Origin of the sequence: endosymbiont of Galathealinum brachiosum, from assembly GCA_003349885.1 — a bacterium.
GTDB lineage: Bacteria > Pseudomonadota > Gammaproteobacteria > SZUA-229 > SZUA-229 > SZUA-229.
The window spans coordinates 472,844-530,514 of sequence record QFXC01000007.1 but is presented as its reverse complement, the minus strand read 5'-3'; the positions used below and the strand labels follow the sequence as shown (position 1 = coordinate 530,514).

Genomic DNA, 57,671 nt, shown 5'->3' with positions numbered 1-57,671 from the left:
ATCTGCATCAGTTCCCGCTTGATGTTTTAAAAATTGATCGTTCATTTGTAAAAGATATTGCGGGAAATAGCGAAGACGGAGCAATTGCAAGAGCGGTTATTGCTATGGCGCACAGTATGAATCTAAAAGTTATTGCTGAAGGAGTGGAGACTGAAGAGCAGTATAAATTTTTAAGAGATCATGAGTGTGAAATTATTCAGGGTTATCTGATTTCAAAACCCGTACCGGCTAAAGAATTTGAAATGCTGTTGTGATTCTGGTCAATATGGCAGTGCGATGAATGTGCTTCACTTAAATTCAAAATCTGCCATCAGTGGCAAATGATCTGATAATCCAGTCCAGTGTTTATCATGCAGTCTCTGGCAATTAATTATTTGTAATCCTCTGCTATAAATTCTATCCATGGGTAACAATGGCATCCAGGCGGGAAAAGTACGCGCGTGTTTACCCCATTCTGATTTGAAAACTTCACTTAAATCAAGTTCTTCGCATAAATATTTTTCTGCACGACCATTCCAGTCATTAAAATCACCCGCAATAATTAAAGGCTCATTATGTGGGATGTTTTCTTCTATGCGCTTAACCAGTTTTATTAACTGGCGTTGTCGTTCAAATGAAAAAAGACCCAGGTGAACGCATATTACGTGTAGTGGAAGCGCTGAGTCAGGGTGGTTGATTGCCCCGTGAAGCAGGCTGCGACTAGCGGATTTCATATAGGCAACATTTATATTTTCGTAATGATTAAACGGGAATTTACTTAAAATGGCATTGCCGTGATGGCCGTCTGCATAGATGGCATTTTTCCCATAAGCATGATGTGGCCAAATTTCGTCAGCAAGAAATTCAAACTGGGAACAATCAGGCCAGTTGTGAATTTCATTTGATCGGGCAGTATGCTCCCCCTGTATTTCCTGTAAAAAAATAATGTCTGCATTAGTTGCCTGTAATGCTGATTTTATTTTGTGCAAAATAAAGCGGCGGTTACCCGGTGTAAATCCTTTGTGAATATTGTATGTTAATATTTTTAGCATTTAATGTGTTAACGACATGATATTAAAGCCAGTAGCGAATTCGCCATATTATTTTCCCTAGAATACGGTAGTACCAGGGTAGATTTACCAGCCTGGATTGAGTTATTTTATCCGATCCTTTAATCAGTTGTATAAATTTATTCTTTAATTTTTCCAGAGTATCTGTTTTGGTTAAAATGATGTCAAGTTCAAGATCATGTAAAAAGCTACGGTGATTAAGGTTTGAACTGCCAACAAAAGCAATATCATCTAGTAAAATTGTTTTTGCATGAATGATGTATTCATTATGTTCGTATATTTCAATTCCAGACTTCAGAAGTTCGGTATAGTAGGTTGTGCTTATTAAGGGGAAAAATACAACATCCGAATGATGCGAGATGATTAGTTTTACATCAGCTCCCTTAGCTCTTGCCTGTTTTAATGCATCTACTATATGTTTGGATGGGGCAAAATATGCGCTTATAATCCAGATTTTTTTATTGCAGGATTGAATGAGCTGAATAAGCTCATTATTTTTATGCTGTCGCCTGATAATGTTATTGTTTGTTCTGAAGGGAAGATGTCTGTTTTCATTGGTGTAGCGGATTTTTCGTTTCCATATTTCATTAAAATTATCTGTAAGTTCAAGTACCGATTCACCAGAAACTTTTACACCGCAGTCCAGCCAGGTTTTATCAGGCAGGTTTTGACTGGTATGGGATGATGATATATTCATGCTTCCGCTCCATGCCACAGTATCATCAATGATATAAAGTTTTCGATGATCTCGCTTATTTATGCGCGAAGATAAATAGAGAAATTTATTAATAAAATTTTTAGTTTTGATGGATTTTTTATATAGAGACAGACGCCATGGTAATGGGTGGAATATTTTTATTTCTATATTTAGGTCAGTTAATTCTGATAGTTGTTGAGTGTTCCAGTTAAGTGAGCCGTAACCATCAATAATAACTCTAATATTAATGCCTCTTTTTGCCGCATCAATTAATGCAGTAATGACTCTTCTGCCCAGATCGTCCTGATAAAAAATATAACATTCGAACTCAATAGAGTGTTTTGCATTATTTAAACTGCTAATAAGGTCGTTAAAGTAATTGTCACCGGTAAAATAAATCTCCTCACTTGACCAGCAGTGTAACTGAGATAGCAGGGTGTTTTGTGTTTCTGAATTTGTTTCCTTCATTTACCTTGTATCTTTCCAGTTTTTAGGAAATTTGCCGGTTAAAATGTATGCAAAAGCAATTACTTCTGCAATGGCTCGGTACAGATTTTCGGGGATTTCATCTCCCAGATTTAAATCAGAAAGTATTTCAACCAGTTCACTGTCGTTTTGCAGAGGAACCCCATGTTGCTTTGCTATTTCTATGATTTTTTCAGCTATAGGGCCAATTCCTCGAGCATTCACTACCGGCGTGTTTTCACCATCAAATTCTAGTGCTACAGCGATAGGCGTAGAGTGTTTCATGCTTTTTCATCCAGTAAATTAACCTGGTTACTGACAAAAGGTTTACTTTCAATCAGATTGTTTTCCACACTTAATTTAACAATATTTAACCCTGTGTTTACTAAGCCTGTTTCGAGTAGAGGTAAAAACTGTTTTATTTTATCTGCAGTTGTTACATATTCAGTATGGAATACACTGGACACCTGATTTCCAGTGAGGTGGATATTTGATTGTACTTTACCCAGTGTTTTAAAGTTAAAACTCAAGGTGACAGACCAGCTTTGTTCTTCCGGGTCAGTTTCTTCATTTTCCTGCTGAATACGAAAGTCTATATCAAACCGTTCGTGACTGTCTTTAAAAACCAGATTGAAAAGTAATAGAACAAGATTATCACCCTCACGACTCATAGGTTGTAGCTGTAGACTTGTTATCTTGCTAATAGACTGTTCAACCTGCTGATTCAAGTCGAGTAACATCAGGCGAAAGTGTAACTGTTCCTGTAATTGTTGGCTTTGATGGTTTCCGTGTTGTTGTAGAGTTACAGTTAATAACTTTGTTAATGATTGAAGTTCATTTGAAACTGATACATCCGGCTTGATCCCTGCCAGCATATTGTTAAGCTGAATAATCGAGGTTTTTGGTAGTAAGGATATTAATTTGTCGGCTAAGCTAGTTAGTTGGCTGTTATTAAAGCTATCTCCTAATTTCTTAATTGATGTCTGTAATTGTTCTAATGGTAGTGTAGATGTTGTTTGCTGGGTAACACCTTCTTTGGCTGGGATGAGTTTCGCCAACTCTGACTTGATTGTCAGAAGTTGATACTTAAAATCATTGACTAAACTACTTCCGCTTGTTTGTTGAAGTAATTTTGATTCCAGAAAAACGCCGCTGTTTAATATTTGTTGCTTTAGCTGTGCAGGGTTAATGTTTTTTGTATTAACTTGTAAAGTCTGTTGCAGGTTGCTGAGTGAATTTTTTAGTGATGCAGGCAGCTGGTCAGTGATAGATCGGCTGGACAATAGTTTATCTGCAAGTTGTTGAACCTGGCTAAAAGTTTGTTGAATGGCAATAAACTGCCTTAGTTTAACCGCTGCTATTTTATTGTTTTCAGATATGGCTGTTTGAGTGTCTAAAATGCTTAATACGGGAAGTTTGCTTATCTGGTTGCTACCCAGGTTACCGTTCTGGAATTCACCTAAGGATTTTATGAGTAATTTAACATCCTGACCATTTTGTAGTGTTACAGGTGTTTTCGCTTCAATCGTTTGCTGGCCAACACGAATTAATACATTGGACTGGGCATCACCCCCTCGTTGCGTTGAGCCATTCAATATCTGTCCGACTTTCCATGTGCGAGTGACATTCGTTATGAGGTCTGTTTTAACGGCTGTACTCTGTTTTATCGGTGGAATATTAATCATAAGTTTTCATGTTAACTATTCAGGTGACAGTTTTTTGGCAAATACCAGATCATTGCTATATCTATCGGCCAATTGGTTGACGAATTTAACTTAAAAAACGTCTTTTCTTTAATTACAGTTTAGTGCTAAAGCATAAAAAATGCATTTCTGATGGAAAATACATAAATATATGTTTTAAGGTTAGAAATTATCTATCTTATTGAAATTTAATGAAATAATACTATGCTTAGGGCAGGCAAGAACCATATCATATAAATATGACCGTACCTCTCGACAGAATCAGATATATTTCAAGTCAATAGCGGCACGGTCTTTGCATTTCTGAACAATAACACAGGGGAAGCTTAATGGCTGACGAAGAAGAAAACACAGAAGCAGGGGAAGGAGAAGCCAAGAAAGGCGGAATGATGAAAGTCATCCTGCTTGTGAATGGCGTGCTGCTGCTTATAGGTATTGGTGTCGGGGTATTTATGTTTATGGGTGGCGAAGATGAGGCCCCCGCTGATGCTTCTGATATGGAAGTGCTGGAAGATGCTGAAGATGTTTCGAGTAGTAAATCTAAAAAAAGAGGCACGCCAATATATGTGCCGCTGCATCCGGCTTTCGTAGTTAACTTTGAAAATCAGGAACAGGTGGCTTTTTTACAGGTTGATATTCAGATTATGACATATGACTCATCTGTTGAATCAGCATTAAAATCCCATATGCCAGCGATAAGAAATGAACTGTTATTGCTATTAGGTGGTAAGCAATACCATGAAATTAATACCCGTGAAGGTAAACGCGCTCTGAGTCAGGAAGCGATTCAGGTTATGCAGGATGTACTTAAGGATGTGGGTGAGGCGAGCTCAATAGAAGCACTGTACTTCACCAGTTTCGTAATGCAATAACGTTAACGACTCAGCTCACCCCTGTGCGACGCCATGCCTTTGTTGGGAAATGGACACTTACATTTGTAAGCTCACATTTTCCGCCTTGTCCTGATACCGCACAGGGGCAACCTGAGTCGTTACCCAAACTGGATTGTTGTTACGCTGTCCAGACAGTTACAAGTAGAACAGTGATAGTTTTAAAAATATTTATTAATTGAAGAAAAAATTATGGCAACTGCAGATGTTTTAAGTCAAGACGAAATCGATGCCCTGTTACACGGGGTAGATGATGGTGATGTCGAAACAGAAGACGAAGACCTTCATGACGGTTCTGCCCGGTCATTTGATTTTAATTCTCAGGAACGAATTGTGCGTGGGCGTTTGCCTACGCTGGAAATGATTAATGAGCGCTTTGCACGTAACTTTCGTGTAAGTATGTTTAATCTGTTACGTCGCCAGGCTGAAATTGCGGTGGGTGGTGTGCAGATGATGAAATTTGCTGAATATGTCCATAGTTTATATGTGCCTACCAGTTTAAATATGATTAAAGTTGACCCGCTTAAAGGTACGGCGCTTTTTGTTATTGATCCCAAACTGGTTTTTATTGTTGTTGATAACTTTTTTGGTGGTGAAGGTCGCTTTTATAACAAAATTGAAGGCCGTGAATTTACCCCCACTGAGCAACGCGTTATAAGTATGTTACTTGATCAGATTTTTACAGATCTGGAAGTTGCCTGGAAACCGATTAAACCTTTAGAATTTAAATATCAGTCATCTGAAGTAAATCCTCATCTGGCGAATATTGTAAGTCCGACAGAAGTTGTCGTTGTCAGCACATTTCGTGTTGATCTTGAAGGTGGTGGTGGGGATTTGCACGTTACATTCCCTTATTCAATGGTTGAACCGATACGTGATCTGCTTGATGCGGGTGTACAGTCAGATGTTTCAGAAATTGATGATCGCTGGCGTCTGTCTTTACGTGATGAAATTTTTGAATCTAAAGTTGAAGTTAGAAGTTTAATGGCGGAAACAGAAATTAACTTATCGGATATTAATGACTTAAAGGTTGGTGATGTTATCCCGTTTGATATGCCTGAGCAGGTGATACTGGAAGCGGAAGATATACCTCTTTTTCGATGCTCGTTAGGTGTATCAAGAGGGAATGCGGCAGTAAAAATAAATGAACGAGTTACTCGTCCCGCGTTAAATTTTATTAATGAAGCAGATGAATAGTTGAGAGTTAAGCCATGAGTGATGAAGAAAATACAGAAGAAGATCCATGGGCAGATGCTCTAAATGAGCAGGCGGAATCTGAAGCAGCGGATGCAGCCAGTTCGGCCAGTTTTGATGAGCTGACTGATTCAAGTATGCCGGGCTCTGATGTGAATCTTGATGTAGTGCTGGATATACCGGTTAATTTATCGATGGAAATTGGTCGTACCAAAATCAGTATCCGAAATTTACTACAGCTTAATCAGGGTTCAGTTGTTGAGCTGGAGCGTTTGGCCGGTGAGCCGATGGATGTTCTGGTAAATGGAACTTTAATAGCCCGGGGTGAGGTTGTAGTTGTAAACGAAAAGTTTGGTATTCGTTTAACAGATATTATTAGCCCTGCAGAACGCGTGAAAAAACTGAAATAATAAAATACTATTATTCAGTTAAATAATTTATTTCCTCGATTTAGAAAAAAATATTTCGAGAATCAAGAGACCTGAGTAGCTTTAAAATACTTTATTTTTTGCACATGTATTCGGAAATGAAAAAGTTTTTATGTTTTTATTAGAAATAGTCAACTTTAAATATCATGTTTTATCTAATTGCTTAAAAGTATGTGCTGTTATGTTTTTAAGTTCTGTTTCTATTGAAACCTTTGCAAAAACAGAAGATATAATTAAGCCCGCTTCAGTTGATGCTTTTTCAATGATGGGTGCATTGAATATGGCGATGGGATTAGTGGTTGTCATTGCGCTTATTTTAGGTCTGGCATGGGTATTGAAAAAATATGGTCGGTTACCTAATCATAATCAGGTTGATATGAAAGTGCTCGGTGGTTTGTCGCTGGGTACCAGAGAAAAAGCAATTTTAATCGAGGTTGAAAACAAACGCCTTCTTATAGGTGTTACTCCCGGGCATATTCAAACTCTACATGTGCTGGACGGCTCTTTGGATGATCTTAAAAATGAAAAGTCATCACAAACGGATTCGTTCGGTTCTAAACTTGAAGAAGTGATGGAAGGCCAGAAGTGAAAATTTCTGGAATTTACTTTTCCAGTGTGAATCTAATAAAAATTACGCTGTTTGGTTTTTTATTATTTATGTCTGCGGGTGTTTTAGCTGAGCCCACTTTACCTGCTTTAATTGTTCAGGATAATGCATCCGGTGGTAAAGACTATTCTGTTTCTTTGCAGGTATTAGTGTTTATGACAGTGCTGTCGGTATTACCGGCACTGCTGTTGGCGATGACATCGTTTACCCGGATTATTATTGTGCTGTCTATATTACGACAGGCACTGGGTACAGCACAGACACCTTCTAATCAGATATTAATCGGTCTGTCTCTATTTTTAAGTTTTTTTATCATGTCACCTGTTTTTACCCAGGCCTATGAGAATGCGTACCAGCCTTATATTGCTGAACAAATTAGTGCAGATGAGGCAATTGAAAAACTTAAAGCCCCCTTTCATAAGTTTATGATTCAGCAGACTCGAGAATCTGATTTGCAATTGTTTGCAAATCTGGCGGGTGATGATGCTTATGATGGTCCTGAATCAGTTCCTTTTTCTGTTTTAATGCCTGCATTTTTAACGTCAGAATTAAAAACAGCATTCCAGATTGGTTTTATGTTGTTTATTCCTTTTCTTATTATTGATCTGGTTGTTGCCAGCGTATTAATGGCTATGGGTATGATGATGTTATCTCCACTGATAATTTCACTACCATTTAAGTTAATGTTGTTTGTGCTGGTTGATGGCTGGTCGTTGGTAATGGGGACACTGGCCGCAAGCTTTATTGTTACCTGATAAACTTATGCTTCTGATTATTTCTAAAGAACGTCTCTTGTAATGAATAAAGTTCGTATGTACCGAACCCGGTCATGTCCTTATTGCCGGCGTGCTGAAAAATTATTAAAAAAGCATGGTGTCAAAAAAATGCATGTGATTGATGTTGCGGGAAATAAAAAGCTCTGGGCTGCGATGGAAAAAGAAACCCGGCGTAATACCGTGCCACAGATATTTATTGGTGATGTTCATGTGGGTGGTTATGACGATCTGGCTGCACTGGATAGAAAAGGCAAACTGGATAAGTTGTTAAAATCGTAAAACTCCCGGGTCTTAAATATTCGCGTTGGTGGACAGTGTTTGGGGGCGGAGTCAAAATACAGTAAAATGTGATGTAACTGGTCCATCTGATGTGTGTTTTGACTCGACCCCTGTCTGACCCTGAGTGCTATAACCCATAGCTTATGGGATATAGACCCAAACAGCTATAATCAATACTATACTCCGTTAACTCCAAATCTTGAGGAATCCACGTGGATTTTTTTCCTATATTCTTTGATATCAAACAGAAACCCTGCCTGGTTATTGGCGGTGGTGAAGTGGCTGCACGTAAAGTGTCGTTGCTGTTAAAAGCCCATTCCACCGTAACCGTCGTCTCTCCAAAATTATCTCGAGAGCTGGCTGACTGGCATGAAGAGGGTAAATTAACCCATATAGCCCGTGATTTTGAAGATGCAGATATTGATCAACCGGTGCTGGTTATCGCAGCAACAGATAACCGTGATGTAAACAAACGTGCATCTGAGCTGGCTCAGGCTCGTGGTATTCCGGTAAATGTGGTGGATGATCCAGCGCTTTGCTCATTTATAACACCTTCTATTGTTGATCGCTCACCCGTGCAGATTGCTATTTCCACTGGTGGTGCTTCTCCTGTTCTGGCGCGAATGATACGAACTAAGCTGGAAGGTTGTATTCCAGCAGCATACGGTCGTTTAGGTGCGCTGGTTTCTGATTTTAGAGAAAAAGTTAAAGCAAAATTTACCAATGTCGACCAACGTCGTGCCTTCTGGGAGTCAGTGCTGGATAGTACAGTTGCAGACCGAGTATACAGTGGTCACGAAGATGAGGCGGCTGAGGCATTACAGCAGGCGATTGATGCAGCTGATTCGAATCCAAAATTTAAAGGTGAAGTTTATCTGGTTGGTGCCGGTCCTGGTGATCCCGACCTGTTAACGTTTAGAGCGTTACGTTTAATGCAGTCATGTGATGTGATGGTTTATGATCGTCTGGTTTCACCGGCTATTCGTGAACTGGTGCGTCGTGATGCAGAATTAATTTACGTGGGTAAAGCCCGTGATAAACATACTATGCAGCAGGAAAATATTAATGAACTGCTGGTGCGTTTAGCGAAAGAAGGTAAACGTGTATTACGTCTTAAAGGTGGGGATCCTTTTATCTTTGGGCGCGGTGGTGAAGAGATTGAATTGCTGGCTCAGGAAGGTATTCCATTTCAGGTGGTTCCGGGTATTACCGCTGCAGCAGGTTGTGCATCTTATGCGGGTATTCCATTAACGCATCGTGATTATTCTCAGGCCTGTGTATTTGTTACCGGTCATTTGAAAGATGGCACGGTAGATTTAAACTGGCCTGCACTGGCTCAACCAAATCAAACAGTGGTTTTCTATATGGGGCTGCATGGTGCACCAACACTTTGTAAAGAAATGATTGGTCACGGTTTACCACCTTCAACTCCAGTGGCATTAGTGCAAAAGGGGACAACACCTGATCAGAAAACAGTTATTGCAACACTGGATACGCTGGAAGAAACGCTTAGAACGCATACTTTTGAGCCGCCCACTTTAATCATTGTAGGTGAGGTTGTATCACTTAAAGAAAAACTTGACTGGTTTAACCCTGAAGATCCGCAAGGTCAGGCAGTTAAAGCAGGCAGGTGGTAAGTATTATGTCCTTTGACGTTAATCAGATGCCTGGTTCATCAGAAAAAAAAGTTGATGAATCTGAGGCGAAAGCAGCCGGACTAAAAAGATTTAAGTACTGGTTTGCTGGAGTTGTGCTGGTCTGTTTAAGTGTGATAGTCGGTGCAGCGATTTTTTATTATCTGTTAAATGATCTTGGTTATAAAATTTAAGAGTGAGGTCAATTATTTTTTTGCCTCACTCTTAGGTTGATTAAATATTTTTGATTTTTTCTAATACGTTTGCAGCATGTCCCTCAGCTGAAACACCATATTCTACATCGATTAAATTGCCTTCTTTATTGATAATAAATGTTGAGCGGACAATTCCCATTTTTTTAATACCATTCTTTTCTTTTTCCTGCCACACACCATATGCTTCACATAACTCACCTGAAGTATCAGCTAATAAGTCTATTTTTAAATTAAATTTATTAATGAAAGCCTGGTGGCTGTTGCAGTCATCTTTGCTAACACCAAAGATAATTGTGTCTGCTTTATTAAATTCATCGGCTAATTCAGTAAACTGATTAGCTTCAATCGTGCAGCCCGGTGTATCGTCTTTAGGGTAAAAATAAAGCACGATATTTTTTTTATTATTAAAGTCAGACAGACTTACGGGTTCGTTATTCTGGTTAGTGCTTGTAAGGTTGGGGGCACTTGAGTTGGTTTGTAGCATTTATTTCTCCATATTGGTCCGGGGTTTTTAATTATTATAAAAGTATTGTGGCAGGTAGTAGTGTTACAAATTGTAAGGTGAGATTGATAAATAGCTATTATTTAAATGCAAATAATTCTCATTATTGCGAAAACCCATTAGTCAAATCTAATATTGTTTGATTAATATCAAAAAAACTTATCCGCATTAATTTTTTCTATTCGTATATCGGAAACTTCGATTTAAAACGCACTGATTTTCCTAGAGATATTCCTTATAAAGGAGTATCTTTACAACCCTGAAAATAGTCTACGACTGTGTAATGTAAAAGTCGTGGCATTAAAAAGAATTTTAAACGTAATATCAGGGCTTTATTTATTGAGTGCTTTATAGGTTATTACGTAAACAAGTTTTAAATTAATCTTATCCGCTTCGGAGGAATATCAATGACGGATGTAGTCGCAACTAATGAGACTATCCTGGTAGTAGGTGGCGGTGTAAGTGGTATGACCACTGCACTGGAAGCTGCTGAAGCTGGCAAGCAAGTAATACTTGTGGAAAAGCGTGCTTATGTGGGTGGTCGTATCACTCAACTTTATAAGTATTTCCCAAAACTTTGCTTCCCAACTTGTGGCCTGGAAATTAACCAGCGCCGTACCAAGATGAACCCTAACATCACTATCTTAACTATGTCAGAAGTTGAAACATTGACAGGTGAAGAAGGTAACTACACGGCGACTGTGAAAATCAGCCCTCGCTATGTTAACGATAAGTGCACATCATGTGGCGCTTGTGGTGAAGCAGTAGAATCTGAATTTGATGATGAATATAACTATGGTTTAAGCAAGCACAAAGGTGCTTACCTGCCACATCGCATGGCATTGCCAGAGCGTTATGTTATTGATCCTGCGATGATCGGAACTGATGATGCTGAAAAAGCAAAAGCAGCTTGCCCGGTTGATGCTATTGATTTAGATATGGCTGAAGAAACGGTTGAGCTTAAAGTTGGTGCGGTTGTATACGCAACGGGTTGGCGTCCATTTGATGCGAACAAGATCCAGCCTTATGGTTATGATCGTTATAAGAACGTAATTACTTCTGTTGAATTTGAACGTATGAATGATCCAACCGGCCCTACCGGTGGAAAAATCTTACGTCCATCTGATGGCGCTGAAGTTAAAGATATTGCTTTTATCCAGTGTGCCGGTTCACGTGACCGTAACTACCTGAAGCATTGTTCGCGTATTTGCTGCATGGCAAGTTTGAAGCAAACAACCTATGCAACAGCGGCTGAAGCTAAATCAACTATCTACTACATTGATATTCGTGCGATTGACCGTTTTGAAGATTTCTATAAAAACGTTCAGGCTGATGAAAATGTAACATTCATTAAATCTAAAGTAGCTAATATTACTTTAGGCGAGAATGACAACCCAACTCTGCAAGGTGTTGATACTGAAGGTTATAACCGTTATGCAACAGAGCATGAACTGGTTGTACTTGCTGTAGGTATGGAGCCAAGCATTGATACTTCTACATTACCAGGTGATGTAAGTGTTAATGAGCATGGTTATATAGAAAACGATGGCACCAACGGCGGAATCTTCGCTGCGGGTTGTGCTTCTGATGCGCTAGACGTGAACCGTGCGGTTCAAAGTGCAACAGCTTGTGCGTTAAAAGCTATTCAGGTTGTTAACCGCGTTGCAGGATCGGAGGGCTAAACAGTGGCAGACGAATTATTAATGGGTGCCTATATTTGTAAAGGCTGTGGCATTGGCGATCGTTTAGATTGTGGCCAGCTTGAGCAGACGGCAACACGTGATGGCAAGGCAAAATATGCTAAGTCACATGACTTCTTATGTAGCGCTGAAGGCGTTGCAATGATTCAGGCGGATATTGATTCCGGCGAAACCAATCACGTTATTATCGGTGCATGTTCGCGTCGTGCGAAGGTTGAAGCCTTTGCATTCCAGAACGTATCGGTTGCACGTGCTAACTTACGTGAAGGTGTTATCTGGGTTCGTCCTGATAATGACGAAGCGAATGAAACGACACAGGAAATGGCAGACGATTATATTCGTATGGCCTGTGCTGAATCTAAGTTCCAGAAATTACCGACTCGTTCTGGTGAGCAGGAACTGAATAAAAATATTCTTGTAGTCGGTGGTGGTATTTCCGGCATGACTGCAGCAATCGAAGCAGCTGATGCGGGTTATCCAGCAGTGATTGTTGAAAAATCTGCCGAGCTTGGTGGTGTGATGGGGCAGTTACACAAACGTGTAGCAACAACTTCGCCTTATGCTGAGCCAGAAGATACAACGGTTGCTGATTTAATCGCGAAAATTGAAGCTGCTTCAAACATTACAGTTCACCTGAACTCAACGGTTACTAAAACAGCCGGTGCACCAGGTCGATTTGATGTAGATATTTCTACTGAAAGCGGTGCAACTTCAAATGTAGCTATTGGTGCAATTGTTCAGGCTTCTGGTATGAAGCAGTTCGATGCAAACAAGCTTACAGAATTTGCTTATGACAAATCTGAAAATGTTATTACGCAACTTGAATTAGAAGCATTAGCTAAAGAAGCTAACGGCGGACCAATCAAGCGCAAAGACGGCAAAGAAGTTTCAAGCGTTGTATTCGTACAATGTGCTGGTCAGCGTAGTGATAAAGAAGGTTACTTACCTTACTGTTCTGGTTTCTGCTGTACAGCATCTATCAAACAGGCAATGTACTTTAAAGATGCAAACCCGGATGTAGATACGGTTATTATGTATGACGATCTACGTACTCCTGGTGCTGGCGGTGAAGATTTTTACCGTGCAGGTCAGAAGAAAGGCGTTATCTTTACTAAGTCTACAGTAAGCACAATCGAAGCAAGCGGTAATGATTTAACGATCAACTTTAAGGATATGATCCTTAATGATGATACGTCAATGCCAGCTGATCTAGTTGTGCTTGCTACGGGTCAGGAGCCAAATTCTGGTCCTCATCCATATGCATTACAGGAAGCTAAGGAAGCCGCTGAAAAAGCGGGTGAAGAGATTCCAATGGAAATCGAAGTAACGGTAGATTCAATTCTTAACCTTGATTACCGTCAGGGTACAGATTTACCGCATCTTAAGCACGGTTTCACTGATTCACATTTCATCTGTTTCCCATATGAAACTCGTCGTACAGGTATCTACTCTGCTGGCCCCGTTCGCCGTCCAATGGACAGCTTACAGTCAACAATCGATGCAACTGGCGCGGCAATGAAAGCCATTCAGGAAGTGGAAAATGCAGCCAAAGGTGCAGCAGCTCATCCACGTTCTGGTGACTTAAGTTTCCCAAGTTTCCGAATTGAAGGTTGTACACAATGTAAACGTTGTACGGTTGAATGCCCATTTGGCGCAATCAACGAAGATGAGAAAGGTTTCCCATCTTATAATGAATCACGTTGTCGTCGTTGTGGTACTTGTATGGGTGCATGTCCTGTACGTGTTATCTCTTTCGAGAACTACTCGGTTGATACAGTTGGCCAGCAAATCAAGAATGTTGATATGCCGGACGAGTTTGACGAAAAACCTCGTATCTTAGTGCTTGCTTGTGAAAACGATGCATATCCAGCACTAGATATGGCTGCACAAAACAAACTGGAATACAGCGCGTTTACGCGTGTAGTACCAGTTCGTTGTTTAGGTTCGGTTAACACTATCTGGTTAACAGATGCGCTTAACTCAGGTTATGACGGTATTATCCTGATGGGTTGTCAGAAGGGTGATGATTATCAGTGTCACTTTGTGAAGGGCTCTGAAATTGCACATATCCGTATGAGCAAAATTGCAGATACACTGGAAACACTGAATCTAGAAAAAGAACGTGTAGCAACTTATGAAGTCGCTATTACTGATGTAACTCGTACGACTGAACTGATTAATGACATGGCGAAAACCATTGAAGAAATCGGCATGAGTCCATTCAAGTTCTAAGGGGAGATAATTATGAGTGATAATAACCAGATGGTTGAAAAGTATCGCAATAACTTCCTTAAAGAAGTTGAAGCGAATGTAGAAGAAGGTGACTGGGTTAAAATGTGTATGCAGTGCGGTGTTTGTGCCGGCTCATGCCCAATGGGTCCTTACTGGGATCACCCGCCACAGGAATTATTCATGATGATACGCGCGGGCAAGCGTGAAGAAGTTTTATCATCTGAATCTATGTGGATGTGTACCTCTTGTTATAACTGTATCGCACGTTGTCCACGTGAGTTACCGATTACACACATCATGCACGGCTTAGCGCATTACGCTAAGCGTTTAGGTATTGCACCTAAAAATCAGGCAACATTACGTTTCTCTCAGAAGTTCTGGGATAACTTAATGGTTAACGGTCGTGTTAATGAGCTGAAATTAGGTATCGCACTGTATTTCCTTGATGGTTTTGTTCAGGGCATTAAAAATGCACTAGCAGCATCAGGTTTAGGTTTAGGTATGTTAAAAGCTAAACGTTTAAACCCGATGGAAATTCTGGGTGGTCATAGTGTTAAAGATAAGTCTGGCCTTAAAGCCATGATTAAGAAAGCGCAGGAAATTGAAGAAGCGCGCATTTCTGGTAACTCATAGGAGCATATGTAATGTCCAAAGAATATTCATTTTACCCGGGCTGCTCTTCACAGAAAGGCACGTCAGGTTCAAACCTGCAAACCTCGATTAATTCGATTTGCGATACGCTAGATATCAAACTGAATGACATTCCAGACTGGAACTGCTGTTCAGCATCTATCGGTTACTCAGGTGGTGGTGAGCTTCCTCGTTTAGCATTATCTGCACGTAATATTGCACTATCTGAGCAGAATAATCCTGGTCAGGAAATTGTAGCAACCTGTGCAGCTTGCTGGTTAGCAACACGTGAAGCAAAAGAGCGTATCGAAGATAACGAAGAGATTCGTGAAGGTACTGAAACTGCACTGAAAGAAGCACACCTGGAGCTTTCTAAAGAAATGCCTAAGGTTCGTCACTTCACAGAAGTACTAGTTGAAGATATCGGTTTCGATGCAATGAAAGAGAAAGTGGTCAAGCCGCTTGAAGGTCTTAAAATTGCAGGTTACGTAGGTTGCCAGACTAACCGTCCATTCGGTATTGATGGCGAGTCTTTCGAAAACCCTAAGTATCTGGATAACATGGTTGAAGCAATGGGTGCAGAAGCCTGTACTACATATGAAAAGAAAGTTTCATGTTGTGGTGGTGCGTTAGCATTCTCAGAGCCTAAAAAATCACAGGCACTGGTTAAAGGTATTATCGAAGCAGCATATGATAATGGTGCTGACATGATTGTAACGCCTTGCCCGGTATGTCAGTTAAATGTAGAAGCGTATCAGAATGATATTAATGCCGATTACGGTACTAAATTTAATATCCCTGTTACTTATTACTCTACATTAATGGCTGTTGCTTATGGTAAGTCAGCTTCAGAAGCTGGTTTAGATGGATTAATGATTCAGTCTAAACAGTTGAATGATATTGCTGCTAAATAAGCTTAATCATTATTAGTGTTAAAAAAGCCCGACATTTGTCGGGCTTTTTTTTGTCTAAAAAATAGAGTTATAAGTCGTTAGTCGTAAAAATAAAAGGTAACCTTAATGAAGCGTATTGAGCAGTTACAATATATTTCTAAAGAGCATCATCAATCTTTGGTACTGGCAAGTAAATGCAAAAAAATAATAACTAAGGAGACTGAAGAAGTTGTAAGGAATTTTAGTCGTCAACTTAAATTAGACTTTGATGTTAAGTGGTTCAGACATTTTAGAATAGAAGAAAAAACAATATTTAGTGTAGCTGAAAAAAAAGGTAAAGAAATTTCAGATTTATGCCAGCAGTTACAGAAAGAACATAAAGTTCTGGAAAAGATGGTGGAAGAAATTTCAGGTGGAAACTATCAAATGTTACCTGAGTTTGGGCAGTTGTTGCATGATCATACTCGATTAGAAGAAAGGCAATTGTTTCCGCTTGTGGAACAGTTATTTACAGGTGAAGAACTTAATAATATATTGCAGGAAAGTGAAAGCTAAATATAGGTGTAGTATTGCGAAAATAACTCCAGACGAAAAATCGTCTGGAGTATTATGCGTTAATTGCTAAAGAATAATTATTAACGAATCCTTTCGCAAAGTTCTTCATCACTAAAGAAAAACTTAATTTCTTCTGCAGCAGTTTCAGCAGCATCTGAGCCATGAACAGCGTTTTCATCCAGGCTATCTGCAAAATCTCTACGTATAGTGCCTTTATCAGCCTCAGCCGGGTTGGTAGCACCCATGAGCTCGCGATTACGTACAATAGCATTTTCACCTTCCAGTACCTGAACTATAACCGGACCAGAAATCATAAAATCGACTAATTCACCAAAGAAGGGGCGTTTATTGTGTACGGCATAAAAACCTTCAGCCTGCTCTTTAGTTAATTGGAGCATTTTTGAAGCAACAATTTTTAGTCCACCTTTTTCAAAACGACTGTATATTTCACCAATTACGTTTTTTGCAACAGCATCGGGTTTAATTATTGAGAAAGTGCGTTGAATCGACATGTATAACCTCTAAAATTTTTAACAAATAACCTGTTGTGTAATAACACAGGGCGCGAGAGGATATCATTAAGTTGATTAGCGCTCACTAATATTGTTTGTTTTTTTTGGCTTTAGGTTTGTCTTAATCTATCTTATTGATTTATATGAGTTATTTATTAATAATAACTGGAAAATAATAGTAATTTTAAATTAAAATAGGAATAATTAAGGATTAAAAACAGGATAAATGAATGAGTAAGATACTTGCAGTGGCTAAAACAATTATAAATCCAAAAGAAAAAGCATCAGCAGAGTTCTGGATTAGTCATATTATTATAATTGTATCAACTGTATTAGGTGTATACCTTGCCGCAGGGGCTGGTTTTGATGTGGCTGTTGAGTTTGAAAAAACAAGGATGGATAGAGAATTATATTATATGGAGTCTGCGCTTTTAAGTGAAATCAGGGATAATACTGAATATGCTAGTAGTTACAGTACAGGATATCTAAAGGGGGAAATCAACTTTAAGCAGGGTGCTAATAATGAGCTGGATACTTTTATCTGGACAACCATGACTAATACTGGACATAGTTTTCAAATAGAAGCAGAATTATTAACACAGGTTAGGCGTTTTTACTCTAATGTATCTAAAAATCTTAGATTATTATCTGAAGGTAGAAATGCATTTGCTGCAAAAGAAATTAAAAGATTGTCCGAAGAGGCAAGTTTAAAGCTAATACCAGAGATGGAAAAAAATATATTAAAAAAATATGCATCTCTTAAAGAAAGAAATATTATAGATTAAATTGTAAAGATATTATTTATCAGGATGTTTGTGGTTGTTTTTAATCAAATATAGTTAGAGCGGTACTGAAGAAATAATATGCCAAACAATTCAGCTAGAAATATAAGAAAATACGAACGACGAGTGAATGTTTTATTTGTAAAAAAAGAAATGTTTATCAATCGATTAGATCGACCATGGATAGATACTCCTTTTTGGTTGCAGGGGTTCTTTCTTAGAACTGACGAAGAGCTTGATGCGTTGCGTAAGTATTGTAATTCTGTTTATATCGATATTAGTCGAGGTATAGAAGCTGAATTCTATATGGAAGAAGATCTAGAGCTACCAACATCAGATTTTCTTGAGAAAGAGATAGTTAAGAAAAAACGAAAAATTCGTTATAAGAAGAAACTTTCACTAAAGGAAGAGATTGATACAGCAAAAGAAGTTCTTGAGGAGGCAACTAATAAATATTATCTGGTTATGGATAATATAAAACATGGAAAAATACTGGGATTGAAGCTTGTTCCTTATTTTATACAGCCATTAGTTGAAAGTGTTATGCGTAATCCGGATGCTTTATTGTTGCTGATTAGATTAAGGAGTCAAAATAATCTTAATTATTACCATGGAATTGATGCCTGTGTTTTAGCGTTATCGTTTGGCCGATTCATGGGGATGCCAATAGAAGAAATTAACAGACTGGCTACAGGTGCTCTGTTAATGGATGTTGGTAAAGTTAATGTTTCTGAAGCTGTTTTAAATAAAACCGAAACATTAACTGATCAGGAGTTTGGTGAAGTTTACAGTCATGTCGAGCATGGGGTTCAATTTTTAAGGCAAGATAAAAATATTCATGAAGATGTAATTAACATGGTTCTTGCACATCATGAACGTAGTGATGGAAGTGGTTACCCTAATGGTTTAAAAGAATACAGAATTCCTGCGTATGCAAGAATAGCAGGGGTTATTGATTGCTATAATGCAATGTGTAGTCAGCGCCCTTATAATCAGTCTCTCACCCCCTTTGATGCAATACAGGAGTTATACAAATTAAGAAAACAACATTTTCAGGCTGAACTAATAGACAAATTTATGCATTGCATGGGTATATACCCTAACGGAAGTCTGGTGGAGTTTAAAACCGGTGAAGTAGGTGTCGTGCTTGCTCAGAACTACACTAATCGTAGTAAGCCACAGATTATGTTACTTTTGAACTCAGATAAACAGGCACGTGTAGATTTTAAGATTATTGATATGAGAAAACTGCCAAAAAGTGATAACGATAAAACGCTAGTTATTGTTCGAAGCCTCAAACAGAATGACTTTAATATTGATTTAACTACGATTTATCAAAAATTGAAACTTGTGCTACCTGAACTGGATTTTCAGAAAACAAACCCGGTTGGTAAAACAATGGATCGAGTGTTGCTTTTTATTAAGAGTTTATTGACTAGGCCCGGTTCAATAATTAAAAATATAATTAGAACAAGTAATAAAAATTAAATAGAGGGAAAAAATGAGTATTAAAGATATTATGAGTACGTCTATTGTTACTGTTAGATTGGGTGATTCAGTAGCGGTAGTGAAGGAAATATTTGATAACTCACCATTCCATCATTTACTTGTGGTTGACTCGGGTGAGTTGTTTGGGATTATTTCTGACAGGGATTTATTTAAGATTTTAAGTCCAACAATTGGTACTGTGTCAGAAACGACAAGAGATCTTGCAATCTTAAATAAAAAAGCGCATCAAATACTGACAAGGAAACCGATAACGTTATCTGAAAAATCGGGATTGTCTGATGTTATTAAAGTTTTTAAAAAACATAATATTTCATGTATACCCGTTGTGAATGATGAAAACGAACCTGTGGGTATAGTTAGCTGGCGTGATTTATTAAAAATATTTGACGATAAGTAAAGTTAAATTGATTCAGATAAACTATTAAAATTAAATAAAATATCTGAATCGATAGTTATAGATTACAGGATTATAATTTATGTCCTGTTTTTAAATTAAATTACTCCTTATAAAACTCCGAATTCATCAATATCCGTTATCCAGTAAATTCCTTTTCCCTTGAATGCACAATCTGATTTTCGAATGTTATCTAGTAATGATTTTATTTCATCTTTACTAAGTATAATATCTAATCTAACCTGAGGAACGTAGCCTACAACTTTATCTCGGGCAGATAAAAAAGAATCTTTTTCTAAATTTGAACTGTGTTCTTCAATGTGGTTAAACATAAATGTATCCAGTTTCTGACTACGTAAGTAGTCAGCTAAAGTTTGTTGTAGCGATTCGTGTACTACCATGGAAAGCTTTTTCATGATTTAACCTCAATTTTATTTTCAAGTTTTTCTTCCATCCAGGCATACAGGGTAGGGAGTAATATTAATGTCAGTAAGGTTGAAGTAATTAAACCACCAATCACAACGACAGCCAGTGGTTGCTGTAGTTCTGAACCAGGACCTGTTGCTGTTAGTAGTGGTAATAAACCAAAGCTTGCGATTAATGCAGTCATTAAAACAGGTCTAAGTCGACGTTCTGCACCCTGCTTAACAGAGTCGATCAAACTTAGGCCGCTTTGTCTTAACTGGTTGAAGTAACTTACCATCACTACACCGTTAAGTACGGCAACGCCAAAGAGCGTAATAAAACCAACCGATGCAGGTACAGAAAGGTACAGACCAGAAATATACAGGCTGATAACACCGCCTATCATTGCAAAGGGGATATTGAGTAATATAAGTCCGGCCTGCAACATAGATCTGAAAGTAGTGAATAACATGATGAAAATTAGAGCAATGGCTATAGGCACAACTAATGTTAGTGTTTTAGCAGCACGTTGCTGATTTTCAAATTGCCCACCAAATGTCACATAATAACCCGTTGGTAAATCAACGTTTTTTGAAATTGTATTTTGTACGTCATTAACAAAACTCACTACGTCACGATTTTCAACATTCGACTGTATTACTATCTGTCGCTTAGCTGATTCACGAATAATTTGTATCGGTCCGTCAACGACTTTTATATTGGCTAATTTGCTAAGAGGTATTTTATTGCCATTAGGTATGCTAACCAGTATTTTCTTGATGGACTCAGTTGAATTACGATATTTTTCCTCATAACGAATGAGTACATTCACAGGCCTGTTGTTTTCCAGTATATTGGTTACCACTGTTCCACCTATAGCAGACTCTACCAGTGAGTTAATGTCCTCGACATTTATTCCGTATTTGGAAATTGCATTTTGATTAATATCTATCTGCAGATACTGTTGTCCAGAAATATCAGTTCTAAATACATCAACTGCACCCTCTATGTTTTTAACTAGTTCTTCGATTTCAGCCGATTTTTGATCGAGTATAGATAAATCGTCACCATAAAGTTTAATTGCCATGGCGGAGCGAACCCCTGTTAACATCTCTGATACACGCATATCTATAGGTTGAGTAAATGCATATTCAATATTTTCAAAACCAGAGAGAATTTCACGTAAATTTTCCTTGAATTTTTTTAAAGAAATATCCCATTCTTCTCTAGGTTTGGTGATAATAAAATTATCGGTCTGATATAAACCCATTGGGTCCATACGTAATTCATCGGCACCGGTTCTTGAGGTTATACCGATAATTTCGGGTAACTCCATCATGGCCTTCTGAAAAGGGGCATCCATTTCGATAGATTTTTCAAGTGTTATGCTCGGATCTTTTTCAATGATGATTACCGTATTACCTTCGTCCATGGTAGGCATAAACTCTTTACCTATCTGAGCGAATAATGGAGCGGTAGCTATTAATGCAGCAAGGGCAATGCAGACCGATGTTTTTCGATACACTAATGCCATGTTCATCACAGGTAGATAAATGTATTTCAATCCTCTAATTAAACGCCCTTCTTTTTCATCATGTGAATTATCGTGGACTTTCATAAAGAAACTTGCGATTACCGGAATAACAGTTAATGACAGAACTAATGAACCAAGTAGAGCGAAACTAATAGTAACGGCCAGTGGTGTAAACATTTTTCCTTCTAAACCGGTAAGGCTGAACAGGGGCAGGAATACCGCTACAATAATTAAAATACCAGATATAACCGGTGCTGATACTTCAAGCACTGCACGATAAATTAAATGTAGTTTATTTAATCCTTTCGCTCCCTTGCTGAAATGGCTATGTATATTTTCAACTACCACAACGGCAGCATCTACAAGAATACCAATTGCTATGGTGAGGCCACCCAGAGACATAAGGTTGGCTGATACGCCAAACATTTTCATTAAAATGAAAGTAAATAAAACGGATAAGGGTAGAATAACGGCAACCGTTAATGCGCTTCGAATATCACCCAACATGATAATCAAAACCAGTAGAACCAGAATAACAGCTTCACCCAGTGCTTTTTCAACTGTCCATACTGCCTTGGTGATTAAGTCAGTACGATCATAAAATACGTCAATGGTTATACCATCAGGTAGAATTGTTTTTAATGATTCAAATGACTTTTTAATACCTTCAACGGTCTTTAAACTGTTTTCGCCTTTGCGTAGTAATACAAGACCTGTAACAACCTCTCCTTCACCATCTGCAGTTACAGCACCATAACGAGTCATGCTGCCGCTACGTACCTCTGCTACGTCACGTATGTGTAATGGCGTACCATAGCGAGTACGTATTGTTATATTTCTAATGTCTTCTGCATCGTGTAGCTTTCCCAATGTACGTACGAGAAGTACTTCATTGTTTCTATTGATACGGTCACCACCTGCATTACGGTTATTCTTTGCAAGAGCTTGTTCAATTTCATCAATGGAAATACCGTGTTTTACCAGTGCATCAGGTTTGATAATAACTTCATAATTACGTACTTCACCACCGAGTGAATTAATGTCTGCAACGCCTTCTACCTGACGTAAGTGAGGCCTTATGACCCAGTCCTGAAGGCTGCGTAATTCCTGATTAGTGTAATTATCACCAATAATACGATACATATATATCTCACCCAGTGGTGTTGTAATAGGCGCAAGTCCGCCTTCAACTCCCGCGGGTAAGGAAGACCAGACCTGATTAAGGCGCTCATTTACAAGGTTTCGTGCATGGTATATATCAACGTTATCTTCAAAATCAACAACGATAATACTTAATGCGTATTTAGTCGTAGAACGTAGAATTTTTTGTCCGGGTATCCCCTGCATTTCTGTTTCAACTGGAAAGGTAATGCGTTGTTCAACTTCTGTTGGTGACATGCCAGGTGCTTTAATGATTATCTGAACCTGGGGTGATGAGATATCCGGGAAGGCATCTATAGGTAAGTTTTTAAATGACCAGATACCCGCTGCTGAAATGGCAACGGTTATGAGCACGATCATTAATCGTTGAATGAGAGAGAATCGTAAAATTGCAGAGATCATATTATTGTGCTCCCAGATAGTTAATATCGGTTTGGGAATTTTCTACGTTATAAAATTTACCCGCGTGTAAATTAATTTTTGCCAGTTCAATCCATGACTGATAAACCAGATCAAGGTACTGCTCGTTAGATTCAAAATAAGTGTTGTTAGCGTCAACCAGTGAGAGAATATTTAACTCACCACTGATAAATCCTTTTTCACTTAACTCAAGCATCTTACCGGCAGGTTTAAGTACTTTCTTTCTATACTCGGAAACCTGTTCAATAACATGATTAAGGTGGGTATAACTCTGGTTTAAATTAATCTGTAATTCACGTTTTATACGAGTAAGCTCAATACGTTGCTGACTGGCGTTGTATTTTGCTTTACTAACTGATGAGGTTTTACGGTCATGAATTGGGATTTCAATACTCAGCATAATTCCATATACATTCTCCGTTCCACTTGAAAAGTTTTCTCGTAATCTATTCAAACTTATAGAAGGGTCTTTCATCACTGAGCTGCGAGCAACATCAATTTCATTTGTTGCAGCCTGCAGATTTTGTTGCTGGCTAGAAAGTAACGGATGATTGTCCTGAAGAATAATTAAATATTCCAGTTCAGGAATTGTAGAAACAGGTGATATTTTGGGAACCTTTACAATATTATTGTTACTTATACCAAGTAATTTATAGAACTCGGTAAGTGTTTCATAAAGATTTCCTTCTGCAGCAGCTTCAGCCTGATGGGCTTTCTCCTGAATAATGTTCAGACGCATTTTTTCAAGTGGTGTTAAATAACGCACCATCACATCCTGTTTGTTTTCAGTTGCAGAGGTATTTAGCTTGTCCGCTAATTTAACGCGTTTTACTGCCAGCTCAAATATTGCAGATGCAAACTGTAATTCATAAAATATTTTAGCGACACGATATTGTAATAACAAAGTATCATTGCTTTGTGAATGCATAGCTGAATTAAGATAAGCTTCAGCAACAGATTGTTGATACTTAATTCTGGAAAATGGAATATCCTGACTAATAGTTATTTCAGAGAGTGCATAATCTCCGGAACCATCATCAAGACCAACCTGATTATCAACCTTTAACTCAATGCTGGGATCAGGCCACATAGTGGATAGATTTAACTCGGCATTACGCGCACCGATTTCAGCGCTTGACTGTTTTAGTTCCGGGGATGTCGACATGGCCTGAGATATACTGTTTTGCAATGTCCACTGTGTTGCATTGGCGACAGATAAATTTATGAACGTTATAGATAGACATAATATGGATATATAAAACCCTGGACTAATGAATATTAAATTCATTTAAAACTCCTAAATTAAAATTTTCATAGAAAGCTTTTCATGGAAAATTTTTAATCATAATTCTCACGTGAGATTAATCGCTAATCGCACGACATAAAATGCAACATATAGCTGCAAGGAAAAGTAGAGAGGATCAGACGTTTATTGAGGTGGAGCTCTTAATGAAGGTGTGCCATAGAATGGCGGTTCAGGTGTAGTGAGGAGGTGTCTTGCTTGAGTTACAGTAACATGACTGAAAACGGCAATAATTAACGTAAGAAGTAATAAAAATACTAGTAAATCCGGAGAACTGTTTTGTACTTTTAGCATACCATCCGGGCTGACTTCTATTTCGCTAGCAATATCAATAATGTCATTGGACAGGGAGGTAATAGAAACAGCTGAGCCATGACTGTTATAAGCGGCTGCTTCCTGATTATGTATATGTAACTCAATAGATGACAGAAACAGCAAAGCACTGATCATATACATGATTAGTATTTTGATAGATATCTGTTTGTCAGAGTTAAATTTCATATTCGTTAACTTTGGTAATGTGTCCACTTATTGACAGGGTACACATGAAGTAGTTCAAATGTTAGTGATTTATTATATTCAATATAGAGCCCTATATAGGACTCTATATGTGACTTTCAAGGTCAATTTATAGCCGTGTTTAACCAAGAGCGCGGAATTTAACAGATATATCCGAAGATCGTCAAATTTTTTATATTAATACTGGCTTCAGTTATTGTGCTATTCAATAGTTAATGCCTATTAATATGATATGAATAATTTATTTTACAAATTAATAATCAGGTTTTATGGTTGTACTTATATAAACAACATAAATATGGAGATAATAATGTCTAAAAGTATTAAAGGTTCAGAAACTGAAAAGAACTTACTCATCGCATTTGCCGGTGAATCACAGGCCAGAAATAGATATACCTATTTCGCGGGGGTGGCGAAAAAAGAAGGACTGGTGCAAATAGCTTCTATATTTGAAGAAACAGCAAATCAGGAAAAAGAACATGCAAAACGATTTTTTAAGTTTCTTGAAGGTGGTGATGTTGAAATTACAGAGACTTTTTCAGCGGGAAAAATGAGTACAACACTGGAAAATTTAAGAGATGCGGCAGCAGGCGAAGAAGAAGAGTGGTCAGAAATGTATCCGGCTTTTGCAAAAGTAGCCAGAGAAGAAGGTTTTAATCTAGTAGCAGCCGCATTTGATGCGATTTCTATAGCTGAGAAACAGCATGGTAAAAGATATAAGGATCTGGCTGATAATCTTGAGGATGGAAAGGTCTTTAGACGAAATGGAAAGGTTGTATGGCGTTGTCGCAATTGCGGTTATCTACATGAATCTGAAGAGGCACCGGAAGTATGTCCGGCTTGTTTGCACCCTCAGGCACACTTTGAGTTATTGGGTGAAAACTGGTAAGTGTTTTATAATAAATAAACAGATAAAATAAAGGGGAGCCAAAATGGCTGCCCTTTATTTTTATTTAACGACATGAATTTTCTTTAAGGCATTGTTTTTCAGCATATCCAGTGCTTCGATGCAGGGCATTGGGCGTCCAAAAAGAAATCCTTGCATGTTCTTGCAGCGCCATTCTCTTAATTGCTCAGACTGAGCTTCAGTTTCAACACCTTCGGAAATAATATTTAACTTAAGACCTTTTGCCATAGCTATTATGGCTTTAATAATGGAAGAGTCTTCATCGCTATTTGACATGTCTCTGATAAAAGACTGATCGATTTTTAGTGTATCAATGGGTAGACGTTTCAAATAGTTTAATGATGAATAACCGGTACCAAAATCATCTATGGCTATTTTAATTCCGTGCGAACTAAGCTCTCTTAATTTAAGAATGCCATCATCAGTATCGTGCATTAATGTATTTTCGGTTATCTCAATTTCCAGGTTTTCACCGGGTATCTCATTTTTATGCAGAATGCTAAGAACAAAATCAACAAAATCATTTTGTTCAAGCTGTATAGCCGATACATTTATGGCAATACGAATATTTCCCAGCCCTAGATTACGCCAGTGTTTAAGCTCAGCGCAGGCATTGTGTAACATCCAGTGGCCTATTTGTTTTATAAGTCGCGTTTCTTCTGCGAGCTCAATAAATTCACCCGGGCTTATTAAGCCGCGTTCTGGATGGTTCCATCTTATGAGGGCTTCCATCGCAAAAACTTCTCGAGTTTCTATATTTATCTGTGGTTGATAGTATATTTCGAACTGTTCATCTTCCAGAGCTCTGCGCAAATCATTTTCAAGAGATAGATGAGTAGAGTATGCATTGATCATCTTGTTATCATAAAATTGATAACCATTTTTCCCACTACCTTTAACCGAATACATGGCAATATCTGCATGTTTAATGAGTGACTCTATAGAATCACCGTCTTCAGGAAAGTGTGAAATACCAATGCTTGTGCTAACAAATAATTCATGATTATCAATTTTAAAGGGCATGGTAAGTGATTTAATTATTTTTCTAGCAACGAGCTCGGCATCATTTTTACTTTGTACTTCAGGTAATAATAAAGTGAATTCATCTCCACCCAGACGCGCTAAAGTATCGCCTTCGCGTAAACAATGGCGTAAGCGCATTGCAACGGCCTGTAATAAATGGTCACCAACAATATGTCCTAATGTGTCATTGATCATTTTAAATCGATCAAGGTCGAGGAACATAACTGATAAATTACTTTTATTGCGGCGTGCATGTGTTAACGCCTGACTTAAACGGTCGTTTAATAAGGTGCGATTTGGCAGTCGAGTGAGCATATCGTGATATGCCTGAAAACGAATGATTTCCTCTGCTTCAATACGGTCGGTAATATCACGTGCAATACCGTATGTGCCAATAAATTTCTTACCGGGATCTGCATCGTGAGAGTTATATACACCCACAGAATTTATTTCTATTGGTAAAATTCTATTGTCAAAATTGCGTGGTTGATCATTGTTTTTGCACTTGAGTTTTAACTCAATATTAATGCTTGCACGCTTACCAGTGCGTCGTTCATTGAATTTGAATTTGGCTTTTTCTTTGTCATCATCATGTACTAATTCGGTGTAATGTTTTCCTATTACTTCTCTTACTTTATATCCGAGTAAAGTTTCAATGCGCTTATTTATAAAGGTGAAACGGCCTTCGCCATCAAGTATGTAAACAATATCGGGTGATTTATTGACAATATAACGATGCAGCTTTTCAGATTCTCTGAGTTGTATATGCATTTTATGGTTGTCAGATTCAAGCTGGCGTTTTTTTGTGGCGTTATTTACCGAATTGAGTAAGTTGTCAATGGAGTAGGGTTTACGAATGTAGTCATATGCGCCATGCTTGAGAGCATTTTCTGCTGCTTCAAATGATGTTTCACCACTTACAACTATAATTGTAGTGTTAATGTTATTTTCAGAAATGAAACGCATAACATCTTCACCGTTTATGCCATCCATGTTCAGGTCAAGAAGTACAATGCCAATATTGTTGAGTTGAATTCGGTCAATCGCAGCATCACCGCTGCTTACGCATTCAACATCGTAACCATTTTGTTTCATTAATTCCATCAAACTATATTGATGGAGTTTTTCGTCATCGACTATCAGAATTTTTTCAGCAATATCAGTATGTTTTTTACTGGCTGAGTTTAATTCAGTGTCAATTTGATCGTTTGTTTTCTCTGGCATACTACAGACCTATTTTCATTTTCAGAGATTATGCTTAAAATATTTTAAGCTCAATTTATTTAGTTTCCGGAAACTGGACACTGAACGCAGTGCCATTTTCATTAGTTTTGCAACTTATTGATCCGCCGGTCCTATCGACTAAATTTTTTGTGATACTTAAGCCTAACCCTGAATGTTCCTGTCCTTTGGTAGTGGTTACCGGATTATAGAGATTATTCATTACCTCTTTTGGTATACCTGGTCCATTGTCTTCTAGCTTAAGTTCAATATAGTTTCTTCCATTGATATTAATTTTCCCTGTTGTAATTTTTATTTCACCACCAGACTGCATTGCTTCTACAGAATTTTTAAGTAAATTGGTGATGATTTGCTTAATACTGTTTTTATCAAGTCGAACAGAATTAAGTTTTTTATCGAGTTTGAGTGTAGGCTCTATACTGTGCGTTGCAAATAAAGACGCTTTATAGATGCTTATAAGCTCAGTTATAATTGTGTTGATGTTTACTTCAGCCAGTTCTGCAATATGCACATCCGGTGCATCTTTACATCTGACTATGATGTTACTAATACGATCAATTTCCTGCTTAATCGTATTAATGTCTGATTGAGCGGGCTTATCTTCGTTTAGTTTTTTAGACAATAATTCCAGGTAATTTCTTATAACGCTTAAAGGGTTATTAGTTTCATGGATTATTTTTTTTGCACGTTCTAGAAATAACTCACTATTTATTTCAGCTGCTTCTGATGTGTTCTTAACGTAATTATGATGTTGTTGAATTTTACGTGATAAATTATCAGAAAATAACTTAAGTAAAGATATATTGTTAAGAAGCTTAAGTGCTTCTTTATGGCTACTACCCAGTAAAATTACACCATACATCTGATTATTGTCAGTAATAGGTAGACAGATAAAACCTTCTGTTTTTAAACCGTGTGCTATTTGTTCATCAAGAATACTTAATGTACCAGACTGTTTTGCTGAAAAACTATCAATAATCTGTTTTTTATTTAAACATCTTGAGACAGCACAGTTTCCATTGATATCAATCTTAAGGTCTTCAAAAAGGCATGTATCAGTAAGGTATTGTTTATTTGCAATACTTAAAAACTGTTGATTCTCATCGATACATAAAAATAAACTGTTATTTATTCCAAATAATAAACTGATAGATTGTTGTATGGATTTATATATTTCACTTGAATCAGTATTAATAATATTCTGACTATTTTGTACTATCGCAGTATCTCGAACTTCCTGAGCAAGTTGAATTTGTTTCAATTCGTCCTTGTTCTGGCCAGTTTCTGAGTCTACTGCACCAATATCAATATCCATAGAAGCAGCAAGTGATCTCGCTTCATCATTAGCCTCGCTAACAATGCTCTCAATGATAGATTCGGAGAGGTCAAATAAACGAATGCCAGTATCTGTTATTACAGATTGTTTATTATTCTGTATATCAGATGTTAATAAGCTGGAGAAATGTATTATTTTTGCCAGCTGATGGGCTTGTTGAATATCATCGGTATTTGCATGGTGATATCTGACTGAATCACAGATTACATCCGGCATATTCCATTTTTCAAGCATGATAGCAGCCAGTTCAGGGTGGCTGATACCCACTGTATCTTCTTCCTGTTTCAATACCTCGTCTGCTGGATATACGCCATGTTTATATGACTTATATTCTTCATCCATCTCAGGCTCAATAACCAGTTTACCGATATCATGTAACAACCCCGATATATATGCTTCTTCAGGATAGGGGTAAGACGTGAGTTCAGCTAGTGAGCGAGAAATAGTGGCGCATGTAAGGGAGTGGTGCCAGAAAGATTTAAGGAAATGCGTTTTTTCATTACTGTATTCAGAAAAAAACTGCTTTATGCTGGCAGTGATAGCAATAGACTTAATGGTATCAAAACCCAGAAACATCAGTGTATGTTTTAGTGAGTTTAAGTGACGTGCGCGACCGTAAACCGGTGAATTCGCCGCTTTAATAACCTTTGTAGTGAGTGATGCATCCTGACTAATAATATCCGATAGTGAATCAAAGCAGATCTCTTCATCTCTACAGGCCTGTAAAAGTTTTACAAGCACATGCGGGAGGGAAGGTAGCTTATTTGCTTCAATATCTTCAAGTAACTTAACTGCTTTGTTACGCATGTACTTAATATTATTACAGAAATTCGTCTTGTCAATTCGATTTAGTGTTAAAGCGTGTATAAATGACTTTTTTAATGAAAGATTAGACGAATGGCTAAAGTATATTAGGTAAATCAAGTGTGTAAATGTCACATAAAAAACATGAGCAATTGCCATCTAACAAAGTGTTGCTTTCTTAACTTATTGAAATATATATAAAAATTGTTTATATAGTGAGTTATTTAGTGAGTTTTAGTGTGTTCACAAAATAAAAAGCTTTAAATTTTTGGTAATTAAATGGTTTTTTAATAAAAAACCACCATAAATAATGGTTAATGATTGCAGGAAGGGGGTGCAAACTCGTAAACTGTGATTTTCAAATTAACTAAAGTTTGTAGATTAAAGCAGATGATAAAAAGCAGTACCGAAGTAATTGCTATTAGTAGCGGCAAGGGTGGTGTCGGCAAAACGACATTAACGGTCAATTTAGGTATTGCTATGGCAAAGCAGGGTAAGAAAGTCTGCTTATTTGATGCGGACACTAACCTTGCTAATATCAATATTCTCTTAAGAGAAACACCAGAATATAACTTACAGCATGTGCTCAGTGGTGAAAAATCTATATCAGATATCGTGATTCACTCTAATGGTATTAGCTTTATACCGGGTGCTTCAGGCGTTGTAGACTTTGCCGGGCTCGATCGATCAGCACAAACACATCTGTTAAAAGCGTTCTCAGAATTAGAGCAGCACTATGATGTGGTACTGGTGGATACCTCTGCGGGTATTCATGACAATGTACTGGATTTTATTCAGATGGCCCATCAAAGTATTATATTGATTACGCCTGAGCCCACATCTCTTACCGATGCTTTTTCCCTGTTACGTATGTTGCGTAAACGAAAATATCGAAAACGTATTAATGTGGTGGTTAATCAGGCTGTATCAGAATTTGATGCACGTAAAATTTTCAAACGTTTTTCCGGTGCAGTGGCTAAATATATAGGTTACCACCCGGCCTATCTGGGTTTTATTAATCGAGATGAACTTGTTTCCTCAGCGGTTTGTTCACAGGTGCCTGTAAGGGTGTACCGTCCGAATTCTATCTCAAGTCGTTGTTTTGATCGTGTAGCAGAGCACCTTGTTTCACTGTTATTACAACAGGCCGATAATGGTGAACAATTAACTGATGTGTGGCGTGCTAAAATTGCGGAACGTGTTCAGGAAGTGATTTCAGACAGCTCACTCGACGTTTTATCCGAGACTAAATCGAGCCCTGTTCTTAGCGCTCAATCTTCCGTTTTAGTGAATGAAGTTCCAGAAGTTAAAAAAACCAGATCGGTAGAGCAATCATCATTAAAGTATAAACAGGATGATATAAATAGAAAAAAACAACTGCTGAATGATCATAAGCAGGCAATTCTTGAGTATATTGATGATGCGAATTTTAATAAACAGGATATTTCGCTCACTCTCGATCGTTTTATGAATGCTTTTTTTAAACGATTTAAAGATTACCCGGGTGATATACCTGAACAGATAAATGATCTTTTACAACTTAATGTTTTGCCGCAACCTCAGATAAATAATCTCTTATCAGTGTTAATGCTGTTTTATAAAGATAACCGTTTACGCATTGATCGTGATTTTAATGCCAAGTTTTTAAATCAACAAATCGAAGATTATGTGACCGAGTATGGGCAGTATCCATTTGATACCTCACAGGCATTAATGCAATCAATTAGTCTGGGTAAAATTAGTAAGGGAGCTCTATTAGAGTTAAGCAAGGTTTTAAACCTGGTGGGTAAGCGTGAGCCCGCGTCTAAAATAAAAATAACAGAGCAGGTTTTTGTAACAGATATAGAAGAAGACCGTGATGACCTTGTCAGGCAAATTAAAGGTCAGGTTGAAGAGCACGCGGCTGCGCCAGATCGAAATACTAAATCATTGCAGGATAGTATTCACTTTGCGTCTAAATTATCCGAGTGATTAATTTTCAATTTTTATAAACAATAAACTCTTATAAACGTGTATTATTCATGCCAATGGAATGATTGACCAATTGAATGGTCGTTAAAATATGAAGTAGTGTCGACATATAACAATGCCAATAGAATTAGAATATAATAAAAAACTAAATTACGTATTAATTACAGCAAGTGGAAATGCCACTGTTAAAGAGGCTGAGCTGCGTATGGAAGAAATTTCCATCTCAGAAGTTATCCCTTCAAACGTAAATTCATTATGGGATATGCGCGAATTATTGTTCGATCATATTGATATGGATTTTATTAAACAATTTACGGAAGTGCGTAAAAAATACAATGATGTCAGAGGTGAGGCAAAAATAGCCCTGTTATCAAACTCGGTGTTAGCTGCGCCGCTAATAAAGTTGTATACAATTTTATCCAGAGATCTGTGTCAAAAATATAAGGTATTTAAAACGCTGGAAGAAGCTGAGCAGTGGTTATGTGCAGAAATGTTAAAAGGCTCAGAATCTGTTTAACTTTTTTATAACTGAGAATACTCGTCCGCTTTAAAACCCACTAGAATAGTTTTGTTTTTTATCAATACAGGCCGCTTAATAATGTTCGAGTTATCCAGCATTATTTGAATGGCCGATGTCTCGTCTACTGAGTTTTTTATATCATCATCTAGCTTTCGCCAGGTAGTGCCACGTTTATTTAATAAAACTTCCCAGCCAACTTTTTTAACCCACGTGTTGAGTTCTTTTTCAGGTACACCCTGCTTTTTGTAATCGTGAAATTCGTAATCGATATCATTATCTTTAAGCCATTTTCTGGCTTTTTTGATAGTGTCGCAATTGGGTATACCGTATAACTTAATCATGGTTTTTGTATTCAATTCTCAAGTGGCGTTAAGCTTATGGATGATAAGTTTGTACTCTATGGCGTAGATATACCAGTACTTATTCATTATCTCCATCAAATGTGGTAATTTCATGATGTCAGGTGGTTGGCCATATTTGTTATTCACTTCTCGTTTAATAAATACCTTTGCTTTATAATTACGCTTAATGAATCGGTTACACATCACAGCTCTCGTACTAATCCTGCTTCTCTCTCAATGGGGGAGTCTGGAGCATGTATATCATGTGCATGATTCTGCTGAGGTCTGTGACTATTGCTTAAGTGCACAAGCACTTGATCATGCAATATCTCCGACAGTATCGATTGTTTCTTTACCTTCATATAATCAGTTCCAGGCAGAATTATCAGGTTTGGCTATTAGCCTGAATAAGGTTCGTTATTATCCAGTTCGCGCACCACCTCGTTTTATCTAAATCTCGCGTTTATTAAAATTGAGTATTGTCGTTAATGTTTGACGGCAAGCTTTTACTTGTGATTGATTTGGGTGGTTTCAATGAAAAAATATTCTATAGTTCCAAAAGTGCTTCTTGGGGCGGTTGCGTCCGTTAGTTTTTATTCTGTGGCTTTAGCGACACAGCAAAGTGGTTTTAATCCAGATATAAGTTTAACGCTGGACGGTCGTTACGGTAGTTACTCAAATGATAGCGATTACGAGCTTCCCGGGTTTATGTTAGGTGGTGAAGCGAATCGCGGTGAGCAGGGCTTTCATCTTGGACATAATGAGCTCAGCATCAGTAGTAATATTGATGATATGTTTTTTGGCAAACTGACAACTGCTATTGCAGATCATGAAGGCGAAACTGAAGTTGAGCTTGAAGAGGCGTATATAGAAACACTGACGCTTGATTATGGTATCAAGGTTAAAGCGGGTCGTTTCTATTCAGATATCGGTTACCTTAATAATCAGCATGGTCATGTCTGGGATTTTATGGATGCACCGCTGATTTATCGCGGTTTTTTTGGCGACCAGTTAGTTGATGATGGTTTACAACTCAGCTGGCTGGTGCCAACCGATATTTATTTTAAAGTGGGAATAGAAGCGGGACGGGGTGAACGTTTTCCAGCTGGAGGTGCGGCTAATGATGGTAATGGAGCACAGGCTGCATTTGTGAAATTTGGCGGTGATGTGGGTGTAAGCAATGCGTGGCAACTGGGTTTCTCTCATTGGCGTGCTGATATTGAAGGGCGTGAATCAGGTGCTCATGATGGCCATGCAGGTGCAGTTTCAGAGGTGCCTACCTATAGTGGTGAAAGTCAGGTCAGTGGTGTCGATTTTATCTGGAAATGGTCACCGAATGGTAATAGCCGTGAGCAGAACCTGAAAATACAGGCGGAGTATTTTACGCGTGAGGAAGACGGCGTTGTCGAGCTAGCAGGTAGTAGCCCACTTGAGTTAACAACTTATCAGGGAAAGCAGGCTGGCTGGTATTTACAAAGTGTTTATCAGTTTATACCACGCTGGCGAGTTGGCTATCGTTATGATTATCTGGGTGTTAATAATCAGGGCTCTGATGCAGCGGTACTAGCTGAGGCCGGGTTAGATGACGAAGGACATAATCCGCAGCGTTCAGCACTCATGCTTGATTATTCCCATAGTGAGTTCAGCCGAATTCGTTTGCAGCTCGCGCAAGATGATTCGTATGAAGATAGCGATACACTCTTTTTTATCCAGTATATCGTTACTCTGGGTGCCCACGGTGCTCACCGTTTTTAAGGAAAATAATAAATGAAAACCTGCATTCGATCTTTATCAATTGTGGTTATGCTGTTTATCAGTACGTCACTTATGGCAGAAATAAATGTGTTTGCCTGTGAGCCAGAATGGGCCTCACTGGTGGATGAACTTGGTGGGGAGAGACTGAGTAGTTATGCAGCGACTACGGCTTATCAGGATCCACATCATATAGAAGCGCGCCCAGGTCTGATTTCCAAAATACGTAAGGCAGATCTGGTGGTGTGTAGTGGAGCAGATCTGGAGGCTGGCTGGTTACCCATACTGTTAAGACAGGTGAGTAATCAGCGGTTAATGCCAGGTAAAATCGGGCACTTTGAAGCAGCAAAAATGGTAGAGCGACTGGATGTGCCTATAGATACTGATCGTTCGATGGGGGATGTGCATGAAGCGGGAAATCCGCATGTACACCTTGATCCACGTCGAATACAAATCATTGCTAAGGCTTTGATGGTTCGTTTAAAGCAGGTTGACCCGCAAGGTGCTGAATATTATCAGTTACGATTTGATGATTTTACTCAGCGCTGGCAACAGGCCATCTTACAATGGAAACAGCAAGCGAGTGCATTGCAGGGTAAGCGTATCGTTGTGCATCACCGGGACTGGGTATATCTGTTTGACTGGTTAGGTATTGAAATAGCCGGAGCGCTTGAGCCTAAACCGGGTTTGCCGGCAACCCCCGGTCATCTCGTTTTGTTAAAACAATTGGTAACAGCAAAGCCGGTAGACATGATTGTGCATACACCCTATCAATCTACCAAAGCAGCGAAACGCCTTTCTCAAATCACTAATACCCCGGTAGTTGAATTACCTTATACAGTGGGTGGAGCTGATCAGGTAAATGATTTATTTGATTTGTTTTCAATCACTATTGAAAAGTTAAAAAGCGGGCTTCTGTGAACTGGTCTGCTGTTCAATGGAGCATACTTGGTCCGGCATTAATTGCTGGCTTATTAGTGACTGCCACGCATGTACCCTTAGGGCAGCGTGTATTGCGACGAGGTATTATTTTTCTTGATTTGGCTATTGCGCAGGTTGCCGGCCTGGGGCTTATTATTGCATATAGTTTTGACTGGGAGCCGGGTGGATGGCAGGTTCAGTTGGTGGCGATAAGTGCTGCAATAGTGGGTGTGTTGTTCCTTAATTATTCGGATAAACATTGGCCAAAAATACAGGAGCCCTTGATAGGGTCATTATTTATTCTAGCTTCTAGTGGCAGTGTTTTACTATTAGCAACAAATCCCCACGGTGGTGATCAATTAAAGGATTTACTGGTCGGTCAGATTCTTTGGGTTAGCTTCGATCAAATCATTCCAGTGGTTATATTGTATTCGGTGATTCTTGGTTTATGGTTTGCTTATGCCCAACGTGTTAGTTCGCTTATCTTTTATTTATTATTTGCGGTGACAATTACTGCATCGGTTCAGTTAGTGGGTATTTATCTTGTTTTTGCAAGCTTGATATTTCCAGCATTGGCGATAAGAAATGTGTCTGAATATGCTTTGATTTACGGTTATATGGTCAGTGTGGTCGGTTATATATTGGGGCTGTTTTTTGCAGCGGTATTTGATTTACCCGCGGGAGCAATGATTGTTTATAGTCTTGCGCTTTCGGCGATATTATTTTTAGCTTATAGAAAAATTAAAAAATAATGTGATTGTAAAAAATTATGAAATCGTATTGCTCGTAAATAAACACTTAAATGCATGTGAATTTACGAGCAAAAAAACGATTGTTTTCTAATTATTCAATATCACGAAGTAACTGGTTAAGACCCGTCTTGCTTAAAGTCTTAGCATCAACCTGCTTAACAATAACTGCGCAGTAAAGGCTGTATGTTCCATCTTTAGATGGTAAGTTACCAGAAACAACAACGGAACCTTTAGGGATGCGACCATAAGTGATTTCACCGGTTTCGCGGTTAAAGATTTTTGTGCTCTGGCCAATGTAAACACCCATTGAAATAACAGAACCTTCTTCAACAATAACACCTTCAACTACTTCTGAACGTGCACCGATAAAGCAGTTGTCTTCGATAATAGTAGGCGCTGCCTGTAACGGTTCTAAAACACCACCAATACCAACACCACCAGACAGGTGAACGTTTTTACCAATTTGTGCGCATGAACCAACCGTTGCCCATGTGTCTACCATTGTACCGCTATCTACGTATGCGCCAATATTTACATAAGATGGCATAAGCACAACATTAGGCGCAATGTATGAGCCTTTACGTGCTGTTGCAGGTGGTACTACTCGTGCACCTGATTCGCGGAAATCCTTTGTGTTGTAATCAGCAAATTTTGATTCAACTTTGTCGTAGTAGTTAGTGAAACCACCTTTAATAAATTCGTTATCATTGATACGAAAAGAAAGTAAAACTGCTTTTTTTAACCATTCATTAACTGTCCAGTCGTCACCTGTTTTTTCAGCAACACGTGCAGCGCCAGAATCAAGCATATTTATGCATTCTTCTACGGCTTCACGTACGTGTGTTTCAACGTTACGAGGTGTAATGTCTGCGCGGCGTTCAAATGCCTCTTCAATTGTGTTTTGTAAATCGCTCATAGAGATCTCCGATAGATTTTTAGCGTGTTTCTAAAAAGTGTTTAATACGATGTGCAGCTTCAGTAGTTTCTTCAAGTGTTGCTACTAGAGCCATACGAATATGGTTTTCGCCAGGATTAATATTATTCGCGGTGCGTGATAAATATTGCCCGGGTAATACGGTAATGTTTTTTTCAGCAAATAACTGTTGTGCAAAATCCGTGTCTGCTATTGGTGTTCTGGGCCACAGATAAAAGCCTGCATCAGGTAACTTAACGTCCATAACAGGCGAAATTATCTCTAATACAGTTTTAAATTTTTCTCTGTAAATCGCTCGGCTATCAATAACATGTTGTTCATCATCCCATGCGCAAATGCTGGCATATTGATGATGGCCTGACATAGCACAGCCGTGATAGGTGCGGTATTTTAAAAATGCCTGCATAATATCAGCGTCACCTGCGACAAAGCCGGATCTTAAACCAGGCAGGTTAGAGCGCTTGGATAAACTATGAAAAACAACACAACGTTTATAATCTGTGTTGCCCATTTCAGCTGCAGCTTCTAATAATCCGCAGGGTGGTTTTTCATCGTCAAAATAGATTTCTGAATAACACTCATCTGAAGCAATAATAAAATCAAACTCTTCTGCTTTATTAATTAACCACTGCATCTGCTGTTTTGAAATAACAGATCCGGTTGGGTTGCCAGGTGTGCAAATATAAATTAACTGACAGCGTTGCCAGGTTGTATCCTCAATAGCTTCAAAGTCGGGCAGATAGTTTGTATCAGCCGTAGTGTTATAAAAGTAGGGTTCAGCACCCGCTAAAATAGCCGCGCCTTCGTAAATTTGATAAAACGGATTTGGCATACAGACTAGAGCATTGTCTCCGCGTTTGATCATTGCCTGAGCAAACGCAAATAAAGCTTCACGGGTTCCATTAACCGGCAATATGTTCTTTTCAATATCCAGACTATCAGCCGGTAATTTAAAGCGGTGTGTTAACCAGTTAGCAATAGATTGACGTAATTCAGGTGTGCCCTTAGTTAAAGGGTAATTAGCTATTTTACTTAATGAATTTACCAGTTCTTCAAGCACAAAGGCCGGTGGCTCATGTTTAGGTTCGCCTATGGATAGAGCGATATGCGCTAACTCGTTATTAGGTGAAATGCCTGCTTTTAGCTTAGCCAGTTTTTCAAAAGGGTAAGGATGTAGATGATTGAGATCTGGGTTCATGTAGAATGCTATTTAATACTGAGGCCGTTAGTGGCGGCTTATTATACGCAAAACTGGGGGCAAAGTGGCTGTTTTATCATTTCATCATATAAGTATGGTTGTTGCGGATACACAGGTATCGGTGCGCTTCTATCAGGACGTATTAGGACTTGAGTTATGTAATGATCGCCCAACACTGGGTTTTCCCGGCGCATGGTTCACTGTTGGTGAGCAGCAGATTCATTTATTAGAGGTGCCAAATCCGGATTCTGTGGATAATCGACCTGAGCATGGGGGCAGAGACCGTCATTTGGCGTTATCCGTTGATAATTTAACTGAGATTGAGCAATTGTTAATAGCTCGCTCGATTTATTACACGAAAAGTAAATCGGGTCGTCAGGCTTTGTTTTTCCGTGATCCTGATGGAAATGGCATAGAGTTGATTCAACAATAAGCTAATGAAAAAACCTTTCTGGGTAGAAAAATCGTTAAAAGAAATGACAGATCAGCAGTGGGAGTCACTTTGTGATGGTTGTGCGCGTTGCTGTTTATTAAAACTGGAAGATGAAGATAGCGGGGAATTGCATTTTACCCGTGCGAGTTGTCGTTTGCTCGATATTGAGACCTGTCGTTGCAAAGACTACAGTAATCGTAAATTCAGAGAGCCGGAATGTCTGGCAGTTCGTCAAATGGAGCTGGAAGAATATCGATGGCTTCCACAAACCTGTGCTTACAGATTAATATCTGAAGGTAAAGAGCTGCCTGAATGGCACCCGCTTATCAGTGGTGATAACAATAGTGTAAAACAGGCGGGGATATCCGTTGAGGGTTTTGCTTTGTCAGAAGAATATATTCATCCTGATCAGTTAGATGAGCTTATTGTGGAATTGGATACGATGATTAAATAAAAGTTTGATTTAAGAGACTGAATACTTTCTGCCTGATTTTAATCAAACTTGACCTTGATAATTTTATGGCTTTCTTCAAGAATATATTCGAGAAATGTTCTAGCAACCAGAGAAAGCTTTCTGCCTTTCAGGTGAACCGCGTACCAGCGTCGTTTTAAAGGGAAGCCCTCTACATTAAGCACGGTTAATTTATTGACCTCACGCTCTAATTGCACACTATGCAGTGAAAGAACAGCGATGCCTAACCCCGCCATAACAGCCTGTTTAATTGCTTCACTACTACCCAGCTCCATATAAGGCTCTATTTCAACTCCGTGCTCTTTCAGTAAATTATCAAATACGTAGCGTGTTCCTGAACCCGATTCACGTATTAGGAATCGTTGCCTGGCTAATTCTTTTAACGTGATATGTTTTTTATTTGCTAAGGGATGGCCAGCAGAGGCAACAATACCGAGAATATTATTAAGGAACGGGTAGGTTTCCAAATTATCATCTTTTGGTACCTGCCCCATAATGACAAAATCATCATCATTATTCATCAATCGCTCAATAACCCGTGCACGGTTAGTGAATTTTAATTTGGGCTCTACATCTGGATATTTTTGTAAAAAGGTGCCTAATAAATTAGGTAAGAAATATTTTGCGGTGGTCACTACAGATAAATGGAGAGGACCTTTAACTTCACCTTTTAGTTCTTCTATTGAATTTTTTAATGAATCAACTCTATTTAAAATATCGCTGCTTGCTTCGTACATGGCTTTGCCGGCAGCCGTGAGGAAAATTTTCTTACCCACTTTTTCAAAAAGTGGTAATCCGGTCTGTTCTTCAAGGCGTTTAATCTGAATAGAAACAGCAGGTTGCGTAAGAAATAGTTCTTCAGCAGCTCGTGTATAACTGCCCAGTCTGGAGACCGATTCAAATAATTTTAATTGTTGAAAAGTAAGATGCATAATTCGAACCATAAACAAATGTAAATGTATTTTATAACAAAAAGTAATTTTCTTAAATGAATAAATACGCCTATATTTCGGTTCTGCCTAATTTACATCACCTTTTGTTGAGGTGTTCTAGGTAAAAAATACTTAATTCTGATTCTCCCCCTAAAAAGAGGTTGTTCGGAATTATTGATAGTAACTGTCGAGGAAACCAACATGGCAAAGACTTATAGCGCTGGTGTTAAAGAATACCGCGAAACGTACTGGACACCAGAATACTCTGTTAAAGAAACAGATATCCTGGCTTGTTTTAAAATCACTCCACAGGACGGTGTTCCTCGTGAAGAAGTAGCAGCAGCTGTTGCCGCTGAATCTTCAACGGGTACATGGACGACTGTATGGACTGACCTTTTAACTGACCTTGATTACTATAAAGGCCGTTGCTACGCGATCGAAGACGTACCAGGTGATGACACTTGTTTCTACGCTTTCGTTGCTTACCCAATCGATTTATTCGAAGAAGGTTCTGTTGTAAACATCCTTACTTCATTAGTTGGTAACGTATTCGGCTTTAAAGCACTACGTGCACTTCGTTTAGAAGATATCCGTTTCCCTGTTGCATATGTAATGACATGTAATGGTCCACCACAGGGTATTCAGGTTGAACGTGACATTCTGAACAAATATGGTCGTCCTCTTCTGGGTTGCACAATCAAGCCTAAGCTTGGTCTGTCTGCTAAGAACTACGGTCGCGCATGTTATGAAGGTCTTCGTGGTGGTCTTGACTTCACTAAAGATGACGAAAACGTTAACTCACAGCCATTCATGCGCTGGAGACATCGTTTTGACTTCGTAATGGAAGCAATCCACAAAGCAGAAGCTGAAACGGGTGAGCGTAAGGGTCACTACTTAAACGTTACAGCTCCTACTTCAGATGAAATGATGAAGCGTGCTGAATATGCTAAAGAAATTGGCGCACCTATCATCATGCACGATTACCTGACGGGTGGTCTGTCTGCGAATACTCAGTTGGCACAATGGTGTCAAGATAATGGTATGTTGTTACACATTCACCGTGCAATGCACGCTGTACTTGATCGTAACCCGCACCACGGTATTCACTTCCGCGTATTAACTAAAGTATTACGTCTGTCTGGTGGTGATCACCTTCATTCAGGTACTGTTGTTGGTAAGCTTGAAGGCGACCGTGACGCTACATTAGGTTGGATCGACATCATGCGTGATTCATACATCAAAGAAGATCGTTCACGCGGTATCTTCTTCGACCAGGACTGGGGTTCAATGCCTGGTGTTATCCCGGTTGCATCTGGTGGTATCCACGTATGGCACATGCCTGCATTAGTTAGCATCTTCGGTGATGACTCTTGCTTACAGTTCGGTGGCGGTACATTGGGTCACCCTTGGGGTAACGCTGCAGGCGCTGCTGCTAACCGTGTTGCGGTTGAAGCTTGTGTTGAAGCACGTAACTCAGGTGTTGAGCTTGAGAAAGAAGGTAAGGATATCCTTACTAAAGCTGCTTCTCATAGTCCAGAGCTTAAAATTGCTATGGAAACATGGAAAGAGATCAAATTCGAGTTTGATACGGTTGATAAAATCGACGTTGCTCATAAATAAGCAACTCCGACTTAATCATCAAGCGCAAGGTATTGAGCTTCAATACCTTGCTGCTTAATCAAATTTAACTAATTTTTTGGAGTAAATCACATGAGTGATGTACAAGATTATGAATCAAGCTTAGGCGATGCTGCTATAAGCCGTAAATATGAAACTTTTTCTTACCTTCCTACATTAACTGCTGAGTCGATTCGTGCTCAGATTCAGTACATTGTAGATAAAGGCTGGAACCCTGGTATTGAACATACAGAACCAGCTCACGCAATAAGCAACTACTGGTACATGTGGAAGCTACCTATGTTTGGTGAAACAGACGTTGATGCTATCCTGGCTGAAGTTGAAGCTTGTCATAAAGCACACCCAGAGAACCACGTTCGTCTGTTGGGCTTTGATAACTTTGCACAGTCTGCTGGTACAGCTATGGTTCTTCACCGCGGCGTTTCTGTATAAGGTCGCTTAGGTAATATCTAAAGTACGTTAAAGCCTCTGCCGGACGTATATCTGTCAGAGGCTTTTTTCCCTATAATTCACAATATATTAACTAATAAAAGAGATTTGATATGGCACGTCCTGATAAATATGTTGGTGTTCAGAACGAAGTCAATGGTGGTATGACCACAATTGGTAAAATTATTCGTGATGCATGGGTATTTGGTTTAATAGAAGAAACAGAAACCTGCGAAGGCTGGAATTTTGCGGGTGTTGATGCCTTATTAGATAAGGTAAATAAAGAATGGGATAAATATGGTTGCTTAGTGAGTAATCTACCCCCTGAATTATCTGAAAAGCATAAAAGAATACATGATAAAGCGATAAAAGAAGCTCGCGCTTCAGGTTGGAACGGAGAAGTAGAAACAGAGGATGAGAAATAAGTATTCGTAAAGTTTTTATCTATGTCGTGATTATGATTGCGATATATGTAAGCATTTTAGAAAAAAACTGAGAACATAAGATTAAGCTAAACTAAGAGAGAGTGACCATGTCCGTTACTGAAAATGTTGTTGATGCAGACCAATATAGAGTCAAAGATGAGCCTTATTACGAGGCAGTTGGTGATGAAATAAAGTTATATGAATCTGCATATGATGTACGTATGCCGATGATGATTAAAGGTCCTACAGGTTGTGGTAAGTCTCGCTTTGTTGAGCACATGGCATGGAAACTGGGTAAACCTCTTATTACCGTTGCGTGTAATGAAGATATGACGGCATCAGATCTGGTAGGTCGTTTCCTGCTTGATAAAGATGGTACTAAATGGCAGGACGGTCCATTAACAACAGCTGCTCGTATGGGCGCTATTTGTTATCTGGATGAAATTGTAGAAGCACGCCAGGATACAACGGTTGTAATTCACCCGTTAACCGATCACCGTCGTCAATTACCTTTAGATAAAAAAGGTGAATTAATACAGGCGCACCCGGATTTTCAGCTGGTTATTTCTTATAATCCAGGCTATCAATCATTGATGAAAGATCTAAAACAATCTACTAAACAACGTTTTGGTGGTATGGATTTTGATTACCCGATAGAAGCCACTGAAATCAATATCGTATCGAAAGAATCCGGTGTTGATATGGCAACCGCTGAAAAATTAGTTCACATCGCACATCGTGCACGCAACCTGAAAGGTCACGGTTTAGATGAAGGTATATCTACTCGTTTACTGGTTTATTCAGGTCAGTTAATTGCTAAAGGCGTAAACCCATTAGATGCGTGTAGTATGACAATGGTTACACCTTTAACGGATGATCCGGATATGCGTGATACATTAAACGCAGCTGTTGAAACATTTTTTGGTTAATATTTTTTGACGCGAAGACGCGCAGACACAGAGAAAAATAATAGTTAAAACATTATTTAATCTGTCATCTCCGAATGCTTGTGTCGGGAATCCAGTGACTTTTAAACCTTAAGGTTGCTGGGTACCAGGCACAAACATTCTGGGACGATGATATATTAAAAATTCTGTGACTTTGCGCCTCTGCGACGAGGCTTTAATTCATGAGTATTAAACTCGAAGACTACGAAGAATTTCTTTCTGAAGCCGCGCCAGAAATTCGTGATGTACTGGAAAGCACTTTTCAGGAAGCCTCACGGGTTATGTCTCCTACTGGCTTGCAAGAGTATATGGACGGTGCAAAAAGTTTATGTAATCTGGGTCGTGGCGCGGGTGTGGTTACTTCTTATCTTCAGGAAATGCCGTTAGTTGCAAAAGAATGTGGTGAAGATGTAATTAGTGACTGTTTAACTGCAGCCATGAAATTATCTTCTATGACATCTGCCGAAGTGGTAACTTTACTGTTTGCCAGTATGCCAACAGCCGCACGCAATTTAGGCGATGCGGAACTGTTCCGTGGTTACCTTACATTAATTCATCAATTAGCTTCAACGGCATCTCGTGGCGTACGCCCGATGTTAAATCATATTGATGAGTTGTTATCAAAACTAACCCTCAGTGGTTTGCGTCGCTGGTGTAACTTTGGTTCTCAGGCGTATCGTCGAGATTTTGATAACCTTACGGCATACTTTAATCTTGAATCTGCTGATAGTCGCGCCATGTTACAAAAAGAACGTCGTGGCATTCTGTTTATAAAAACCCAACGTAAACTAAATTTCTATTTACGCGCGTTATGGGGACGTGATTTTTTCCTACGCCCAACGGGTGCTGACTTTGCAGATTTTCGTCCATTTATAGAACATCGTATTTTACATTTACCTGATGCTCTGGATGATTGTGGTAGCGTAGCGGGTTTAGAGTTATATCGTGCGACAGCGGCGCATATGGCTGCACATATGATGTATTCAAGTGAGCCAATTTCTGCGGAAGGTTTAAGCCCGGCACAGATGTTTTTTATTGGTCAAATTGAAGATGCTCGAATTGAATATAAAGCCACACAGGAATTTCCCGGCCTGAAGAAATTATGGCGTTCATTAATGGAAGTTACTCGTGAGGAGCAGGGGCACGATAAAGCCGAGCATCCTACGATGCTTATACTTGAGCGTTTTGCCATTATGTTACTGGATAGTTCTGTAACCGGTGATGATGAAGAGCTGAATGAGCTAGCTAAAAAATTCCATGATGGAATTGAAGACAACAAAGATAATAATCAATTTTGTTGGCATTTAGGTTTAGATGTTTTCAATTTGTTTATGAAACGTAAAGAAGTACCAAGCTTACGTATACTTGAACGTATTGATATAGCCTATCGTGATGACAATCGTTACGTCTGGGAATTTGAAGAATTCGATGCAGATGTCGAATTTGAATATGTTCCAGCCAGTCAGCGACAAGTCAGAAAACAGGTTAGTGTTATCGAAATGGCTAATGAGGTTGACTGTGAACTTGCCGGTGATGACGCGCAGGAAATCTGGACATGCTCAACCAATATGCGCCCCTATGAAGATGACTTAACCGATGGGCAGGAAAGCTTCAATGATATGTGGGGCAAAGAACCGGTTTCTGACCCTTTTCACTATCAAGAATGGGATTATCAAATTCAGTTACATCGCCCTGATTGGGCAACCGTGTATGAACGTCGCCAACCCATGGGGATGGTAGAAGATATTACTCAGATTATTGATGACTACCGTCCCGTTGCTCATCGCATTAAACAGATCATTGATTTGTTAACACCAGAAGGTGTGCAGCGTCAGCGTAATATGGAAGACGGTGATGAAGTCGATATCAATGCCGCAATTGATGCAATGGTGGCAATTCGTATGGGCGAACAACCTAATACACGTATAACCATGCGCAACGTATTAAAAACCCGTGATCTATCCGTGGTGTTGTTACTCGATTTATCTGAATCAACTAACGAGCCAATGAACGGTTCTGAAAAAACAGTTTTACAGTTAACTCGTGAAGCGGCGACTTTAGTTGCAACCGCTATCGAAGGCATCGGTGACCCTTATGCGATTCATGGCTTTGCATCTGATGGCCGTCATGATGTTCAGTACTATCGTTTTAAAAATTTCAATCAGCATTTTGATGAAGAAGCTAAGTCCCGTCTTGCAGGTATGCAAGGAGGGCTTTCAACTCGCATGGGTGCCGCATTACGTCATGCAGGTCAGCACTTATTAAAGCAGCCTGAAAAACGTAAACTGGTACTGATGTTAACGGATGGTGAGCCAGCTGATATTGATGAGCGTGATCCACAGCATTTACGTCATGATACGAAGAAAGCAGTTGAAGAGTTGTATGGTACAGGCGTGTTAACTTATTGCTTAACACTTGATCCAAATGCAGATGATTATGTGAAGCGAATCTTCGGTGCTAATAACTATACAGTTATTGATAACGTAGATAAATTGCCAGAGCAGTTGCCAACCTTGTTTGCGAGTTTGACCGCTTAATGATTAATGCTATTAGGATAACTCATGCCTCTGGTTAATATGCGCGATATGCTCTATCACGCATATGAGAATAATTATGCGGTTGGTGCTTTTGATTTAGTCAGCCTGGATTTTCTAGAAGCGGTAATTGATGCGGCAGAAACCTGTCGTTCAGCGGTTATTCTAAGTATTGCGGAGCCACATTTTGCTCATTATGATTTTGAGTTAATGTTACCTGCAGTTGAGGCAGCAGCTAAACGTGCATCTGTTCCTGTTGCTATTCAACTGGATCATGGTAGTAGTCTCGAAACAACCATCAAAGCGATTAACCTGGGATGCAATGGCGTCATGCTGGATGTATCCAGTCAGGATTTTTCTGACAATATAGAAAAAACCCTTGCGGTGGTTGATGCAGCACATGGCTGTGGTGTTTCTGTGGTTGGTGAACTGGGTTATGTGGCAGGTAAAGTGGGAGAAGGTGCCGAGCAGCATCCAGGTGAGAGTGCTTTTACTATTCCCTCGGAAGCAAAAGCTTACGTAGAAAAAACCGGTGTTGATTTTTTAGCGGTTTCTATTGGAACAGTTCAGGGCCGAATGGATGGACGGGTTAAGCTCGATTACGCGCGACTTAAACAGTTGAATCAGGCGGTAAATATACCGTTGGTAATTCATGGTGGGAGTGGTTTGAATGAAGACCAGTTCCATAAATTAACATCCAATGGCGTTGCAAAGATAGATTATTATACTGCGCTTTCAGATATAGCTGCTAAAGCTATGTGTAAGGGTTGTAAGGATAATCCAAAGGGTAGTTTTACCGACCTTAAAAAAGATGTAAAAGATGCAATCTGCATTGAAGTTCAGCGCTGCCTTCGTCAATGGGGAAGCGCAGGTCGAGCAGCAGAAGTGCTTGAGCGGTGTGAGCCCTGGTTAACGGTAGAGCACTTAATTGTACATAATGTTATTGCCAATACGTCTGAACCACTAAACAATATAATGCCTGAAGGTAAAGAGTTGTTATCAAAAATACCCGGGGTTCGCCAGGTTTTTACCGGTGAGGCAATGCAGGATAAAAGCAGGTATCAGTTTTGTTGGTTAGTTAATTTCACGCATAAAGCGGCGCTTGATAATTTTCGTGAAAACCAGGGCTTTAGTCAGTTTTTGAGTCGAAAGTTACGACCGAATACGAGCGATTTAGTTATTATGGATTATAAAGAAAGTTTATAGATTTAAAGGTAAAATACTGATATTACCGATTTCGTTGATGGTGTCTCTATGGCGCTGATCAATAAGTAACATAGCCTGATAGAATTCATTATTTAAACGTTTTTGAATCTCTTGCATGTCGCCACCATAAAAAATCACACGACAATCCATATGTTGTGTTAATGACTCACGTTGATTAACATTAACTAAAGGATGCCATGATACTCTAATTAATCGACCACCTTCATCTCCGCGAGTCGCGTAGGCGAGGCTATCAACAAACCAGATTGCATTCATCTCAATGATGGCAAGATATTGCAATGAGCGGATAGGAACAAATAAATGACTCGACTTGTTTCTCTTAAGTAATGTGTGAGCTAAATTGTATGTTTGAGATGGCAAACGGGTTTGCTGATAAAAGAACTCATCAGGTGTAAAAAAAGATTGTGTATCATGAGCTGTCATAACATTAAGTGTAGCATTATAAGATTTCTTCGCTAGCTCTATGTTCTAGTTTTAATTTGTATATAAAATAAGGGTGCCAGGCGCCCGGGTTTAAATAGGGTTATTATGTCTAAAGATGTTTTTATTTTTGAAGCGACTGAAGCTAACTTTGATCAGGTTGTAATACAAAATTCAAATAAAATACCGGTTATTACGTTATTTATGGGTGTCTGGTCAGAGCCCTGTTTTGTTATAAGTGAGATTTTTTCTAAACTCGCGAAAGAATTTCCCGAGCAGTTTATCTTTGCTAAAGTTGATGTTGATGAGCAGCAGACATTACGTGAGCAGTTTAAAGTTGAAAATGTACCTACCATACTGGTTATTCAAAATGGTGAAGTTTCACTAACCTCTGAAGGTTTGTTAACTGAAGATGAGGCGCGGGTGTTATTAAAAGGAGTTAATGTTTTTAATGTCATTGATGAAATACGTGAGCAGGCTCGCACAAAACACATGAGCGGTGAGACAGAAGAAGCCGTTATTCTTTTAGGCAAGGCCATTCAGCAGGATCCGGCTAATGTCAATGTGGCATTAGATATGGTACAAATATTTATAGATGTAAAGCAAATCGAACAGGCGAATGATTTGTTTGATAAAATACCTGATAGCGCCAAACAGAGTGAAATGGGCAAGTCTATTACCGGACAGCTTACGTTTGTTAATCTGGCTGAGGCTAAACCTGATATTAATTCATTACAACAAGCTTTATCTAATGACGAGAATGATAAACAGGCACGATTTGATCTGGCTATTTGCCTGACGGCTGAATATGAATATGAGAAAGCGATAGATCATCTTCTTATGTTGCATCAACAAGACGAATCCTTTCAGGACGGTGCTGCGAAAGAATTAATAATGACGCTTATTGGTATGTTAAAAGATTCCCGCCCTGAGATATCGAGTCGTGCTCAACAGCGGTTGTCTAATTTACTTATTAAGTAGTTAGTAAACAGAGTAATTGAAGTGATAAGTTTACAGTTTTAAGTTGCGCCATACATCAATCTGTAAATTTATTACGGCTGTTTGGCCGCTGATTAAGCTTAGTAAAATACCTGGTCTAGTTGATCTGGTCTCCTGTATGTCTAAATAACTTAGGCATTTCAGTTAGTTACTTAATGTTATTATCTGGCGTATTCGTTTATAGCTCTAGACATTAGTGTGTATCTGATTATATACAGTTATTCTCTATAACTTCTTGAATTTTAATGAGATTGTTGTATCTTGACTGTATCGATATAGGAAAGCTCATGACACAAGATACTGCTCCAAACACAATTTACCTGAAAGACTATACGCAACCTCAATACTGGATTGATTCTATCAATTTGCATTTTGAGCTAGGTGAAGATGAAACCCGTGTTGTATCTGAAATGGAAGTTCGTCGAAATACAGAGTTGAATGGGTCACGAATATTAGAGCTAGATGGGGAAAATCTGGTTTTAGGTTCGGTATTAATAAATGAAAAAGCCCTGAGTGACGGTGAATTCAGTGTTACAGATGAAAGTTTGTGGATTCCAGATGTACCAGACAGTTTTACTCTACAAATCGAAACGTTTATTAAACCCCAGTTAAATACCTCCCTTGAGGGCCTGTACAAATCCTCAGGAAATTTCTGTACTCAGTGTGAAGCACAGGGATTTCGAAAAATAACTTATTATCTTGATCGCCCTGATGTGATGGCGAAATTCACCACAACTATAGTTGCGGATAAATCAAAATACCCGGTTTTGCTATCGAATGGTAATCCGGTTGATACAAATGATCTGGATGATGGTAAACACAGTGTTACCTGGGAAGACCCATTTAAAAAACCCTGTTATTTATTTGCCCTGGTTGCCGGTGATTTAGAGTGTATAAAAGATACTTTTATCACTATGAATAAACGTGAGATCGACTGTCGTATTTATGTTGAAGCACATAATATTGATAAGTGTGATCATGCTATGCGTTCCCTTAAAAAATCTATGAGATGGGATGAGGAAACCTTTGGTCGCGAATATGATTTAGATATTTATATGATTGTGGCGGTTGATGATTTCAATATGGGCGCAATGGAAAATAAAGGCCTGAATGTATTTAATTCAAAATATGTTTTAGCGCGTCCGGATACCGCAACCGATACTGATTTTATTAATATAGAAGCTGTTATCGGTCATGAATATTTTCATAACTGGAGTGGTAACAGAGTTACCTGTCGTGACTGGTTTCAACTAACATTAAAAGAAGGTTTAACCGTTTTTCGTGATCAGCAATTTACCTCTGATATGAATTCCGCCTCGGTAAAACGAATTGATGATGTAAATGTATTACGTACCCGTCAATTTGCAGAAGATGCTGGGCCAATGTCTCACCCTATTCAGCCAGATTCTTATGTGGAAATTAATAATTTTTACACCGTAACTGTTTATAACAAAGGTGCGGAAATTATTCGTATGATTCATACCCTGTTAGGAAAAGAAAACTTTAGACAGGGTATGGATATTTATTTTGAACGACATGATGGTGAAGCTGCAACCACAGAAGATTTTATTAACGCGATGGAAGATGCAAGTGACATTGATCTGACGCAGTTCCGCCGCTGGTACCATCAGGCAGGAACACCTCAGCTGGATGTTCAATCTGAATATAAAGCAGATGAAAAACGTTTAAGTTTATCTGTTAAGCAATCATCAGAAACTAAAACCAATAAACCATTTCATATTCCATTAAGTGTCAGTTTAATTGATTCAGATGGAAGCGAACTTAAATCAGCGGCGCAAATAGTAGATATAACTGAAGCAGAACAGGTTATAGAATTTGAAGATGTAGAAGACAATACAGCGGTCTCTATTTTACGAAACTATTCTGCACCGGTTAAACTAAATTACGCTTTGAATAATGAGCAGCTTGCTTTTTTAGTGGCAAATGACAGTGATGAGTTTAATCGCTGGAATTGTGCGCAGCAGCTTGGCCTGAATATAATGATGGCGCTTATTGAAGATTATCATCAGAAGAAAACCTTAAATCTGGATGCTTTTTATATCAGTACATTAAAACAGGTGCTGATTGATGAGTCTCTGGATAAAGCGTTGGCTGCTCGAATTTTAAGTTTACCCAGTGAAGATTATATGGGGCAGAACCTGCCGGTTATTGATGTAGATGCAATTTACCAGGTGCGGGAGTTCTGTAAAAAAACTTTAGCGTTTGAGTTAATGGATGATTTCGTCGCGGTGTATAAATCCTGTCAGGATGATGAATATACTCTTACACCACAGGCCATGGGGCAGCGTAGTTTAAAAAATATCTGTCTGTCATATATGATGTGCAGTGAAACTGAAACTGCAAGAAAAACAGCAATTGAAATGGCTCAGCATCAGTATAAAAATGCCAGCAATATGACCGATCAAATTTCGGCTTTACGTTGTCTGGCGCATTATACCGAGCAAGAAGGCGGGCAGGTATTAGATGATTTTTATCAACAATGGGCTAAAGACTCACTGGTTATTGATAAATGGTTTATGGTGCAGGCAACTGCGACCGGCACGAATGCATTTCAATCAGTACAGGCATTATTAGAGCATGATGCATTTGATTTAAATGTGCCTAACCGGGTGCGATCTCTTGTTGGTGCTTTTACACAGGCTAATGCGGTGGAGTTTCATCACATGTCTGGTCAGGGTTATCAGTTTCTCGCGGATATTGTTATTAAATTGAACACAACGAACCCGCAGATCGCCGCACGTTTATTACTGCCACTTATTCAGTGGAAAAGCTACGATGTAAATCGTCAGTTAATGATGAAAGCACAGTTGCAGCGCGTCTCGGAAACACCTGATCTGGCTAAAGATGTTTTTGAAATAACAGCTAAAGGTCTGGCAGGGTAAGAGACTTAAAGTTAATATAATTTACGTCCTCTTTACGTCCTATTTATGTCCTTTTTATGTCCTGGATCTAAGCAGATTTGAGATCCTGTGCTATTCTCTGGTATTACTTGGGTATTGTGATACAGGCTGTATCTTGAAATACCTCTATAACAATAATAATAAACAATAATAATAAACTATGAAAAATTCCAGCAATTCATCCAGTGATAATACTGGATCAGGGAATATATCAAAACTTGATAAAACTCCCGTCATACTGATTGCAGATGACGATCCATCAATGCGCTTAGTCCTCAGACATTCAATGGAGCAAAGCGGCTATCATGTTATTGAAGCGGCAAATGGCCTTGAGGCTTTGCAGGCCGCGATACGACAAATCCCCGATTTAATCTTGATGGATGCGGTTATGCCAGAAATGGACGGCTTTCGTGCAACTGAAGAAATCAAAAAGATAACTGACTGTACGGATACCCCTATTTTAATGGCCACGTCTCTGGATGATGATCGATCCATTGCCAGGGCATTTGAAGTAGGTGCATGTGATTATGTTACCAAACCGTTTAACTGGTCGGTGTTGAAACATAGAACAAGTCGTATGTTATTTGCCGCAGATGCGGAGCGTAAAATTCGTCATCTGGCTTATCATGATGCATTAACTGGCTTACCGAATCGCATGTTATTTATGGATCGTATTGATCAGGCGATCTCCAGAGCGCAACGAGAGAAGGGACAGTTTGCATTATTATTTCTCGATATTGATCATTTTAAGGTGATTAATGATTCTATGGGGCATGCTGCGGGTGATCAGTTATTAAATGTTGTGTCTCAGCGCCTGATTGAAGTGCTGCGTAAAACAGACACCATTGCTCGACTAGGTGGTGATGAATTCACCATAATTATAGAAGACCTGGAAGAAGCTGAGTCCGTCGTATTAGTGGCAAAAAATATACTGGCAATGCTCGATAAACCGGTTCAGGTTAATGAAAAAGAAGTTCATATTGGCGGTAGTATCGGAATTGCACTGTACCCGCAGGATGGTGAAAACTTTGGCACATTATTAAAACACTCAGATACTGCTATGTATCGAGCAAAAGAGCTGGGTCGTCAGACATTTCAGTTTTATGCTGATGAAATGAGTCAGAAAGCGATGCAACGCCTGGACCTGGAAAACCAGATTCGTAGTGCTTTAAAAAATGAAGAATTTACTGTTTATTATCAGCCAAAAGTAAATCTGGTGTCTGGTCAATGTCAGGGTATGGAAGCACTGGTACGTTGGCAGCATCCTGAAAAAGGCATTATAACACCGGATGATTTTATACCTCTTGCAGAAGAAACAGGTCTGATTATCCAGCTGGATGAGTGGGTGATGCGTACAGCCTGTGATCAGTTTAAAAAATGGAAATCCGCTGGATATCCGATCAATAACCTGTCAGTTAATGTATCAGCCAGACATTTTAAAGAGGGCGGGTTATTAAAACACTGTAAAAAAGTACTGGATGATATTGATATTTCTCCGAAGTTTATAGAAATAGAACTAACTGAAAGTGCACTGGTCGATAATTATAAAAGTGCTAAAGAAATACTGACTGAAATTCACCAGATGGGTATACGAATTGCCTTAGATGATTTTGGTACCGGTTATGCGTCTATGTCATACCTGAAAGAATTTCCTTTTGATACAGTGAAGCTCGATCGTTCATTTGTTCAGGGTTTACCTGATAATGTGGAAGATGCAGCGATTGTTAAAGCCATGATTCAGCTGGCTGAAGCACTTAAATTAAATATGGTAGCGGAAGGTGTAGAGACAGAGCAGCAGAAATATTTTCTTGCGGATCATTGTTGTGCTTATGGGCAGGGTTATCTCTGGTCAAAACCCATTCCCGCTGAAGAATTTGAGAAGATATATTTTAAATAATTAATTCTTTCACCGAGTAGGAGTTATCGTCAGCTAAAGCTAACTCCTACAAAAAATCCTAAGATGTCATTCTTTTAACAATCTTTTTACGCTTTTGTCGTATTTCATATATAGCAACAGCGATAATAATAAAAGCAGAAAGAGAAACTACAGAAATTATAATGACATATTTTTTTTCATAAATTTTCACAGATTCCTGTTTTTTCTTTGAGTGGTTTTTTTTCGTAGTGTTTTGTTTTTTCTCTGTATTCTTTGTGTTTATATTTTTAAGTGTCTGATTTTTTATTTTTGTCGTTAAACTGTTATATATAGACATGTCCATATCGCTGTTTTTTAATTCTTTCTGCATTTTATTGTATGCAGCCAGCGCTTCTTGCTTGCGGCCGGCTTTTTCAAGCTGGTCGATATTACTCCAGTGTAAATACCAGTAGTCACTGTCACTTTCACCGTTTCCGCCCAGTGCGAGTTCATTTTGAATGGCTTTAATTTTTAGATCCTGAGGCAGACCATGTTTCATGGTATTGAATATAGATGCGCTAAGCTGATTGTCTGATGTTTTTCTCTGCTCGATTGCTTTTTTATAAGCATTGTTTTTATTGTTCAGGTGGCTGTTTGACAGTGTTTTATTTTTGGCTTCAGCATAGTATGAGGCAATATTTCTGTGGTGTAGTCCTCTAATGAACCAGTATACGGCTTTGTCTGAATGGCTTTTTTCTAAGGCATCTAACTGGCTCCCAATGTTTAAAAGTTCAGCTCTTTGCTCTGCTAATGGCAGTGTTATGTCTTCACTATAATATTCGGTAATGCGATCAGCCAGACTGTTATCTATTGTGGATTTAACTTGAAACTGTTGTAAAAAACTGGTGTTAGCTAAACACACAGAAATAGATGTGCTTATTAATAAACATAAACCAGTGATACGAATAAATAATCTAGTATTTAACATTTGCATGTAAATGATCTGCTTTATCAAATGCATCGGGTATGCCATTCTGAGGTTCAATATCCTGTTTAAATTCTTTTGTGGTCATAGGTCTGCCATTGGTTTCAAGTTGCCAGTAGGCATTTATATTCGATTTATTTTTTTCCAGAGCATTCCATAAAATCCAGTAACCAATAGATGATTGTCGTGAGTTGGAAGGAGCCATAATAATTAAGTCAATTGCGCCACCACGCTGGTGTATTCCATTAACTGCGTTGCTATACCATTCGTTTCGCTCCGGGTTGCGCCAGCCACTGGTAACCCATAACTTATTATCGGGTATTTCTAATCTATTATTTTTCAAATCCTGAAATGAGCTTGATGACTTTAATTCTTTTAAACTTTGTGTATAGGCAGTAGTAATTTTATCAGCCAGATCCAGCATTCCATCATTGATGATTAATTTATACCGGCTTTCGGTTAATGGGTTGCCTTCCAGTTTTTCAGGCTTTTCTGGAATATTGGTTATCTCATCTCTTTTAGGTATCGGTATATGACCGTTTTCTCCACGGCCATAACGCTTTATATCATAGTGATTAATATATTCCTGTCGAATCATGTCAATACGATCCATACTTAGGTTCGTTTTATGTGTTGCAATCTTTTTACCCTTTTCAGTAATTGAGACTATGACATCATATGAAAATTTCGGGTTATATTTTTTCTCGTCTATATTGCGAGTTCCACCACCGTACTTTCTTCTGTTACCCTGCGGGCCTTTGCCTTTTTTGTATATGGATGGTTGATGTGCGAACGGTGCAGGCCTGAAAATGAGTTGTTGCCTGTTCTGTATGGTTTTATCAAGTGTTGATGATTTCCAGAGATAACCTGAATTTAACATACGTCCGTTACCATTAAATTCAGATAGTAACTTGATCGTACCGTGTTGTTTATCGTTAACTTTAATGCTCCATTGTATAGAGTGATTATCATCTGGCTTTTTTATAAGTTTTATAACGAATGGTGTTTGATGACCGATAGGGTTTTGTTTGCTGGAATGTTTAATGCCCTGAGTAAGCAGCTGTCCTTCTTTGATGATAATAAATGAATGAACGGCGTTGCTATCGGGGTTTGCTGAACTGATGACGGATAGGTGTTTAGAGTTTGTTCCAGCCAGGCTCAGTTGACTGTAAATAAACGCGATAAATAGAGTTGTAAACTGAATTGTTCGTCTAAAAATTGAGCCCTGCATTCCCTTTCTCGATCATGGTTATTGCATGAGATATAGCTCAGTGACGTCCCTTTTTCAAGTTTCTGGTGTAATTATCCTATTATTAATGTGAGGCAATACAGGGTTTATTTACAGATCTCGCCAGATCGCATTCCAGATAGACAGAACTGGCTACATTGCCAGAACCATAACGGTTGTTTGAATATAACGTATAAATCTGCTCATTGTAATTCGTACAAACTGTCCATTCATCAAGCTCGTAATTAACAAAAGGCGTATAGGTATACTCTTCGATAATGGCTTTTAAACTGAACTGACCCTGTTCGTTAGTAGAGCTGAATTTTTTAGCTTTAAGGCAGAGTTTGTCACCGGGCACAATGCTTAACATGATTTTTGCATTGTTAATTGAATTATCAGCAAATTTTAAGACACCATTAAAGTGCGGACTAACGCTACGATTTTGTGTAGTAAAACTGCAGCCCGTTAAAATAAATGTGAATGCAAAAGTAAGTATAAAAATAATTTTAGCGAACATGGTTTTATCTCTTCTCATTGTCTCTACAAATTACCAGTTATATGAATAGTTCCAGGTCAAAATCAGTGTGCGTAAGGTAGGGAATAGATCCTGCTCGGTCTGTAAACCCGTTGCTGAATCCGGATGGCTATCGCCTATCTGCGTATAATACTCTACACCAATACTATGTTCACTTCCTTCACTATAGGTTTTGCCGTATTTAAAACCAAGAGTATAAGCTTTGAACTCGGCGAGCCTGAAATCAGCACTGGCAAAATCGGGTAATGCTGCGCTACTGCTTAGGCTGTGTTGATAAAAACTGGCAGCTGATTGATCGTAAAATCTGAAGTGTGGCTGCAGGTAATAGCGATCATCTAGTCGGTAGCGATATTTCACATCAGTTGTGCTGGAATTAATACCCCATTCGTCCCAGTAGTATCGATATGAAAGATCGAGCACGTCACCCTGCATATATAATTTATAAGCAAAATAAATATTCTGAATTTCACGCTGGTCTGGTCGATCTTCATAAACATAATCGAGTGTAGCGCCTAATTGAGCATTGTTTAGATCATCAATAACACTCAATATCTTATAAGGATCAGCAAGGTATCCGGATGCATTCGCCCATGAGTATTTTGCCTGTATGAGTGAGTTTTTATTTATAACCTGATTGAAACCAATGTGTGCACCTGACTGACGACGTGATGTGCTGGCTACACCTCGTGGTTGTAAAGCCCCTGGCGGTTGCATTGAGGCAAATGCAATGGGGATACCACCAACTGGATGTACTCGATTATATTCAAAGTTTAAACCCGCAAGTAAAGTCGTGGCGTGTTGATTAAAATCCTGTAAAAACTCGATTCCTGCACCTAGAGACAGATAGTCAAACTCCATTGAGATATGTGAAGAATAATTTAATTGCAGGTCGTTGTTTACTTCTGATTCATACGCCAGACTAAACGCCATGCGTGTATCCATGTGTGTATCATCTGCAGGCAGTTCATTCGCATCAACGCGATAACTGCCGCTGCCTGAAGC

General features: G+C 38.8%; 56 protein-coding genes (2 of these 56 running past the window's edge). 34 read left to right on the top strand and 22 right to left on the bottom strand.

What is annotated here, in order from left to right; translation table 11 throughout:
- Nucleotides 1-254: the 3' portion of a diguanylate cyclase gene (locus DIZ80_05060; protein RDH84835.1), read on the top strand. 1,831 nt of this gene lie to the left of the window's left edge; only the last 254 of its 2,085 coding nucleotides appear in the window; its start codon lies beyond the left edge, outside the window; the stop codon is at nt 252-254.
- A gap of 33 nt (nt 255-287) precedes the next feature.
- On the opposite strand, the gene DIZ80_05055 is transcribed toward DIZ80_05060, so the two are convergent.
- Genes DIZ80_05055 through DIZ80_05040 form a run of 4 tightly spaced genes read right to left on the bottom strand, consistent with a single transcriptional unit; the run spans nt 288 to nt 3,896 of the window.
- Complete coding sequence (locus DIZ80_05055; protein RDH84834.1) at nt 288-1,031, bottom strand: hypothetical protein; 744 nt, start codon at nt 1,029-1,031, stop codon at nt 288-290.
- A 22-nt stretch (nt 1,032-1,053) separates the two neighbouring features.
- A complete protein-coding gene (locus DIZ80_05050) occupies nt 1,054-2,214 on the bottom strand; it encodes a hypothetical protein (GenBank protein ID RDH84833.1) in 1,161 nt (386 codons plus the stop codon).
- Nucleotides 2,215-2,496, bottom strand: coding sequence for a flagellar protein FhlB (locus DIZ80_05045; protein RDH84832.1), 282 nt, complete (start codon nt 2,494-2,496; stop codon nt 2,215-2,217).
- Nucleotides 2,493-3,896 carry a hypothetical protein gene (locus tag DIZ80_05040; protein ID RDH84831.1) on the bottom strand — a complete coding sequence of 468 codons (1,404 nt, stop codon included), beginning with the start codon at nt 3,894-3,896 and terminating at the stop codon, nt 2,493-2,495. The genes DIZ80_05045 and DIZ80_05040 overlap by 4 nt, the downstream gene beginning before the upstream one ends.
- Before the next feature lie 347 nt (nt 3,897-4,243).
- On the opposite strand from DIZ80_05040, the gene DIZ80_05035 reads away from it, so the two are divergent.
- The 8 genes from DIZ80_05035 (at nt 4,244) to DIZ80_05000 (ending at nt 9,916) form a co-directional block, all read left to right on the top strand.
- Nucleotides 4,244-4,786, top strand: a complete 543-nt coding sequence (locus DIZ80_05035) for a flagellar basal body protein FliL (protein RDH84830.1) — start codon at nt 4,244-4,246, stop codon at nt 4,784-4,786.
- Between the two features lie 210 nt (nt 4,787-4,996).
- Nucleotides 4,997-6,001, top strand: a complete 1,005-nt coding sequence (locus tag DIZ80_05030; protein RDH84829.1) for a flagellar motor switch protein FliM — start codon at nt 4,997-4,999, stop codon at nt 5,999-6,001.
- Nucleotides 6,002-6,015: 14 nt separating this feature from the next.
- Nucleotides 6,016-6,408 carry a flagellar motor switch protein FliN gene (locus tag DIZ80_05025; protein RDH84828.1) on the top strand — a complete coding sequence of 131 codons (393 nt, stop codon included), beginning with the start codon at nt 6,016-6,018 and terminating at the stop codon, nt 6,406-6,408.
- A 199-nt stretch (nt 6,409-6,607) separates the two neighbouring features.
- Entirely contained in the window at nt 6,608-7,015 is a 408-nt protein-coding gene (fliO, locus tag DIZ80_05020; GenBank protein ID RDH85044.1) for a flagellar biosynthetic protein FliO, read from the top strand.
- A 68-nt stretch (nt 7,016-7,083) separates the two neighbouring features.
- Entirely contained in the window at nt 7,084-7,788 is a 705-nt protein-coding gene (gene fliP / locus DIZ80_05015) for a flagellar biosynthetic protein FliP (GenBank protein RDH85043.1), read from the top strand.
- A 42-nt stretch (nt 7,789-7,830) separates the two neighbouring features.
- Nucleotides 7,831-8,088, top strand: a complete 258-nt coding sequence (grxC, locus tag DIZ80_05010) for a glutaredoxin 3 (GenBank protein RDH84827.1) — start codon at nt 7,831-7,833, stop codon at nt 8,086-8,088.
- Between the two features lie 212 nt (nt 8,089-8,300).
- Nucleotides 8,301-9,725, top strand: a complete 1,425-nt coding sequence (gene cobA, locus DIZ80_05005) for a uroporphyrinogen-III C-methyltransferase (protein RDH84826.1) — start codon at nt 8,301-8,303, stop codon at nt 9,723-9,725.
- A 5-nt stretch (nt 9,726-9,730) separates the two neighbouring features.
- Complete coding sequence (locus tag DIZ80_05000; protein ID RDH84825.1) at nt 9,731-9,916, top strand: hypothetical protein; 186 nt, start codon at nt 9,731-9,733, stop codon at nt 9,914-9,916.
- A gap of 40 nt (nt 9,917-9,956) precedes the next feature.
- Here DIZ80_05000 and DIZ80_04995 read toward each other — a convergent pair whose 3' ends face one another.
- Nucleotides 9,957-10,421 (bottom strand): peroxiredoxin, encoded by a 465-nt coding sequence (locus tag DIZ80_04995; protein RDH84824.1) that lies wholly within the window; start codon nt 10,419-10,421, stop codon nt 9,957-9,959.
- A 425-nt stretch (nt 10,422-10,846) separates the two neighbouring features.
- Between DIZ80_04995 and DIZ80_04990 the strand changes: the two genes are divergently transcribed.
- The 5 genes from DIZ80_04990 (at nt 10,847) to DIZ80_04970 (ending at nt 16,449) form a co-directional block, all read left to right on the top strand.
- Nucleotides 10,847-12,121, top strand: a complete 1,275-nt coding sequence (locus DIZ80_04990; protein RDH84823.1) for a heterodisulfide reductase subunit A — start codon at nt 10,847-10,849, stop codon at nt 12,119-12,121.
- Between the two features lie 3 nt (nt 12,122-12,124).
- Complete coding sequence (locus DIZ80_04985; protein RDH84822.1) at nt 12,125-14,371, top strand: heterodisulfide reductase; 2,247 nt, start codon at nt 12,125-12,127, stop codon at nt 14,369-14,371.
- A gap of 12 nt (nt 14,372-14,383) precedes the next feature.
- Nucleotides 14,384-15,004 (top strand): heterodisulfide reductase, encoded by a 621-nt coding sequence (locus DIZ80_04980; GenBank protein ID RDH84821.1) that lies wholly within the window; start codon nt 14,384-14,386, stop codon nt 15,002-15,004.
- An 11-nt stretch (nt 15,005-15,015) separates the two neighbouring features.
- Nucleotides 15,016-15,915 (top strand): heterodisulfide reductase, encoded by a 900-nt coding sequence (locus DIZ80_04975; protein ID RDH84820.1) that lies wholly within the window; start codon nt 15,016-15,018, stop codon nt 15,913-15,915.
- 105 nt (nt 15,916-16,020) lie between these two features.
- Nucleotides 16,021-16,449 (top strand): hypothetical protein, encoded by a 429-nt coding sequence (locus DIZ80_04970; GenBank protein ID RDH84819.1) that lies wholly within the window; start codon nt 16,021-16,023, stop codon nt 16,447-16,449.
- Between the two features lie 80 nt (nt 16,450-16,529).
- Here the strand turns inward: DIZ80_04970 and DIZ80_04965 are convergent, their stop codons facing one another.
- A complete protein-coding gene (locus tag DIZ80_04965; GenBank protein ID RDH84818.1) occupies nt 16,530-16,961 on the bottom strand; it encodes a nucleoside-diphosphate kinase in 432 nt (143 codons plus the stop codon).
- Nucleotides 16,962-17,191: 230 nt separating this feature from the next.
- Between DIZ80_04965 and DIZ80_04960 the strand changes: the two genes are divergently transcribed.
- From DIZ80_04960 to DIZ80_04950, 3 genes are all read left to right on the top strand, one after another.
- Nucleotides 17,192-17,746 (top strand): hypothetical protein, encoded by a 555-nt coding sequence (locus DIZ80_04960; GenBank protein ID RDH84817.1) that lies wholly within the window; start codon nt 17,192-17,194, stop codon nt 17,744-17,746.
- A gap of 78 nt (nt 17,747-17,824) precedes the next feature.
- Nucleotides 17,825-19,231, top strand: a complete 1,407-nt coding sequence (locus DIZ80_04955) for a hypothetical protein (GenBank protein RDH84816.1) — start codon at nt 17,825-17,827, stop codon at nt 19,229-19,231.
- Between the two features lie 13 nt (nt 19,232-19,244).
- Nucleotides 19,245-19,649: a CBS domain-containing protein gene (locus tag DIZ80_04950; GenBank protein ID RDH84815.1), complete on the top strand. Its 405-nt coding sequence runs from the start codon at nt 19,245-19,247 to the stop codon at nt 19,647-19,649.
- A gap of 107 nt (nt 19,650-19,756) precedes the next feature.
- Here the strand turns inward: DIZ80_04950 and DIZ80_04945 are convergent, their stop codons facing one another.
- The 4 genes from DIZ80_04945 to DIZ80_04930 all read right to left on the bottom strand — a co-directional run bounded on the left by DIZ80_04945 (nt 19,757) and on the right by DIZ80_04930 (nt 24,970).
- Nucleotides 19,757-20,062 (bottom strand): hypothetical protein, encoded by a 306-nt coding sequence (locus DIZ80_04945; GenBank protein ID RDH84814.1) that lies wholly within the window; start codon nt 20,060-20,062, stop codon nt 19,757-19,759.
- Nucleotides 20,059-23,148, bottom strand: a complete 3,090-nt coding sequence (locus tag DIZ80_04940; protein ID RDH84813.1) for a CusA/CzcA family heavy metal efflux RND transporter — start codon at nt 23,146-23,148, stop codon at nt 20,059-20,061. Before DIZ80_04940 ends, DIZ80_04945 begins: the two co-directional genes overlap by 4 nt.
- Nucleotide 23,149: 1 nt before the next feature.
- Entirely contained in the window at nt 23,150-24,454 is a 1,305-nt protein-coding gene (locus tag DIZ80_04935) for a hypothetical protein (protein ID RDH84812.1), read from the bottom strand.
- Nucleotides 24,455-24,595: 141 nt separating this feature from the next.
- On the bottom strand, nt 24,596-24,970 hold the full coding sequence (locus tag DIZ80_04930) for a hypothetical protein (protein RDH84811.1): 375 nt from the start codon (nt 24,968-24,970) through the stop codon (nt 24,596-24,598).
- A gap of 328 nt (nt 24,971-25,298) precedes the next feature.
- On the opposite strand from DIZ80_04930, the gene DIZ80_04925 reads away from it, so the two are divergent.
- Nucleotides 25,299-25,877: a rubrerythrin family protein gene (locus DIZ80_04925; protein RDH84810.1), complete on the top strand. Its 579-nt coding sequence runs from the start codon at nt 25,299-25,301 to the stop codon at nt 25,875-25,877.
- 60 nt (nt 25,878-25,937) lie between these two features.
- On the opposite strand, the gene DIZ80_04920 is transcribed toward DIZ80_04925, so the two are convergent.
- A complete protein-coding gene (locus tag DIZ80_04920; protein ID RDH84809.1) occupies nt 25,938-28,142 on the bottom strand; it encodes a two-component system response regulator in 2,205 nt (734 codons plus the stop codon).
- A 55-nt stretch (nt 28,143-28,197) separates the two neighbouring features.
- Nucleotides 28,198-30,459 carry a hypothetical protein gene (locus DIZ80_04915; protein ID RDH84808.1) on the bottom strand — a complete coding sequence of 754 codons (2,262 nt, stop codon included), beginning with the start codon at nt 30,457-30,459 and terminating at the stop codon, nt 28,198-28,200.
- Between the two features lie 231 nt (nt 30,460-30,690).
- On the opposite strand from DIZ80_04915, the gene DIZ80_04910 reads away from it, so the two are divergent.
- A complete protein-coding gene (locus DIZ80_04910) occupies nt 30,691-32,271 on the top strand; it encodes a hypothetical protein (protein ID RDH84807.1) in 1,581 nt (526 codons plus the stop codon).
- Nucleotides 32,272-32,386: 115 nt separating this feature from the next.
- A complete protein-coding gene (locus tag DIZ80_04905; protein ID RDH84806.1) occupies nt 32,387-32,788 on the top strand; it encodes a hypothetical protein in 402 nt (133 codons plus the stop codon).
- Nucleotides 32,789-32,793: 5 nt separating this feature from the next.
- On the opposite strand, the gene DIZ80_04900 is transcribed toward DIZ80_04905, so the two are convergent.
- Both DIZ80_04900 and DIZ80_04895 read right to left on the bottom strand, forming a co-directional pair.
- Nucleotides 32,794-33,129, bottom strand: coding sequence for an ArsC family reductase (locus DIZ80_04900; protein ID RDH85042.1), 336 nt, complete (start codon nt 33,127-33,129; stop codon nt 32,794-32,796).
- A 21-nt stretch (nt 33,130-33,150) separates the two neighbouring features.
- Nucleotides 33,151-33,336, bottom strand: coding sequence for a hypothetical protein (locus DIZ80_04895; GenBank protein ID RDH84805.1), 186 nt, complete (start codon nt 33,334-33,336; stop codon nt 33,151-33,153).
- A gap of 330 nt (nt 33,337-33,666) precedes the next feature.
- On the opposite strand from DIZ80_04895, the gene DIZ80_04890 reads away from it, so the two are divergent.
- Genes DIZ80_04890 through DIZ80_04880 form a run of 3 tightly spaced genes read left to right on the top strand, consistent with a single transcriptional unit; the run spans nt 33,667 to nt 36,557 of the window.
- Nucleotides 33,667-34,887 carry a hypothetical protein gene (locus DIZ80_04890; GenBank protein RDH84804.1) on the top strand — a complete coding sequence of 407 codons (1,221 nt, stop codon included), beginning with the start codon at nt 33,667-33,669 and terminating at the stop codon, nt 34,885-34,887.
- Between the two features lie 12 nt (nt 34,888-34,899).
- The gene (locus DIZ80_04885; GenBank protein ID RDH84803.1) at nt 34,900-35,805 is read left to right on the top strand and encodes a zinc ABC transporter substrate-binding protein; all 906 of its coding nucleotides are present in this window, start codon (nt 34,900-34,902) and stop codon (nt 35,803-35,805) included.
- A complete protein-coding gene (locus tag DIZ80_04880) occupies nt 35,802-36,557 on the top strand; it encodes a zinc/manganese transporter permease (GenBank protein ID RDH84802.1) in 756 nt (251 codons plus the stop codon). Before DIZ80_04885 ends, DIZ80_04880 begins: the two co-directional genes overlap by 4 nt.
- Before the next feature lie 91 nt (nt 36,558-36,648).
- Here DIZ80_04880 and dapD read toward each other — a convergent pair whose 3' ends face one another.
- Both dapD and dapC read right to left on the bottom strand, forming a co-directional pair.
- Nucleotides 36,649-37,473, bottom strand: a complete 825-nt coding sequence (gene dapD / locus DIZ80_04875; GenBank protein ID RDH84801.1) for a 2,3,4,5-tetrahydropyridine-2,6-dicarboxylate N-succinyltransferase — start codon at nt 37,471-37,473, stop codon at nt 36,649-36,651.
- Nucleotides 37,474-37,492: 19 nt separating this feature from the next.
- Nucleotides 37,493-38,689 (bottom strand): succinyldiaminopimelate transaminase, encoded by a 1,197-nt coding sequence (gene dapC / locus DIZ80_04870; protein ID RDH84800.1) that lies wholly within the window; start codon nt 38,687-38,689, stop codon nt 37,493-37,495.
- Between the two features lie 94 nt (nt 38,690-38,783).
- Here dapC and DIZ80_04865 point away from each other — a divergent pair, with 94 nt between their 5' ends.
- Both DIZ80_04865 and DIZ80_04860 read left to right on the top strand, forming a co-directional pair.
- Nucleotides 38,784-39,122, top strand: coding sequence for a glyoxalase (locus DIZ80_04865; GenBank protein RDH85041.1), 339 nt, complete (start codon nt 38,784-38,786; stop codon nt 39,120-39,122).
- Nucleotides 39,123-39,126: 4 nt separating this feature from the next.
- Nucleotides 39,127-39,576: a YcgN family cysteine cluster protein gene (locus DIZ80_04860; GenBank protein ID RDH84799.1), complete on the top strand. Its 450-nt coding sequence runs from the start codon at nt 39,127-39,129 to the stop codon at nt 39,574-39,576.
- A gap of 38 nt (nt 39,577-39,614) precedes the next feature.
- Here DIZ80_04860 and DIZ80_04855 read toward each other — a convergent pair whose 3' ends face one another.
- Nucleotides 39,615-40,529, bottom strand: coding sequence for a LysR family transcriptional regulator (locus DIZ80_04855; GenBank protein RDH85040.1), 915 nt, complete (start codon nt 40,527-40,529; stop codon nt 39,615-39,617).
- A 198-nt stretch (nt 40,530-40,727) separates the two neighbouring features.
- On the opposite strand from DIZ80_04855, the gene rbcL reads away from it, so the two are divergent.
- The 6 genes from rbcL to DIZ80_04825 all read left to right on the top strand — a co-directional run bounded on the left by rbcL (nt 40,728) and on the right by DIZ80_04825 (nt 47,705).
- Nucleotides 40,728-42,146 carry a ribulose-bisphosphate carboxylase large subunit gene (gene rbcL, locus DIZ80_04850; GenBank protein RDH84798.1) on the top strand — a complete coding sequence of 473 codons (1,419 nt, stop codon included), beginning with the start codon at nt 40,728-40,730 and terminating at the stop codon, nt 42,144-42,146.
- Between the two features lie 90 nt (nt 42,147-42,236).
- Complete coding sequence (locus DIZ80_04845) at nt 42,237-42,596, top strand: ribulose bisphosphate carboxylase small subunit (protein RDH84797.1); 360 nt, start codon at nt 42,237-42,239, stop codon at nt 42,594-42,596.
- Nucleotides 42,597-42,706: 110 nt separating this feature from the next.
- Nucleotides 42,707-43,018: a hypothetical protein gene (locus tag DIZ80_04840; protein RDH84796.1), complete on the top strand. Its 312-nt coding sequence runs from the start codon at nt 42,707-42,709 to the stop codon at nt 43,016-43,018.
- A 107-nt stretch (nt 43,019-43,125) separates the two neighbouring features.
- Nucleotides 43,126-43,947: an AAA family ATPase gene (locus tag DIZ80_04835; protein RDH84795.1), complete on the top strand. Its 822-nt coding sequence runs from the start codon at nt 43,126-43,128 to the stop codon at nt 43,945-43,947.
- Nucleotides 43,948-44,147: 200 nt separating this feature from the next.
- Nucleotides 44,148-46,502, top strand: a complete 2,355-nt coding sequence (locus tag DIZ80_04830; protein RDH84794.1) for a VWA domain-containing protein — start codon at nt 44,148-44,150, stop codon at nt 46,500-46,502.
- Between the two features lie 24 nt (nt 46,503-46,526).
- Nucleotides 46,527-47,705 (top strand): fructose-bisphosphate aldolase, encoded by a 1,179-nt coding sequence (locus DIZ80_04825; protein ID RDH84793.1) that lies wholly within the window; start codon nt 46,527-46,529, stop codon nt 47,703-47,705.
- Here DIZ80_04825 and DIZ80_04820 read toward each other — a convergent pair.
- On the bottom strand, nt 47,700-48,149 hold the full coding sequence (locus DIZ80_04820) for a hypothetical protein (GenBank protein ID RDH84792.1): 450 nt from the start codon (nt 48,147-48,149) through the stop codon (nt 47,700-47,702). The two genes, DIZ80_04825 and DIZ80_04820, sit on opposite strands and share 6 nt — an antisense overlap.
- Before the next feature lie 105 nt (nt 48,150-48,254).
- Between DIZ80_04820 and DIZ80_04815 the strand changes: the two genes are divergently transcribed.
- The 3 genes from DIZ80_04815 to DIZ80_04805 all read left to right on the top strand — a co-directional run bounded on the left by DIZ80_04815 (nt 48,255) and on the right by DIZ80_04805 (nt 53,963).
- Nucleotides 48,255-49,127, top strand: coding sequence for a co-chaperone YbbN (locus tag DIZ80_04815; protein ID RDH84791.1), 873 nt, complete (start codon nt 48,255-48,257; stop codon nt 49,125-49,127).
- 305 nt (nt 49,128-49,432) lie between these two features.
- A complete protein-coding gene (locus DIZ80_04810; GenBank protein RDH84790.1) occupies nt 49,433-52,048 on the top strand; it encodes an aminopeptidase N in 2,616 nt (871 codons plus the stop codon).
- A gap of 178 nt (nt 52,049-52,226) precedes the next feature.
- A complete protein-coding gene (locus tag DIZ80_04805) occupies nt 52,227-53,963 on the top strand; it encodes a hypothetical protein (GenBank protein ID RDH84789.1) in 1,737 nt (578 codons plus the stop codon).
- A 58-nt stretch (nt 53,964-54,021) separates the two neighbouring features.
- On the opposite strand, the gene DIZ80_04800 is transcribed toward DIZ80_04805, so the two are convergent.
- From DIZ80_04800 to DIZ80_04785, 4 genes are all read right to left on the bottom strand, one after another.
- Nucleotides 54,022-54,915, bottom strand: a complete 894-nt coding sequence (locus DIZ80_04800) for a hypothetical protein (GenBank protein RDH84788.1) — start codon at nt 54,913-54,915, stop codon at nt 54,022-54,024.
- On the bottom strand, nt 54,896-56,137 hold the full coding sequence (locus tag DIZ80_04795; GenBank protein ID RDH84787.1) for a hypothetical protein: 1,242 nt from the start codon (nt 56,135-56,137) through the stop codon (nt 54,896-54,898). Before DIZ80_04795 ends, DIZ80_04800 begins: the two co-directional genes overlap by 20 nt.
- Nucleotides 56,138-56,219: 82 nt before the next feature.
- On the bottom strand, nt 56,220-56,669 hold the full coding sequence (locus tag DIZ80_04790; GenBank protein ID RDH84786.1) for a hypothetical protein: 450 nt from the start codon (nt 56,667-56,669) through the stop codon (nt 56,220-56,222).
- A gap of 12 nt (nt 56,670-56,681) precedes the next feature.
- A protein-coding gene (locus tag DIZ80_04785) for a hypothetical protein (GenBank protein ID RDH84785.1) crosses the window boundary here: on the bottom strand, nt 56,682-57,671 show its 3' portion. It continues 288 nt past the right edge of the window; 990 of the gene's 1,278 nt are visible here — the last part of the coding sequence; its start codon lies beyond the right edge, outside the window — the gene reads right to left on this strand; the stop codon is at nt 56,682-56,684.

Bases quoted from the DNA above. Each gene is read 5' to 3' on its own strand.
- DIZ80_05055 (RDH84834.1), bottom strand. From the start codon at position 1,031: ATGCTAAAAATATTAACATACAATATTCACAAAGGATTTACACCGGGT.
- DIZ80_05050 (RDH84833.1), bottom strand. From the start codon at position 2,214: ATGAAGGAAACAAATTCAGAAACACAAAACACCCTGCTATCTCAGTTA.
- DIZ80_05045 (RDH84832.1), bottom strand. From the start codon at position 2,496: ATGAAACACTCTACGCCTATCGCTGTAGCACTAGAATTTGATGGTGAA.
- DIZ80_05040 (RDH84831.1), bottom strand. From the start codon at position 3,896: ATGATTAATATTCCACCGATAAAACAGAGTACAGCCGTTAAAACAGAC.
- DIZ80_05035 (RDH84830.1), top strand. From the start codon at position 4,244: ATGGCTGACGAAGAAGAAAACACAGAAGCAGGGGAAGGAGAAGCCAAG.
- DIZ80_05030 (RDH84829.1), top strand. From the start codon at position 4,997: ATGGCAACTGCAGATGTTTTAAGTCAAGACGAAATCGATGCCCTGTTA.
- DIZ80_05025 (RDH84828.1), top strand. From the start codon at position 6,016: ATGAGTGATGAAGAAAATACAGAAGAAGATCCATGGGCAGATGCTCTA.
- fliO (RDH85044.1), top strand. From the start codon at position 6,608: ATGTTTTTAAGTTCTGTTTCTATTGAAACCTTTGCAAAAACAGAAGAT.
- fliP (RDH85043.1), top strand. From the start codon at position 7,084: ATGTCTGCGGGTGTTTTAGCTGAGCCCACTTTACCTGCTTTAATTGTT.
- grxC (RDH84827.1), top strand. From the start codon at position 7,831: ATGAATAAAGTTCGTATGTACCGAACCCGGTCATGTCCTTATTGCCGG.
- DIZ80_05000 (RDH84825.1), top strand. From the start codon at position 9,731: ATGTCCTTTGACGTTAATCAGATGCCTGGTTCATCAGAAAAAAAAGTT.
- DIZ80_04995 (RDH84824.1), bottom strand. From the start codon at position 10,421: ATGCTACAAACCAACTCAAGTGCCCCCAACCTTACAAGCACTAACCAG.
- DIZ80_04990 (RDH84823.1), top strand. From the start codon at position 10,847: ATGACGGATGTAGTCGCAACTAATGAGACTATCCTGGTAGTAGGTGGC.
- DIZ80_04980 (RDH84821.1), top strand. From the start codon at position 14,384: ATGAGTGATAATAACCAGATGGTTGAAAAGTATCGCAATAACTTCCTT.
- DIZ80_04975 (RDH84820.1), top strand. From the start codon at position 15,016: ATGTCCAAAGAATATTCATTTTACCCGGGCTGCTCTTCACAGAAAGGC.
- DIZ80_04970 (RDH84819.1), top strand. From the start codon at position 16,021: ATGAAGCGTATTGAGCAGTTACAATATATTTCTAAAGAGCATCATCAA.
- DIZ80_04965 (RDH84818.1), bottom strand. From the start codon at position 16,961: ATGTCGATTCAACGCACTTTCTCAATAATTAAACCCGATGCTGTTGCA.
- DIZ80_04960 (RDH84817.1), top strand. From the start codon at position 17,192: ATGAGTAAGATACTTGCAGTGGCTAAAACAATTATAAATCCAAAAGAA.
- DIZ80_04955 (RDH84816.1), top strand. From the start codon at position 17,825: ATGCCAAACAATTCAGCTAGAAATATAAGAAAATACGAACGACGAGTG.
- DIZ80_04950 (RDH84815.1), top strand. From the start codon at position 19,245: ATGAGTATTAAAGATATTATGAGTACGTCTATTGTTACTGTTAGATTG.
- DIZ80_04945 (RDH84814.1), bottom strand. From the start codon at position 20,062: ATGAAAAAGCTTTCCATGGTAGTACACGAATCGCTACAACAAACTTTA.
- DIZ80_04940 (RDH84813.1), bottom strand. From the start codon at position 23,148: ATGATCTCTGCAATTTTACGATTCTCTCTCATTCAACGATTAATGATC.
- DIZ80_04935 (RDH84812.1), bottom strand. From the start codon at position 24,454: ATGAATTTAATATTCATTAGTCCAGGGTTTTATATATCCATATTATGT.
- DIZ80_04930 (RDH84811.1), bottom strand. From the start codon at position 24,970: ATGAAATTTAACTCTGACAAACAGATATCTATCAAAATACTAATCATG.
- DIZ80_04925 (RDH84810.1), top strand. From the start codon at position 25,299: ATGTCTAAAAGTATTAAAGGTTCAGAAACTGAAAAGAACTTACTCATC.
- DIZ80_04920 (RDH84809.1), bottom strand. From the start codon at position 28,142: ATGCCAGAGAAAACAAACGATCAAATTGACACTGAATTAAACTCAGCC.
- DIZ80_04915 (RDH84808.1), bottom strand. From the start codon at position 30,459: ATGGCAATTGCTCATGTTTTTTATGTGACATTTACACACTTGATTTAC.
- DIZ80_04910 (RDH84807.1), top strand. From the start codon at position 30,691: ATGATAAAAAGCAGTACCGAAGTAATTGCTATTAGTAGCGGCAAGGGT.
- DIZ80_04905 (RDH84806.1), top strand. From the start codon at position 32,387: ATGCCAATAGAATTAGAATATAATAAAAAACTAAATTACGTATTAATT.
- DIZ80_04895 (RDH84805.1), bottom strand. From the start codon at position 33,336: ATGTGTAACCGATTCATTAAGCGTAATTATAAAGCAAAGGTATTTATT.
- DIZ80_04890 (RDH84804.1), top strand. From the start codon at position 33,667: ATGAAAAAATATTCTATAGTTCCAAAAGTGCTTCTTGGGGCGGTTGCG.
- DIZ80_04885 (RDH84803.1), top strand. From the start codon at position 34,900: ATGAAAACCTGCATTCGATCTTTATCAATTGTGGTTATGCTGTTTATC.
- dapD (RDH84801.1), bottom strand. From the start codon at position 37,473: ATGAGCGATTTACAAAACACAATTGAAGAGGCATTTGAACGCCGCGCA.
- dapC (RDH84800.1), bottom strand. From the start codon at position 38,689: ATGAACCCAGATCTCAATCATCTACATCCTTACCCTTTTGAAAAACTG.
- DIZ80_04865 (RDH85041.1), top strand. From the start codon at position 38,784: ATGGTTGTTGCGGATACACAGGTATCGGTGCGCTTCTATCAGGACGTA.
- DIZ80_04860 (RDH84799.1), top strand. From the start codon at position 39,127: ATGAAAAAACCTTTCTGGGTAGAAAAATCGTTAAAAGAAATGACAGAT.
- rbcL (RDH84798.1), top strand. From the start codon at position 40,728: ATGGCAAAGACTTATAGCGCTGGTGTTAAAGAATACCGCGAAACGTAC.
- DIZ80_04845 (RDH84797.1), top strand. From the start codon at position 42,237: ATGAGTGATGTACAAGATTATGAATCAAGCTTAGGCGATGCTGCTATA.
- DIZ80_04840 (RDH84796.1), top strand. From the start codon at position 42,707: ATGGCACGTCCTGATAAATATGTTGGTGTTCAGAACGAAGTCAATGGT.
- DIZ80_04835 (RDH84795.1), top strand. From the start codon at position 43,126: ATGTCCGTTACTGAAAATGTTGTTGATGCAGACCAATATAGAGTCAAA.
- DIZ80_04830 (RDH84794.1), top strand. From the start codon at position 44,148: ATGAGTATTAAACTCGAAGACTACGAAGAATTTCTTTCTGAAGCCGCG.
- DIZ80_04825 (RDH84793.1), top strand. From the start codon at position 46,527: ATGCCTCTGGTTAATATGCGCGATATGCTCTATCACGCATATGAGAAT.
- DIZ80_04820 (RDH84792.1), bottom strand. From the start codon at position 48,149: ATGACAGCTCATGATACACAATCTTTTTTTACACCTGATGAGTTCTTT.
- DIZ80_04815 (RDH84791.1), top strand. From the start codon at position 48,255: ATGTCTAAAGATGTTTTTATTTTTGAAGCGACTGAAGCTAACTTTGAT.
- DIZ80_04810 (RDH84790.1), top strand. From the start codon at position 49,433: ATGACACAAGATACTGCTCCAAACACAATTTACCTGAAAGACTATACG.
- DIZ80_04805 (RDH84789.1), top strand. From the start codon at position 52,227: ATGAAAAATTCCAGCAATTCATCCAGTGATAATACTGGATCAGGGAAT.
- DIZ80_04800 (RDH84788.1), bottom strand. From the start codon at position 54,915: ATGCAAATGTTAAATACTAGATTATTTATTCGTATCACTGGTTTATGT.
- DIZ80_04795 (RDH84787.1), bottom strand. From the start codon at position 56,137: ATGCAGGGCTCAATTTTTAGACGAACAATTCAGTTTACAACTCTATTT.
- DIZ80_04790 (RDH84786.1), bottom strand. From the start codon at position 56,669: ATGAGAAGAGATAAAACCATGTTCGCTAAAATTATTTTTATACTTACT.